Source organism: Mycolicibacterium pyrenivorans, assembly GCF_025821625.1.
Taxonomy (GTDB): Bacteria; Actinomycetota; Actinomycetes; order Mycobacteriales; family Mycobacteriaceae; genus Mycobacterium; species Mycobacterium pyrenivorans.
The window spans coordinates 1,143-58,813 of the sequence record NZ_JACKSH010000092.1; the positions used below are offsets into that span (position 1 = coordinate 1,143).

A 57,671-nucleotide genomic window follows, 5' to 3' on the forward strand; every position below is an offset into this window, starting at 1 on the left:
GCCTGGGTGGTGATGGCTGCGGTCGGTGTGGCGTCGGTGAGCATGAACGCGATCCGCGCGTCGGGTAGTGCGGGGTCGATCGCCAGGTAGGCCGCGCCGGTCTTGAGTACCGCGAGCATCGCCACCACCGCGTCGGTGCAGCGCTCCAACAGCAGTGCCACACACTGACCCGCGCCTACACCGTGGTCAGACAGTAGATGCGCCAACCAGTTCGAACGCTCCTCGAGTTCCCGGTAGCTCAGCGACCGGCCCTCGAAGGTCACCGCCACCGCCTCCGGGCAACGGATCACCTGCGCGGCGAACAACTCCGACACCGACACCCCGGGTGCGGGCGAAGCCAACACCGCCCGATTGCCGACCTCGTCCAGGTGGTCGTGCTCACCGGGATCGAGCACATCGATCGCCGACACACGTCCGTGCGGGTCACCGACAATCGCCTCCAGCACCCTCAGCAGGCGGGCGGCCATCGTCGCGACGGTGCCTGCGTCGAATACATCGGTGCGGTACTCCACCAACCCCCCGATCCCTGCGGGCTCGCCGTCGTCGGTGAACTGTTCGGACAGCGAGAACGACAGGTCCGTGCGGGCGGTGTCGGTTTTCGCAGGCAGTGGTGTCACCAGCAGATCGCCCAGCGCGAAATCTGTTGCGGGATCGTGGTTCTGCCAGGCCAGCATCACCTGGACGAGCGGATGATGGGTCAGGCTCCGGGCGGGGTTGAGTTGTTCGACGAGGACCTCGAACGGCACGTCCTGGTGTTCGTAGGCGGCGAGGCTGCGCCGTCGCACCTGGGCCAGCGTCTCGGCGATGGACGGATCACCGGACAGATCAACCCGCAACACCAGCGTGTTGACGAAGAAGCCGACCAGCGCGTCGAGCGCGGGGTCATTTCGTCCGGCGATCGGGAAGCCCACCGCCACATCGGAGCTGGCGCTGATCTTGGACAACAGGATCGCCAGTGCGGCCTGCACCACCATGAAGCTGGTGGCATTGTGTTCGCCGGCCACCTCCCGTATTCGTTGCTGCAACTGAGCAGGCCAGTCCACCGTCACGCTGGCGCCCCGTTGATCGGCGGCAGGCGGGTAGGGCCGATCCGTCGGCAGCTGCAGCCGCTCGGGCATCCCGGCCAGCGCTTCCCGCCAATACGCCAGCTGCGCGGAGGTCAAACTCTGGCCGTCTCGGAGATCGCCCAGTCGCGCCCGCTGCCACAGCGTGTAATCCACATACTGCACCGGCAGTTCGGACCAGTTCGGCGCGTGACCGGCGCACCGACCGACATACGCCGTGGAGAGATCGGCCACAAGGGGAGTGATCGACCACCCGTCGGCGGCGATGTGATGCACCACGCCCACCAACACGTGCTCGTCGTCGGTGACGCGGAAAAGGATGGCCCGCAGCGGAATGTCGGTGGTCACGTCGAACGTGTGACGCGCAACGGTATCGATGGCGTCGCTCAGTCGGGCCGGCGACCATCCCGTGGCGTCGACGACATTCCACCCGAGGTTGGCGGACTCGGGAGCGAGCACCTCCTGGCGCGGCACACCGTCGGTGTCGGGAAATACGGTCCGCAACGATTCGTGCCGGGCGATCACATCGCCGAGTGCGGCGCCCAAGGCGTCGGCGTCGAGGCTGCCGCGCAGCCGCAACGCAACGGCCATGTTGTACACGGGCGAGGGGCCCTGCAACTGATCGATGAACCACAACCGGTTCTGCGCGAAAGACAGCGGAATGACCGCAGGCCGCTCGGCCGGCACCAGGGGTTCACGCCCACCGGACTCCCCGTCGAGCACCGGCACCAGTTGAGCGATCGTGGGTGTGTCGAACAAGGCCCGCACCGAGAGGTCGGCATCGAAACCGGTGTTGATCGCAGCGACGAGTCGCATGGCCAGGATGCTGTCGCCGCCCATGTCGAAGAACGAGTCGTCGACCCCTATCCGCTCGACATCCAGTACCTGAGAGAACATCTCGGCGAGGATCTTCTCGACCTGTGTGGCCGGCGCGCGGTACTGCTGGCCGTTGAGATATTCGGGGGCCGGAAGTGCCCGAGTGTCGAGTTTGCCGTTGATCGTCAGCGGCAGAGCGTCCAGCACTACAACGGCCGCGGGCACCATGTAGGGCGGTAACCGATCGGCAAGGGAGTTCCGCGCGGCGGCGGGATCAATTTTCCCCGAACCTGATTCGGTCACATAGCCGACGAGCCGCTTGGTTCCGGGCTGGTCCTCGCGAGCGACGACGACGGCGTGGTCGACGCCGTCCAGGCCGGCCAAAGCCGCACGCACTTCGCCGATTTCAATGCGATATCCGCGGATCTTGACCTGCTCGTCGGCGCGGCCCAGATACTGCAGCTGCCCATCGACGCCCCACTTGACGAGATCTCCGGTGCGGTACATCCGGGTGCCGGGTGCACCGAAGGGGCAGGCGATGAACCGTGATGCGGTGAGCCCGGGCCGGCTCACATAGCCGCAGCCGACACCCCGCCCCGCGACATACAGTTCGCCGACCACCCCCGCGGGCACCGGACGCAACCAACCGTCCAGCACGAACAACGCGGTTCCAGGCACCGGCGTACCGATCGGCACGCTCGCCCCCGGACTCATCGGCCGGCTGATCGTGGCGTAGACCGTGGTCTCGGTGGGCCCATAGCCGTTGATCATCACGCGCCCCGACGCCCACCGATCAACAACCTCGGCAGGGCAGGCCTCGCCTGCCACCATCAGCGCGGCCGATTCCAGACCGTCGGGCGAGAGAGCCGTCAGCGCCGTAGGGGTCTGGCTCAATACGGTCACCTGTTCGCGAACCAGCAGAGCGTGAAATTCTACTGGTGAAGCCGCCACGGACGGCGGCACCACCACCAGGCGCCCACCGTGCAGCAGTGCGCCCCAGATCTCCCACACCGAGTAGTCGAACGCGTAGGAGTGGCACTGTGTCCAGACCTGCCCCGCCGACATCTCCAGTCCGACGTCCATCGAGTCGAACAGGCGGGTGACGTTGTGGTGAGTGATTGCAACACCTTTGGGCACACCGGTGGTTCCCGAGGTGTAGATGATGTGGGCGAGGTCGTCGGGCGCGGGTGACGGCAGGGCCGTGCCGGGCTGGGTACCGGTGTCGAGGTTGTCGACATCGAGGATCGGAAGGTCACACCCGTCGAGTCGGTCGGCAAGCCCGGCAGTGGCGATCGCGGCAACGGGGCGGGAGTCGGCCACCATGAACTCGATCCGCGCCTGCGGGTGCGCGGGGTCGATCGGCAGATAGGCCGCGCCTGTCTTGAGCACCGCCAAGATCGCGACGATCGCCCGGGCGGACCGCTCCACCAGCAGCGCCACAGACTGCCCCGCTCTGGCGCCATGGTCGGAGAGCAGGTGCGCCAGACGATTCGAGGACTCGTCGAGTTCCCGATACGTCCAGTGCTTCTCGCCGGCTACCAGAGCCACCGCGTCCGGATAGAGGTCCACCTGCGCGGCGAACACGTCCGGAATCGACACCGGGGTGACGGGCTCGGTCAGAACGGCACGGTTGCCCCACTCATCCAGGTCGGCGTACTCGTCCTCGTCGAGCAGATCGATGGAGAACAGCCGACGGGCGGGGTCAGCCGTCATGACTGTCGTCCCGACGGGGCGGTCATCGCCGCCAGGACCCGCTTGAACCGCTTGGCGATTGCCTCGATGTCTGCCGAGTCGAACAACTCGGTGTCGAATTCGATGCGAAGTCCGAGCTCCTCACCGGGCTGCGCCACCACGGCCAGCGGGAAATGATTGAATTCCCGACCGGCTATCTCGGTGATCGTCAACCCGTTGCCGAACAGCGCGCCGGTGTCGAGCGGATAGTTCTCGTACACGAATATGGTGTCGAACAGCTGCTTGTGGCCGGTGATCCGATGAATCTCGCTGAGCGCCAGGTGCTGGTGATCCAGCGTGTGCGCGTGAGCGCTCTGCAGCTGATCGAGCAGGCCCGCGACGGTGGTGGTCGGGGTGACGCGGGCACGCACCGGCACCGTGTTGATCAACAAGCCGACCATGGATTCCGCACCGGGCACCTCGGTGGGTCGCCCCGACACCGCGGTGCCGAACACGACGTCGTGCCGACCCGTCAACCGCATCAGCAGCTGCGCCCATGCGGCGTGCAGCACGGTGCTGATGGTGGTATGGCAGGAGCGCGCCAATTCGCCCAGGGATTGGGTGATGTCGGATGACACCCGAATCGACGAGGTACCTCGCGACCCTCCCCCCAACCATCCCGAAGGGCCCACCAGGGTGGGCGTGTCGAAGTCGGCCAGTACGTCGCGCCAGACCGCTCGGGCGGTATCGAGATCTCGATCGGCCAACCAGGAGACGAACCTGCGATACGACCCCGCCGCGGGTAGCCTCCGTCCGTAATAGCTGGCGAAGATGTCCCGCGCCAGAATCGGGAGCGACCAACCGTCGAGCACGATGTGGTGATTGGTCAGCGCAATCCGGTGTTGCTCAGATGCAGTGCGGATCAACGTGACCCGAAAAGCCGGACTGTCGGCGAGATCGCAGACCGCGGCGCGCTCGGCCGCGCACATACGCTGGATCTCTTCGTCGGCATCGAAGCCGCCGGCGTCGACCTCGACAAACCGCCGTGGTGTCACAGGATCGGCGGTCATGGTCTGCATCGGCCCGAAGGTGAGGTCGCCTCCGTCGGATTCGGTGGCGCAGACCCCCGCGAGCGCATCGCTGGGATTCGGCTCGTTCCCGCTCAGGTCGACATACTGCCAGGGCACGTCGGCATCAGCGGGGATGATCTGTATCGGTTGGTCGAATGTCGAGCAGAAACGCGCGGCCAGGTTCGGGTGGCGGCTGATCACGGCGCGGACCGCATCGCGCAATCGGTGTGGATCGAGCGGGCCCTCTACCGTCAGGTTCAGTTGCATGGCGTACACGTCGTCGTCACCACGGGTGGTGTTGGCGTGGAAGAGCATTCCCTGCTGCATCGGGGTGAGAGGCAAGATGTCGGCGATACGGCACCTCTGCTCGAGGTCGTCGATCTGATGTTGGGTGAGCCGGGCCGGGGCGATATCCGACGGGCTGAGACCCCCGCCGCCGTTCGCGACGTGGGCGCAGATCCCGGCGAGGGCGGCGAGCCACAGCCCGCTGAGGCGGCGGACCTGCTCATGGTCGAGAGTCGATTGTGCCCAGATCCAGGTCGCGGTGAGCTGTGGGCCGGCGTCGGCATCGACGATGGCTGCGTTCACCTCGACGGTATGGCTCAACGGCATTGGAATCGCGGTGGCGGCATCGGTGACCGAAAGGCTGTCGCGGCTGGGCCGCCACAGGTCACCGGCAGCATCTGAACCTGTGCCCGCGCCGAGGCGTCCGAGGTAGTTGAATCCGATCATCGGATCCGACCCGGTGAGGTCGACGTCGGGGTTGAGGTAGCGCAGCAATCCGTAGGTCACACCGTCGGGATGGGCGCGGAGTTGCTCCTTGGCGCCTTTGAGCACGGTGCCCAGCGCAGCGTCACCGGCGACGACCTGCGCCCAGCGCACTCCGCCGACGGTCAACGCCACCGGGTACTTCGTGGTGAACCAACCGACGGTCCGGGACAGGTCGACGTCGGGCGAGATGTCCTCGTCGCGGCCGTGTCCTTCGACGTCGATGCCGACAGCGGTGGCTTGGCGGCCTAGGAATTCCGAGCATGCCAACGCCACGGCGATCAGCAGGATGTCGTTGATCCCGGCGTGGAATGCCGCGGCCACATCACCGAGCAGCCGGCGGGTGGTGGCCGGATCCAGCGTCGTGGTGAGGTGTCCGGCGTTGGCGTAGGTGTCGATCCCGGGTCGCGGAGCGGGCAGCGCGGCCGGGGTCGACACCACTTGTCTCCACGCGTCGGCGTGATCGACCACCGCCTGGTCCTTCGAGTGCTCGACCAACCGGGTCGCCCACGTGGCGAATGACGTCCCTGTGACCGGCAGCGTGATGGCCTGGCCGTTGTAGTGTTGTGCCCAAGCGATGTTGAGGTCCTCGAGCAGGATGCGCCAGGATACGGCGTCGACCGCCAGGTGATGGACGATCAGTGCAAGCTGTCCGGTCGAGTCCACCCACAGCGCGCTGACCAAGTTTCCGGCTGCCGGGTCCAGTCGAGAGCGCGCGGTCGCCAGCGCCTCGGCGGAGAGTGCGTCCACCGGATGTACGCAGTCGCCCGCGTCGACCGCACCCGCCTCGGGCACATGCAGTGCCGAACCCTGCGTGTGCGCTCGCAACATCGCGTGTCGATCCAGCAGTGCTTGCAGCAGGACGACGACGTCGGCCTGTGTGGCGCCGGCCGGCGCCTGCACGACGATGGTCTGATTGAATCTGTCCGTCGGTCCGTCGACGGCCTTCAGCCACTGCATGATCGGGGTGGGCGCCACGGTCCCGATGCCCTCGTCGGCCGGGCCTGCGTCGCCGACGACTCCGACCACCCTCGCCAGCCGGGCCACGGTCTGCTCGACGAACACGTCACGGGGTCGGCACAGCACCCCGGCTGCCCGTGCCCGCGCGACCACCTGCATCGACGAGATGCTGTCGCCGCCCAGATCGAAGAAGGAGTCGTCGACGCCGACCCTCTCGAGTCCTAAGACCTGGGCGTAGATGCCCGCCAGGATCTCCTCGACCGCATCAGCCGGAGCGCGGTACTGATCGGGGTTCTGATAGTCCGGTGCGGGTAGTGCGCGGATGTCGAGTTTGCCGTTGACCGTCAACGGCAACGCATCGATCACCGCGATCACGGTGGGCACCATGTAGGCCGGGAGCTTCTCGGCCAGCAGGTGGCGTACCCGTGTCGAATCGACTGCTCCGGTGCTCGTTTCGGTGACATACCCGACGAGGCGTTTCGTGCCGGGCTGATCCTCGCGGACGATGACGGCCGCCTGCTCGACCCCGTCGACGCCGGCGAGCGCCGACTGGATCTCGCCCAGTTCGATTCGGTAGCCGCGGATCTTGACCTGCTCGTCGGCGCGACCCAGATACTGCAGTTGCCCGTAGACCCGCCACGACACCAGATCGCCGGTGCGATACATCCGCGCCCCTGGAGCACCGAATGGGCAGGCGACGAACCGTGAGCCGGTCAGGGCGGGACGGCCGACATACCCGACACCTACGCCGCGACCTGCCACGTACAGCTCACCGATCACGCCTTCGGGCACCGGTCGAAGCCACTCGTCGAGCACGAACGTCGCCGCTGTCGGCACCGGCGCGCCCATCGGTGCCGGGCCCGATCCTGCCGTCAGAGGTGCGCTCATCGTGGCGTACACCGTGGCTTCGGTGGGGCCGTAGGCATTGATGACGACGCGGCCCGGCGCCCACTGGTCGACGACGTCGGCGGGGCAGGCCTCTCCACCGAGCAGCACAGCCGTCGATTCCAGCCCGTCGGGTGACAGCGCCGTCACCGCTGAGGGAGTCTGGGTGAGCACCGTGACGCCTTCGGCGATCAGCAATGCATCGAACTCCGCCGGTGAACCCGCCACTTCCTCTGGGACGATCACCAGGCGCCCGCCGCCGAGCAGTGCGGCCCAGATCTCCCACACCGAGAAGTCGAAGCCGTAGGAGTGGCACTGGGTCCACACCTGCTGGGCAGGCAGCGCCGCCGGTGTGGAGTCGGCCAGGTGAGCCAGGTTCTTGTGGGTGATGGCCACCCCCTTCGGCACGCCCGTCGTGCCCGAGGTGTAGATGAGGTAGGCGATGTCGTCGGCCGCAGGCGGCGGTAACGCGGTGGCGGGCTGGCAGTCGACCGCCGAGTCGTCGACATCGACGACCAGCAGGTCGAATCCGCGCAGTCGCGGGTGAAGACCGGCAGTAGTGACCGCGGCAACCGGTTCGGCGTCGAGGAGCATGAACTCGATCCGGGCGTCAGGATGAGCCAGGTCGATCGGCAGGTAGGCGGCCCCGGTCTTCAGCACCGCGAGCATCGCGACGACCGCCTTCGCCGAGCGCTCCAACAGCAGCGCCACACACTGACCTGCGGCTACACCGTGTCGAGACAGCAAGTGCGCCAACCGGTTCGCGGCCTCATCCAATTCCCGGTAGGTCAAGCGGTGCTCCGCGGAGGAGACCGCGACCGCATCGGGGGTGCGAGCCACGTGCGTGGCGAACAACTCCGGAATCGACACCGGCGCCGCGGACGGCGCGGTCAGCACCGCGTGGTTGCCGGCCTCGGCCAACCGGGTGTGTTCATCGGCATCGAGCATGTCGATCGCCGATACCCGCTGAGTCGAGTCGGTGGTGATCGCCACCAGAACCCGCAGCAGCCGGTCGAGAAGCGTCTCGATGGTCGCGGTGTCGAACACGTCGGTGCGGAACTCCACGGATCCGCTGATGCCGGCGGGCGCGCCGTCCTCGGCGAAGCGCTCCGCCAAGGAGAACGACAGGTCCATCCGCGCCGTGTGGGTGTCCACCGGCAGTTGCGTGACCTGTAGATCACCCAAAGCCAGTCCGGTGGCGGGCTCATCGCCGAGGCCGGGAAGGTTCTGCCACGCCAACGCGACCTGGACGAGCGGGTGATGGGTCAGATTCCGGGTGGGATTGAGCCGCTCGACCAGGACCTCGAAAGGCACGTCCTGGTGCTCGTAGGCGGCCAAGCTGCGCTGCCGCACCTGACCCAGCAAGTCGGCCACCGTGGGATCACCGCCGACATCGATGCGTAACACCAGCGTGTTGACGAAGAACCCCACGAGCTCGTCGAGCGCGGGATCACTCCGCCCGGCGATCGGGAAGCCCACCGCCACATCAGAACTCGCACTCAACCGCGACAACAACAGTGCCAACGCGGCCTGCATGACCATGAAGCTGGTGGCGCGGTGCTCGCCGGCCACCGCCCGTATCCGCTGCTGCAGTTCGACCGGCCAGTCCACCGTCACGCTGGCGCCGCGCAGGTCCGCCACCGGCGGATATGGCCTGTCAGTGGGCAACTGCAGGCAGTCGGGCATCCCGGCCAACGCGCCCTGCCAGTACTCCAACTGCGCGGCGATCGGGCTGTCACCGTCGTGAAGGTCGCCGAACTTCGCGCGCTGCCACAGCGTGTAGTCCACATATTGCACCGGCAGCGGCGCCCAGTCCGGGGCCCGACCCGCACACCGGCAGGCATACGCCGTACTCAGATCCACCATCAGCGGAGTGATCGACCAGCCGTCGGCGGCAATGTGGTGCACCACACCCGCCAGCACGTGATCGTCATCGGTGACGCGGAAAAGCGCTGCCCGCAGAGGGATGTCGCGTGTCAGGTCGAACCGGTGCCGTGCTGTCTCCTCGATGGCGTCGTTGAGCTGACCGGCGGACCACTCCCGCGCGTCGACCACGTCCCAGCGGAACTCTGCCCGCTCCGGTGCCACCACCTCCTGACGTGGCACACCGTCGACGTCGGGGAAGATCGTCCGCAGCGATTCGTGGCGGGCCACGACGTCACCGAGGGCGGCGTGCAGCGCCACGTCGTCCAGCGCTCCGCCGATCCGGAGCGATATCGGCATGTTGTATGTTGCGTCGCCGTTCTCGAACCGGTTGAGGAACCACAACCGGCTCTGGGCGAACGACAGTGGAACCACCGCCGGGCGCTGCAGAGCAACCAAGGGCTCACGGCTCCCTGCCTCACCGTCCAGACGACGCGCCAGCTGGGCGACGGTGGGCGCATCGAACAGGGCACGCACCGAGACGTCGGCATTCAGAGACGTGTTGATCGCGGCGACCAAGCGCATCGCCAGGATGCTGTCGCCGCCCAGATCGAAGAACGAATCGTCGACCCCGACCCGCTCGACGTCGAGAACCTCGGCGTAGATGGCAGCCAGAATCTCCTCGACCGTGCCGTCCGGTGCGCGGTAGCGATTCCCGTCGGCGTACTCCGGCGCAGGCAAGGCGCGGATGTCCAGCTTGCCGTTCACTGTCAGGGGTAAGACATCCAGCACCACCACCGCCGCCGGCACCATGTACCGAGGTAGCCGGTCGGCCAGCGCGGTCCGCACCACGGTGGAATCGACTCTTCCCCTCGAAGATTCGGTGACGTAGCCGACCAGGCGTTTGTCGCCGGGACGGTCTTCGCGGGCGATCACCGCTGCACACTCGACGCCGTCCACCGCTGTCAGCGCAGCTTGAACGTCACCGAGCTCGATTCGGTAGCCGCGGATCTTGACCTGCTCGTCGGCGCGCCCGAAGTACTGGAGCTGCCCGTCCGGGCCCCACCGCACGAGGTCGCCGGTGCGGTACATCCGGGTGCCGGGCGGCCCGAAAGGGCAGGCGATGAACCGCGACGCGGTCAGGCCGGAACGCCGCACATAACCGCAGCCGACGCCGTGGCCTGCGACGTACAACTCGCCGACCACGCCGGCCGGCACCTGCCGCAGCCACGCGTCCAGCACGAACAATGCGGCGGTCGAGACCGGCACACCGATTGGCGGCATCCCCGACCCCGCCGTCAGCGGCACACTGCCAGAGGCGAAGATGGTCGTCTCGGTGGGACCGTAGACATTGACCATGACGCGCCCGGGTGCCCACCGGTCGACGACCTCGGCCGGGCAGGCCTCACCGCCGACCAGCACCGCCACCGACTCCAAACCCTCGGGTGAGAGCGCCCCCAACGCCGCCGGCGTCTGGCTCAACACGGTCACCCGTTCGCGGACCAACACGTCGTGGAAGTCCTGTGGCGAGCGGGTCACCGGCTCGGGCACCACCACCAGCCGTCCGCCGTGGAGCAGTGCACCCCAGATCTCCCACACGGAGAAGTCGAAGGCGTATGAGAAGAACTGCGACCACACCTGTTCCGACGACAGTTCCATGCCGAGATCCAAGGCGTTGTACAGCCGGGTGACGTGGTGGTGGGTGACGGCCACCCCCTTGGGGATTCCGGTCGTGCCCGAGGTGTAGATGATATGGGCCAGGTCGTCGGGCGCGGGTTCGGGCAGAGCTGTACTGAGTTGCGCGGCGATGCGGGCGTCGTCGACGTCGATGACCGGCAGGTCGCACCCGACGAACCGGTCCTTGAATCCGGAAGAGACGACCGCGGCGATCGGCACGGCGTCATCCACCATGAACTCGACACGGGCCTGGGGGTGTGCGGGGTCGATCGGCAGGTAGGCAGCGCCGGTCTTGAGCGTTGCCAAGATCGCGACAACGGCCTGGTGCGAACGTTCCATCATCAACGCCACAGACTGGCCAGGTTCGGCGCCGCACCCGGACAGAAGGTGCGCCAACCGATTCGATGCCTCGTCCAGTTCGCGGTAGGTCACCGAGTGGTCACCGAAGGTGAGTGCGATCGCGTCGGGTCTGCGTCGCACCTGGGCGGCGAATGCTGCCGGAATCGACACCGGTGCCGATGGTTCGCCGAGCACCGCCCGATTGCCCCACCGGTCGAGATCGCTCTGCTCGCCGCCGGCCGGCAATGCGATCGACGAGAGTCGCCTCCCGGGGTCGACGGCCATCGCCGCCAGGACATGATCCAATCTCCGGGCCAGTTCGGGGACGTCGATGGTCGAGAACTGGTATCCGGTACCGGCGGTGCTGAGGAAGAGATCGTCACCGATGCCGGAGAAGAACAAACCGAAGCCGCTCACCTGACCCGAACTGGTGTAGGACGCCGACGCCGTGGCGCCACCGAAGTCGAGCGCGAACACCGACGGAATGAAATTGACGTTCACCCGGCCCGACGGCTGACCGGGGTCGCGGGGGTGCACCTTGCGCTCGAGGCCTTGCACGGGAAATCGCTGATGTTGCAGTGCCTCTCGCATCCGAGTGTCGACATGTCGACAGAACTCGGTGACAGTGGAATCCGGTGAGACGGTGAACACCAGCGGGACGATCCCGGAGACCATCCCTGGCAGTGTCTTCGACACCGGTCCGACTCGCCTGCTGACCGGGAAGTCGAGCACGACCTCGGAGCCCTCGGCGCGCCATCCGCCGACCAAGAGCGCGCATGCCGCGGTGATGACCGATGATCGAGGTAGGTTCCACCGGTCGGCCCACTCTTGAACTCGGCGAAGGACCTTGGGGTCCAACCGAACCGGTACGGACGGTGAATCCGGATGACGGCCGCCTGCGGTGTCGGGCACCCGATGATCCGGCGCACTATCCGAGGGAAGATTCTCGGTCCAGTAGTCCTCATCGTCCGAATAATTGCTCGACGCTTCATATTCCAGTTCACTGCCCACCAGATCCTTCAGCGTGCCGAAGAATGGGGGAGGCATGGGCGCCCCGGAAACCACGGCCGAATACACGGACGCGATCCGATGACCGACCAGCGAAATGCCGAATCCGTCTATGACCAGGTGGTGGCAGCAGGCGAACCAGAAGAATTCATCGCGTCGCGTCCGAAACAAGGCGAACCTGAACAGCGGCCCCGTGAGTGGCATCGGCGTGCGCTGGATCGTCGACGCGACTCCGTAGGCCTCCTGCACGGGATCGGGCGACCCGGTCAGGTCGTGATAGGCAAGATCGATCTTCGGGTGGTCGATCGCCTTCTGGTGAACCCGGCCGTCCTGCTCGAAGAACGCGGCCCTGACGGGTTCGGCTTCCTTCATGACGCGGCGGATCGCCCACTCGAGCGGTTCGCGCTGGACCGGCCCCTCGATCTTCACCAAGAGACCGATCTGCCAGTCCGTTCCGAAGCGGCCGGTCTGTTGCGCAAGCCAGATGTCCAATTGGCCGCGTGTCAACGGAAGTGTCCGGTCGTCGAGCTCCATCGGACCCTCCCTTGCGTCAGGCGGCATCTGTGAGCGCCAGCTTTTCGCTGAGCAACTCCGCCAGACCGCGAACAGTGATGGTGGTGATGTCGGTGGACGAGATCCGTATCCCCGTCTCGGTCTCGATCCGGGTGCGGAGTTCCAGGGCGCCCAAGGAGTCCACGCCGTATCCGGACAGTGGCCGGTCGGGATCGACGCTGCGACGCAGGATGAGGCTGACCTGATCGGAGATCAGACGCCGCAGTCGCGCCGGCCATTCGTCCTGGGGGAGCTCGTCGAGTTCGGCACGCAGCCTGCTTCCGGTGGTGGAGCTCTGCGCGCTGGAACGGAACGCCTCGGCGAACGGGGTGCGCTCGGCGAAGGCGGTCAACCATGGGGCCTCGGTCATCGGCGCGTAGCCGGAGTACCCGCGGTTGTGGCGCAGCAACTCCTCGAGCGCGTATGCACCTTCATCGGGGGTGATCGCGACGCCGGAGCTCTCCGCGAACGCTGTTGCGCGGCCGATCCGGGCCCAGGCGCCCCAGGCGATCGCCAAAGCGGGTAGCCCCTGGGAGCGACGCCAGTGGGTGAAGGCGTCCAGCCAGCTGTTGGCTGCCGCGTAGGCGCCCTGACCGGGCGACCCGACCAGCGCGGCCGCCGAGGAGAACGAGCAGAACCAGTCCAGTGGCTGGTCTGCCGCAGCGGTGTGCAGGTTCCATGCACCGTATACCTTTGGCGCCCAGTCGTGTTCGATGACCTCATCGGTGATGTTGGTGAGTGTGGCGTCTTCGACCACCGCTGCGGCGTGCATTATCCCGCGGACCGGAAGACCGGTGGCGGTCGCCACGGACACCAGGCGCTGCGCCGTGTCCGGTCGGGCGATGTCCCCGCATTCCGCGACGACGTCAGCGCCCATCGCGCGGATCAGCTGGATCGTCTCCAGCGCCTCGGGCGTCGGCTGCGACCGCGACGACAGCACGATGCGTCCGCAACCGGCCTCAGCCATCTTCTCGGCAAGGAAGAGCCCAAGGCCGCCCAGGCCCCCGGTGATGAGATAGGAGCCGTCGCGACGGAATATCCGGGCCTGTGCCGGCGGCACCGTCACGCGGCGGCGGCCGGTGTGCGGTATATCGAGAACCAGCTTGCCGGTGTGCTGTGCACCGCTCATCAGCCGGATGGCTCTCGCGGCGTCGGCCAGCGGATACCGCGTGGTCTCCGGTACCGGCAGGACACCGTCAGCGGTGAGTCGATACACCGTTGTCAACAGGCCGCGGAGCCGGTCGGGATCGCTGTAGGCCAGCAACCCGAGATCGACGGCGTAGAACGCGAGGTTGCGGCGGAACGGGAAGAGTCCGAGCCGGGTGTCGCCATAGATGTCCCGCTTGCCGATCTCGACGAAACGTCCCCCCGTGGCGAGTAATTCGAGTCCTGCCCGCTGGGCGGCTCCGGCCACCGAATTGAGCACGATGTCGACGCCGTACCCGTCGGTGTCCCTGCGAATCTGGTCGGCGAACTCCAGGCTGCGCGAGTCATATACGTGTTGAATGCCCATGTCGCGTAATAGTCGGCGACGGTGCTCACTACCGGCGGTGGCGAAGATCTCAGCTCCTGCAGCGTGGGCGATGGCGATCGCCGCCTGTCCCACACCACCGGTACCGGAATGGATCAACACCTTGTCGCGGCAACCGATGCGGGCGAGCTCTTGAAGGCCGTACCACGCGGTGGCATACGCGGTGGTGACCGCCGCGGCCTGCTGGTCGGTCAGAGCCGCAGGCAGGGGCACGGCGCGCTGCGCGTCACACGTGATGAAGGTGGCCCAGCAGCCGTCGGCGCACAGTCCACCGACCCGGTCGCCCACCTCCAGGTCGGCCACGTCCGGACCGACGGCGGTGACCACGCCGGTGAAGTCCGTCCCGAGCTCTGGGAGCCGCCCTTCGAAGGCGGGGTAGCGGCCGAACGCGACCAGCACATCGGCGAAGTTGATGCTGGATGCGCTGACTGCGACTTCGATCTGGCCCGGTCCCGGCGGAATCCGTTCGCTGGAGACGAGTTCCAGCGTTTCCAGATCTCCGGGTGTCCGGATCTGCAGACGCATCCCGTCGCGCCCCTGGTCGGCGATGATGGTATGCCGCTCGTCGGGTCGCAGCGGAGCCGCTGACAATCGGGCGGTGTACCAGGCGCCGTCTCGCCAAGCGGTCTCGTCCTCCTTCGACCCCGTGAGAAGTTGCCGCGCCAGGGACGCGGGGTCGACGGATTCGTCGACGTCGATCTGGGTGACATGCAAATGCGGCTGTTCGTTCCCGATGACTCTGATCAGGCCGCGCAGCCCGGCCTGCTCGAGATTGGGGACGTCGCTTGCCGTCACGGATTCGGCGGTGCGGGTGACCACATAGAGGTTCGGAACCTCGGAACGGATCTCCGGCAGTTCCCGGGTGATGTGCACGAGGTGCTGCACGTACGCGCGGCCATGCAGCGGGGACTGGTCGCTGCAGGCCCCGTTAGCGGGTCCCTCGACGATCACGACGCCCGCGATTCCTCCGGCACGCAGATGATCACCGAGCTCCTCGGCGGTGGCGGTGTGGTCCGCGGACGGCGGCCAGTGCATGGAGATGCACTGCCCGCCAGAGCTTTCCAGCGCATCGGTCAGCGATGTGGTCAGCGCGTCAGTGGCCGAGGTGCTGATCAGCAGCCAGGCTCCGGCGACGGCGTGGTCCACCTCGGGCAGCTCCCGCTGCCGCCATTCGATGGTCAGCAGCCGCCTGGCCAGCACCCGATCGTTGTGACCGCTCTCGGATACCCCTGTGCCCAAACGTAACCCGTGCACAGCGAGCAGGACCGTTCCGTTCTCGTCGAGCATCTGGAGGTCGGCCTCCACCCCGGCGGTGTCGGCCTTCGTCACACTCGTGCAGCAGTAGCGCGCGTTGCGGGCACTTCCGTAGGAGCGCAGCCGCCGGATACCCAACGGCAGCGCCAGGACGTCCTCTCCGAGCGCCTGAACATCGGGGTGGGCGGCAACGGACTGGAAACAGGCGTCCAGCAGCGCAGGATGCACGTCGTAGGCATCTTGTTGTGAGCGGATGTCGCGGGGCAGTGCCACCTCGGCCACCACGGTGCGGGCCGCCGCCTCGGCGGTCAGGACCGCGGTGAGTCCGGCGAACGCTGGACCGTACTGCACACCGCGCTGGTTCAACCGCGCGCGGACCTCGGCGCCGTCTTCGCGGAGCGGATGCGCGGCAAGCAGAGCGGGCATGTCCTGCTCATCAGGCGGCTCCTCCTCGACGGCGTGGAGAACCGCGCACGCGTGCCGTGCGTGCAGGTCGTCCTGTTTGGTCTCGACGGAGAAGTCGAAGACTCCCGGCGCAGAAAGGGCCGCCGAGGCGCCGACCGTCGTCGTCTCGTCCAGCAGCAGCGCCTCCTCGAACCGGATGTCGCGGATCTCGGCGGCGCCGCCCAGGACGGCCCGCGCGGCAGCCAGCGCCATCTCGCAGTAGGCGGCCCCCGGGAGCAGTGCGACATTGCGGACCTGGTGATCACCCAGCCAAGGCTGGGCGAGCGTGCCTATCTCTGCCTGCCAGACGTGACGCTCCGGCTCCTCCTGCAGTCGCACGTGAGAGCCCAGCAGGGGATGCACTGACACGGTGCAGCCACCGTGTGTCGGAGATTCCTGAGCGCCGCGGCTGAACATCAGCCGCTGGTGGGTCCACGTCGGCAGCGGCGGGTCCACCAGCTTTCCCTTCGGGAAGAGGACGGAGTAGTCCACCGCGGCCCCGGCGCTGTACAGGTCCACGAGGAAGCCGCGAAGCCCGTCGGGCAGGGCCTGATCGCGGCGCATGCTGCTCAGCGCGGCCACCGGGGTGTCGAGACCGTGGGCGGTCTGCTCGACCGCGTGCGTGAGCAGGGGGTGTGGGGACAGCTCCGCGAAGATCCGGTATCCGTCTTCCAAGGCGGCCTGTACGGCCGGGGCGAACCGCACCATGTGGCGCAGGTTGTTCACCCAGTAGTCGGCATCGCACACCGGCTGTTCGCGCGGGTCGTACTCGGTGGCCGAGTAGTAGGGGACCTCCGGCGTCGCCGGATGCAGCTCTGCGAGGGCCTCGGTCAGTTCGTCGAGGATGGGATCGACCTGCGGCGAATGTGAGGCGACATCGACGGCGATCTCACGGGCCATCACCTCGCGCTGCTCCCAGGACGCGACCAGATCACGCACCGTGCCTGTTGCACCGCCGATCACCGTCGACTGCGGGGATGCCACGACTGCCACCACGGCATCGTTGACACCGCGCGTGATCAACTCTGAAAGTACCTGCTGGGCAGGCAGTTCCACTGACGCCATGGCACCTGAACCGGCGATGCGGGTCAGCAGCCGTGAGCGTCGGCAGATGACCCGCACGCCGTCTTCGAGAGACAGCGCGCCGGCGACGACGGCCGCCGCGGCTTCGCCGAGGGAATGCCCGATGACCGCACCCGGGTGCACCCCGTACGAACGCATGGCGGCGGCCAGCGCGACCTGCATGGCGAACAGCGTCGGCTGGACGCGGTCGATGTCGGTCACGGTCTGTGACGCGGTCATCGCCTCGGTCACCGAGAATCCGGATTCTTTCGCGATCAAGGGTTCGGCCGCCGCGACGGTGGCGGCGAATGCCGGTTCGGTCGCCAGCAGCGCGGCACCCATCCCAGCCCACTGCGAACCTTGCCCGGAGAAGACCCACACCGGGCCGCGGTCGTCTTGGCCCACCGCGGGCTGACGCGGTGAATCGCTTTCTGCGACGTCCCGGAGCGCATTGGCCAGTTCGGTGTGGGTGCCGGCGATGACGGCGGTGCGGACCGGTCGGTGCACGCGGCGACGCGCCAGGGTGTAGCCCAGATCCGGCAACGCCACGTTCTGATGCGCTGCCACCCAGTCTGCGAGTCGGCCGGCGGTGCGGCGCAGTTCGACGGCCGAGGTGGACGACACCGGGAACACGAGGGCCCCCCTCGTCGATGCCGAAGTGGTCTCGGACGCAAGGGGTTCAACCTGTTGTGGTGCCTGCTCCACGATGGCGTGGGCGTTGGTTCCCGACAGGCCATATGACGACGTCGCCGCCCGGCGGGGATGGTCGGAATCGACCGGCCAGGGTGCCGTTTTCTGAGGCACGAAGAGTTTGGTGTCGATCTTGGCCATCTCGTCGGGCAGCTGGGTGAAATGCAGATTCCGCGGAACCACGCCGTGCTGCAGCGCCAGGATCACCTTCATCAGTCCCAGCGTTCCGGCTGCCGACTGGGCGTGCCCGAAGTTGGTCTTCAATGTCGCCAATGCGCAGGGGTTCTCGGTGCCGTAGACATTGGCCAGGCTGGCGTATTCGATCGGGTCGCCGACCGGCGTGCCCGGCCCGTGCGCCTCCACCATTCCGATGCCGCCCGCGTCGACGCCCGCGGCGGCCAGCGCCGACCTGTACACCGCGGTCTGCGCCGTGACCGACGGCGTGGCGATGTTCACGGTGTGGCCGTCTTGGTTGGCCGCGGTGCCGCGGATCACGGCCATGATTCGATCCCCGTCGCGCTGTGCGTCGGGCAGCCGCTTCAACAGCACCACGGCGCAGCCTTCGGAGGACACGAAGCCGTCGGCGGCGACGTCGAACGCGTGACACCGGCCGGTGGGGGAGAGCATGCCCTCAGCCGATCCCGCCACGAACTTCCGCGGATCCAGGATCACGGCGGCGCCACCCGCGAAGGCGAGATCGCTTTCACCGTCGATCAGGCTGTGGCAGGCAAGGTGCACGGCGGTCAGGCCCGAGGAGCACGCGGTGTCCACGGTCATCGCGGGACCGTGAACTCCCAGCGTGTAGGCGATCCGGCCGGAGGCCAGGCTGAAGCTGCTCCCTGTGAAGCCGTACGGCGCCTCTACAGCGTGTGCATCGGCGGCCAGCAGCTGGTAGTCGCCGTGTGTCAGGCCCACGAAGACGCCGGTCAGTGAGCCGTCCATCGCCTCGGGGGTGAGACCGCCGTGCTCCATTGCCTCCCAGGAGGTTTCCAGCAGCAGGCGGTGCTGCGGATCGATCGCGATGGCCTCCCGCTCGTTGATCCCGAAGAACTCGGAATCGAAGCCGGAGACGTCGTCGAGGAACCCGCCCCACTTCGTCACCGACCGGCCTGGTACGCCGGGTTGGGGGTCGTAGTAATCGTCGGCATCCCAGCGGTCGGGCGGAATCTCGGTGACCAGGTCGTCGCCACGCAGCAACGCCTGCCACAAACGCTCAGGAGAGTCGATGCCCCCGGGTAGCCGACAGGCCATACCGATCACAGCAATGGCGCTTGTACCTGATTCGCCCACGGCCGCTCACCCTCTTCCGTCCACCGGATCTGTGAGGGTGTGCGATGTCGGATCTCCACGTCGACGCGTGAACGTTGCGGGGTCCGAATGGCCGTTCTTACAGACGTCGCCGTGGCCAGCCGTCGCCGCGTCGGCGAGAGCGCTGCCTTGTCCAAGTCCATCCGACCCCCCACGCAGTCGGTTGAGCCCGTCAGCCGTTGGTCTCTGCGAGCCTCTCGCGAAGAGTCCGTGGTCGGATGTCGGTCCAGTTCTGTTCTATGTAGTCCAGGCACGCCGAGCGGTCGGCTTCGCCGAACACCACCCGCCAGCCGGCAGGAACTTCGGCGAAGACCGGCCACAGGCTGTGCTGATCTTCGTCGTTGACCAAGACGAGGAAGTGGGCACTGTCGTCGTCGAACGGATTGACGCTCATCTTTCCTCCACGCGCCTTCACGAAGGTGTGAATTGACGCGAACGTTACTGCAGGCGGAGATGCCGTTCCGGGGTTTTGCGGAAAGTCGTCGATGTTCGCTGTATCGGGACCAGATCGTAAGGTCGTCTCATCATCAGGTCCCCGGAACGATCTTGAACCATGCAGGTAGTGAGCCAACTCGGTTCAGAATGTGCGAGGCTCGGGCGCATGGCGTCCGCAGCCGAACGTGAATTCGCTGAAATTGCCTGCTCTCGTCGATTTCCCCGGCGGCCGCCAGCCTGCAGCGACGCTCGACCGGTCGTTCTGTCTGCAAGTACAGGGCGGCGAGCGGGTGCTCCTCGCGGCGCCGGCGGGCCTCGGCAACGGTGACCTCCGGGTCGCGTGACCGGACGCACCGGCATCCGCCGGACTGCACGTGCGCGGGATCTCGGTTGGGCGAACTGTGTTCGGGAGAGGGGAGCGCTCGGTTCCGCGCGGGAGGCCTCGAACTCGCGGTGTGCGGCGCGTGGCTGTGCAACAGACGGAGGACGAAGGAGCGGCCGTGTGAATCGTTCGCCTTGGTGCCATGAGGGTGTGACGGCTAAGCCCGTGGACCGACGACTTCGGTTCTCGCGGCAGCGCGAGCGGTGTTGCTGACTAGAACGCGTATCGGAAGATTCGGTCATAATTGCGAACCGCTGGAATGGCGTACTGGATTCGGTAAAGAAAGCGCTGTGGGGCGAGGGGGATCTTGTCGACCCCGGCCATGATGGGGCTGTCGTCGACGAGCCGGAGCCGGTCATCCCAGCGGGTAGGCTCCCGACCGTCGTTGGTGCCCCATTTGATCAGGCCCGAGGTGAAGATTCGCGACATCCGTGGACCCCATTTCGACAGCAGGTCGGCATGTACCTCTCCGGCGTCGAAACGGTCGATCACGCGGTGGAGCAGATCAGTGACCTCGGAAGGGGTCAGATACATCAGGAGACCTTCGGCGACGATCAGGACGGGACCGCCGGTGGGTAGCTCATCGATCCAGGCGGGGTCGGTCACCGACGACCCGACCATGCGATAGGTCTCGGACTCGGAGTACAACTGGCGACGCAGTGCGATGACATCGGGTAGGTCGACATCGAACCAGGGCGCCCCGTCTCGCGCCGCCACACGGAATGCGCGGCTGTGCAACCCACAACCCAGATGAAGGACGACGGCGTCCGGATGCGCGTTCAGATACTGGTTGGTCAGGGCATCGAATTGTGCGCTCCGCAGGGCCACCATGAACTGATTGATCTCCGGACGCACAGTTCGATGGACACGCTCGAAGTCGTATTCGATGCGCGCGACGTCGCACGCTGCCAACTCATCGCCGAGAATCGATTCGGCCAATCGACTCTCGCAGGCCCGCAGGTAGAGCAGACAGACATTCGTCCACTCGACCGATTTCCACCGCACACCGGTGAAGTCCACTTTGTCTCGGTGACCATTCGCCGGGTCGACCGGCACCCCGAAATCCGTCACTGCGTCCTCCTCATCGTCGCGGTGCCGACTGGCGTGGTCGACCATCGCTGCATTGCGGGTCTGGATAAGAGTGGGCCATTGCTCAGCCGGCACCGGGCACTGGCGAGAGGTCTGCGCGCTTCCGCGGCGTGGGTGGTCGCGGTTTCCATCGCGAGGGCCACCAGTTACCCCGCCCCACCAGGACAGCGATCGCCGGCACCGTGACAGTGCGCACCAAGAACGTGTCGAGCAGAATTCCCGTTCCGACAACGAAGCCGGCTTGGATGATGGTGCTGATGCTGGCGAACAGCAGTCCGAACATCGACGCGGCGAAGATGAGACCCGCAGCTGTGATCACGCCGCCGGTGGCGCCGACGGTCCGGATGACACCGGAACGGATGCCGCGCGGAGACTCGTCACGAATCCGGGAAATGAGCAGCATGTTGTAGTCCGCACCCATCGCGACGAGTATGATGAACGTCAAACCCGGTACGCTCCAATGTAATTCCTCACCGAGGATGAATTGGAACGTCAGTACCCCGAGGCCGAGCGCCGCCAGGTACGAAAGAACCACCGACGCGATGAGGTAGAGCGGCGCCACGACCGCGCGCAGCAGGGCGATCAATATCAGGAGCACCACGGCGATGGTCACGATGATGATGAACCGGATGTCGTGATCGTAGTAGTCACGTGCGTCCCGAAGGGTGGCTGGATATCCCGTCATCGCTATCGAGCCATCGGCCAGCGCCGTATTCGGTTGAGATTGCCTTGCCGTATCGGTGATCGCAATGATCTGATCCATCGCGGCGGTGCTGAACGGATTGAGTTCCGTCTGTATCAGGTACCGCGCCGAGTGCCCGTCGGCCGAGATGAAGAACTCGGCGGCTTTCTTGAAATCGTCCGAAGTCAGTACTTGTGATGGAATGTAGAACCCCGCCATCGACGGTGACGTCGCGTCGTTCTTCATCGCCAACAAGAACTCCGAAGCGTCGCCGAGATCGCCGCTCATCCGCAGGGTCTGGCTCACCAGTTCCTGCACGCCGTCGGCGACCTGTCGACCGCCGTCGGCGAGGGAATCGAGCCCATCTCGCATCCCACTGAGGGAGGACCCACTGCCACCGCCGCCCAGGCCGCCGAGCCCCATTGCGCCCAAGGGGCCGGTGAGCGATTGCATCGACTGGGTCAGCTTGGTCACCGTCTGTGAGAGGTTCGACAGCGGCCCGGTGGACTGCAGCTGATCTGCCAGCTTCTGGATGGTGCCGTCATTGCGGGCCATCTGGAGCTGACGGAACTGGTCCCGCGCGGCGACGCACACGGGGTTGCCGGTGCAGTAGGGACTTCCGTCGAGCGCGATCACGACGGGATCTATCCACTCGAGTCTGTTGAGGTCGCCGAACGTCTTCTGCAGCGTGTCTCCGAGCGTCTGTATCCCACTGATGAGGCGGGTGGCGTCACCCATCTGGCCGAAGGTCGTACCGCTGCCGCCGAATTGGTTCTGCACGGACTGGAGGGTGTTGATGATGCCGGACAGGCCGTTCATGAGCTTGAGAATCTGATCGCGCAGGGTACTGACGCCGTCGGCCAACTGGTCGGCTCCCCAAGCGAGCCGGTTGAGGTCGTCGGTGCGGCCACGGATCATGGTCACCGCATCGTTGAGCTTGGCGCCCACTTCACCGGCCTGGCGCGTCGTGCTCGCGGCTTCCAACGGTTCACCGCTGGGCCGGGTGATTCCGCGGACCGCTGCGATACCGGGTAGTTGGCTGATCCGCTGCGCCGTCTGCTCCATGTCGGCAAGCGCCTCCGGTGTCCGCAGGTCCCGGGGCGATTGGATGAGGAGGTACTGAGGGATGGTCGAGTTGACCGGGATGTGGCGATCCAGCGCCTGATACCCGAGCGAGCTCTCGACGGAGGCCGGCAGCGCCTTGCGGTCGTCGTAGTTGTATCGGACGGCGAGCATGCAACCGGCCAGAAGGACCAGCACCACAAGGCTCGCTACGAGATTCGCCATTGGCCGTCGCACGATGCGGATTCCGGCTCGGCGCCAGAAGCGAGTGGTGAGGTCGCGGCGTGGAGTGATCCAACCGCGGCGGCCGGTCAGCACGATGATGGCAGGCAACAGAGTCACCGCGGCAAGGAACGCCACGCCGATCGCGATCGCGAGCGCGGGGCCGATGGTTGCGAACAGTTCCAGCCGGGCGAACGTCATCCCGAGAAATGTGACGCCAACCGTCGCCGCGGATGCGGCGATGACCTTGCCGATGGCGTTCAGGGCGTTCTTGATGGCTTGATCGGAGGCCTCGCCCTGCCGCACGAAATCGTGGTAGCGGCTGATGAGAAAGACGGCGTAATCCGTTCCCGCGCCGGCCATCAGCCCGCTCAGGAGGGTGATGGTCTGGGTGGAGACACCAAGGCCCAACTGAGCGGCTCCGGACACCGCGGCCTGCGCGATCCCGAGGGAGACGCCGATCGTGAGCAACGGCAGCAGGATGGTCGCCGGTTTTCGATAGATGATCAGCAGGATCAGAAGCAGCAGCGTGATGATCGCGACTTCGATCTTGATCTGATCCCGCGTTCCGACGTCAAGAGAGTCGGCGAAGGTGGCCGCGGGCCCAGTCAGGTTCGCGGTCAGCGTCGTTCCCGCAACCGTATGCCGGACGATGTCGGCAACCCGCTTGTACGCCTCGTAGGACTCGGGCGAGCCCAACTCGCCGGACAGGCCGACCGGCATGAGCCAGGCCTTGCCGTCCTCGCTGCTGAGGGTCTCGCGTAGCTGGGGTGTGGTGACGAAGTCCTCCAGCATGACCACGTCTTGGATATCGCGGCGCAGGCGCTCGACGAGACTTGCGTAGACCCTCTCGTCGGCCTCTCCGAGCCCCTTGTCGTTCGTCAACAGGACCAGGAGCACGTTCTCCGAACCGGCTTCGCCGAACGCCGCAGCCATCTCCTGGGTTGCGACGATCGAAGGAGCGCTGGCCGGCAGGGGCGAGACCGGCTGCCGCTGCGTCGCCTCTGCCAAGGTGGGGAACAACGGCGGCAAGACGACCGCGAGCGCCACCCACAAGCCGATGACAACCCACGGCCACCGCACGACGACGTCGCCGAGCCGCGGAAAGAAGCCGCGAGGCCCCGCGGTACCCGTGGGGTCCGCCCGGGCCGTCGTCGCCTGTGCCCTCCGCGGCCAACGCATCAGTAGCCCGAGACGTGAAGAGAGTGTGGACGACTGCGCCACATGCAGCCCTCCGGGAGCGCGGGCGCCCGGCGTCCGCGGCGACCGCAAGAATCGCGCGCCAGTGAGATCACAGCAACATCAATGAAACGTGCTCCACCCACCCCCGTCGCCTCTTTTCAAGATCAAGGGCAAGAAGCTCGGTTGAAACTGGTTGCGAGAGCGGGGCTTTCCCGCGCCCCTCGCGGCGCTGTTCATCTTCAGGTCACGTCTAGCTTCGACGTCCTTGTTTGTGCAGCTAGCGTAACCCGTTTTTTGACGGAGGTGTCACGAATCTTGCTTTTGGTGTACGGTTTGTTCGCGGTTTCGAACTCGCCGTGTCTGATTCTCAGAATCTTGGGGTGTGTGGTGAGCAGATTCACCGAAAGCATGTCGCGGAGCACCCAGGCGGGCGTGAGCCCGGTCGAGGTGTTGCTCGATTGCGAGCCTCCGCCGGACCACCTCGCGGTTGCCGCACACCGCCCCTGCAAGATGGCCGGGGCCACCGTGGGTGGCGCGGATCGTCACCGGTTCGGGCGGCGGTGAACCCGCCATGCCACGGTCAGTCGACTTCTGCGTCGATTCCCCCGCGCGCGTCGAGCAGATCCATTGGGCGTTTTCCGAAGAGGGATACTGGCAGGCGCGGGTTGCGGCCGCCGGCGGTTTCGGCAGGTTGGACTCACTGCTGGTGGAGCCCGATGGCGACGTGACCGTAGTGATCGTTCATGACCTGCACCCCGACGGCCTGCCCGGACCGGTCGCCAAGTTCTTTCCCCGGGATTGGCAAGTGGTGCAAGACGAAACATGGCGCCCTGTCGGCGGTGGCTTGGTGCGCGGAGAGGTCAGCATCGCGACGCACGGAGCGCCGGGAGGTGGACACGGTACCGCTGTGCTGGCACCGGCGCGGAACGGTTCGCGCCTGAAGTGCACTGCGACCGTGGAGTTCAGAGTCCCATTGGTCGGCGGAAAGATCGAGGGCTTGATCGGACGCCTGCTGGCTCCTCAGTTCTCCATGCTGCAGCGCTTCACCGCGGATTGGATCGAGAAGCACTCCTGACCCGGTCGGTAGCGATACAGCCGTCGATCTATTCTCGCGCAACAGGTTTCACTCAGTCATTCGCCCGTCGTCGGTGCCGCCGCCGGCCGCGTCGTTCGCATCGCTGGAGTCGTCACTGTCATCGGAGCTCGTGGTGTCCGTGGTGTAGGTGGTGTCCGTGGTGCCTTCGGTCTCCGAATTCTCGCTCACCGCAGCGGATTTCGACTCAGAGGGCGCGGTGACCTCATCATGGGTCAGGTCGGTATCCTCGAAGGCCTCGCCCTCGTCCTTGGTCCGCTTGGCACTTGACGTAGACCGCGCCCCGAACCCCGCCTCGCGCGCCGGCTCCACGTCGCTGACGGACGTCCCGTCAGAGGAGTTGTCGGACAACGCTTCGAAGCCATCGTGAATCGCCCCGGGAACCTTCGACACCGTGGTGACGAGCTCACCCAGCGACGGCATCAGGCGTGCAGGCCGGTAGCGGCTGGGATCCGACGGTATCGGGTTGCCGTCGTAGTACGCCGAATCGACGATCAGCTTGAGCAGCGGTTCGGTGAGATCGGCGATGACACCTCCGAAGGGCACGACGTCGCGGATCAACCGTGCCAGCGGAAGTTCGTCGGTCGTGTAGGTGACGTAGGTGGTGTTCTCGCGGGTGGTCACGTACGCGACGATGCGGTCCCCGGCGGGTGTCGCGCAGCGGGCGTCGTGACACGGCAACGTGTCACCGCCACCGGCCAGCACGGCGCAGGTGTTGGCGTCACCGCACGACACCGTCGAAGTGCCGTCGACATCGACGGGAAGATCGATCTCGTCCTGGTTGCGATATCCGTACAGGTAGGCGACCAGAGAATTGACGTGGGCCACGAGGTTGAACAGGTCCGCCGGCGCGTTCGAGTTGTAGTTGTACTGATAGGCGATGTCGATGACGGCCTTGGCGGTGGTGTCCGTCGGCGAGGGGAACGGATTCACCCCGATCAGCGCGAACCACGGATAGCGCGTGCCGAATCCACCGTCGGGGCGCGAGACGTTGTTGTCGAGGACGAACAACGTCTTCGGAAGCGCCGGGTCGTCGTCGTTGTCGAGGCGCATGAGCAGCAGGCTGGTGTTCGCAGCGCCCCAGCCGGACGACAGCACGGCGTTGTCCTCATCCGAGTTCGCCTGCAGGGCATCGTTGATCGCGGCGGGCCCGCCGCGAAAGTCGACGCCGATCAAGTCCGGCCCCGGCTGGCCGCCGGGGTTGTAGGGCGCCTGGTTGAACTTCCCGCCGAAGAAATTCTCGTTGCCCGTCCCGTCTGGATGGGTGGAGCTGCCGACGACGATCAGTGCGGTCAGGTCGACCAGCGATGCCGATATCGACGCAGGCTGAGTGGCCGCGACACCCCCGACGGCGGCCGCGACACCCAGCGTGGCGATGCTGACGGCCGCCCTGGTGAACTTCTTCTCGCGGACTTTGCTCATTCCGCCATCCCTCCCCGGTACTACGGCTAGCACCGTATACCGATGGGACGGTCAGCGCGAGGGTTGTGGTGGGTGTGCTGCGGCGTCGGTGTCGAAGCACTCGCCGAGGAAGAATTCGAGCGATGTCCAGGCGCGCCGGGCCGCGGATTCGCTGTACACGATGCCGCGTGCCGGATCGTCGGCCCACGGTGCCATGAATGCGTGCATCGTGTTGCCGTACGCGTGCAGCTGCCAGTCGATGCCTCGTCCCGAGAACTCCCGGCCCAGCGCGACGACGTCTTCGGGTGGTGCGTACGGATCGTCCCAACCGTGGAACACCACCACCTTGGCGGTCACGTCGCCGTCGTGGTCGGGCGGGGCGGTGAGCAGCCCGTGGAAACTGGCGACGCCGGCCAGGGGGTGCCCGGCCCGAGCGAGATCGAGCACGCACAGGCCCCCGAAGCAGAACCCGATCGCGGCGACACGGGAGGCGTCGACCTGCGGTGCGGCGGTCAGGGCGTTGAGCACCGCGGTGAGGCGTCCGGCGAGCGCGGCGCGGTCGGCGACAAACCCGGTCATCGCGGCGGTGGTTGCCTCGATGCCGCCGCGGCTGGCGTCCTCGCCGAACAGGTCCACCGCGATCGCCTGGTAACCCCACTCCGTGAGCCGGGTCGCGAACTGCAGCTGCGCGTCGCTGCGGCCTTCCATCCCGTGGAAGATCAGCACGGTGGGCGCACGCTCCACGGTCTCGTCGTGAACAAGGACGGCGTCGAACTTCGCGCCGTCGATGTCGTGCCGCAGGGAAGTGGTCTGCACAGTCACGTCGCAGACATTTCCACGGCTCAGCCGGCGGCGGGAGGTCCGTTCGCTGCGCGCATAACTGGCCTGTCGGGGGACCCGGCAGTGGGATTGAACCGAGTGCACCCCTGAGCCGTGTCCTCGACAACACCGTCGAAAGGGGCGCGATGATGCGACGAGGCAACCCGCGTTCAGGCGTCGCACGAAGGGGGATCGCCGTCGCCGCCGTCGCCGCGATCGCCGCAGTTCCTCTTGCTCCGGCAGCTCAGGCGCAGTCAGCACCGACCGCGACGGCGGAGGTCCGGCTGGCGGCCGCGGCGGTTCCACCCGGGGGGCTCGTCACCAGTTTCCTGGGCAATCAGGTCGTCTACTGCTCGATCATCTGCCCGCTGATCGTCGAGACCGCCGCGACGGCGTTCGTCACGACGTTCCAGACACCCGGCACCCTCCTCACCGCCCTGCAGTCCGGCGACCTGTGGACGGCGCTCGGCGTCACGGCGGCATCGGTGACCGGGCCCACGAACGCCGCGGCGCAGGCGGCCATCGTCGCCGACGGCACGTTGGTGGCGCCAAGGGCGTTGAACGCGTTCGAAGTCGGTGTGGTCGGCCTGCTCAACGTCTTGCCTGCCGCCGCCGACGGGCTGCCGGGCGTCCTGGAGGCCATCCAGACGGCGCGCCAAGACACGTATACGGCACTCAACCTGCCCATCGTGCCCAACCCAACGCCAACGGCGGTGCCGCGAGGGGTGCTGCAGGTCGTGGTGGTGGAGGCCATCAATGTGGTGGCGGCGATCATCTTCCCGGCCTTCAACCACGTTCTGTCCGCCGTTTTCGAAACCCCCGATGCCATGGCGCAGGAACTGGCGGCGACCGGCGATCCGGTGCGGGCCCTCGCCGCGGGCGTCGACACCTTGTCCGGGCGCCTGGCCGCAGCGGTCACGGCCGTCGCCGACTCGGTCGTCGTCGCACGGAGCAACATCCGCGCGGCCATCGAAGAGTCCCGTCCTGTGAACGAGACCGGCCAGATGGACCCCACGCCACGGGACGCATCGATCGACGACGCCGCCGAGTCGACGGACGACGCCACGGCGGACGGCGCCGCGACGACCAGTGGGGACAACGCCGAGTCGCGGGGTGCCCATGGACTGCGCGACCGCGGTGACCGGTCGGACAGCTCACGTGAGGGCGTGGACCCACCGGAGGCGGACACCGACGCCGAGGAAGCCACGGATGCGTCTCGGACGGAGTCATCTCGCGCAGAAGTGGACGACGAAACCGGCGGGCGGCCTGACGGGGCGCAACGCGAGACACGCCAGCTGCGCCCCCGGCAGGGATCGAACCTGCGACCAACCGCTTAGAAGGCGGCTGCTCTATCCGCTGAGCTACGGGGGCAGCGCCGAGGAGTGTATCGAATGCGGCGCATGTGACCGCTCACCTCACACCGCTGCAAAACCCGCTCCGTGTCTCAGGGTCGCCGACTAGCGTGGGGCGCATGAGCAACGCGCCGGAACTGGATGCGGCCGGACTCCCGGAGGAACTCAGTCCGCTCGACCAGATCCTGCACCGCGGCGAAGCCAATCCGCGCACCCGCTCGGGCATCATGACGCTCGAGCTTCTCGACACCACACCCGACTGGGACCTCTTCCGCAGGCGCTTCGACAACGCGTCGCGCAAGGTCTTGCGGCTCCGGCAGAAAGTCGTCACGCCGACCTTGCCGACCGCCGCGCCCCGCTGGGTGGTGGACCCCGACTTCAACCTCGACTTCCACCTCCGTCGGGTGCGCGTCCCGGAGCCGGGCACGCTGCGCCAGGTGATGGATATCGCCGAGGTCGCCGCGCAGTCACCGCTCGACATCTCCCGTCCGCTGTGGACGGCCACCCTCATCGAGGGCGTGGAGAACACCCAAGCGGCGCTGATGGTGCATCTCAGCCACGCCGTCACCGACGGTGTCGGCGGTGTCGAGATGTTCGCCAACTTGTATGACCTCGAGCGTGATCCGCCTCCGCAGGACCCGGCTCCGCTTCCCATCCCTTCCGACCTGTCGCCCAACGACCTGATGCGCCAAGGGATCACCAGACTTCCCGGCACCATCGCCGGCAGTGTGCGTGATGTCGTCTTCGGTGCGGCGCAGGCAATGGGGCACGCGGTGCGCGACCCCGTCCACCGGCTCGGAAGCGTGATCGATTACGCGATGTCGGGCGCCCGGGTGATCGGTCCGGTCGCCGATCCGTCGCCGTTGCTGCGCCGCCGCAGCCTGTCCTCGCGCAGCGAGGCCATCGACATCGAGTTCGGCGATCTGCACCGGGCGGCGAAAGCTGCCGGGGGGTCGATCAACGACGCCTATCTCGCCGGGGTATGCGGTGCGCTGCGGCTCTACCACCAGGCGAAGGGCGTGCCGGTCGACACGCTGCCGATGGCTGTCCCGGTGAACCTGCGCTCCGATGCAGATCCCGCGGGCGGCAACAGGTTCGCCGGTGTCAACCTCGCCGCGCCCATTGGCATGTCCGACCCCGAGGTCCGCATCAAGAACATCAGATCGCAGATGACGCGCAAGCGCGATGAGCGTGCCCTCGACATGGTGAGCGCGATCGCCCCCGTGGTGAGCCTGCTGCCCGACACCGTGCTGGAGACCATGGCCGGGTCCATCGTGAACTCCGACGTCCAGGCCAGCAACGTGCCGGTGTATGCGGGCGACACCTTCATCGCCGGCGCGAAAGTGCTGCGGCAGTACGGCCTTGGGCCGCTGCCCGGCGTGGCGATGATGATCGTGCTGATCTCGCGGTCGGGCTACTGCACGATCACGTTGCGCTACGACAGGGCGTCGATCACCGACCCGGACCTGCTCGCGCAATGCCTGCTGGCCGGGTTCGACGAAGTCCTCGCCCTCGGCGGCGACGGTCGTGCCGTACCGGCGACGTTCGGCACCGCGGAATCCCATCCCTCCTCACGTAACGGAAGTGCCGCACCGTGACATCCCAGACATCCGCGACGTCCAGTAACGGCCAGATGCGTCTACCGGGTTCGGTCGCGGAAGTCCAGGCCAGCCCGCCCGGCCCCCAGGTCGGCGCGTTCTTCGACCTCGACGGCACCCTCGTCGCCGGCTTCACCGGCGTGGTCATGACCCAGGATCGGCTACGGCGCCGCCAGATGTCGGTGGGTGAGTTCATCGGCATGGTGCAGGCCGGTCTCAACCACCAGCTGGGACGGTCGGAGTTCGAGGACCTCATCGGTAAGGGCGCGCGGATGCTGCGCGGCAACTCGGTCGACGACATCGACGAACTGGCCGAGCGGCTGTTCATGCAGAAGATCGTCAGCCGGATCTATCCAGAGATGCGTGAGCTCGTCCGCGCGCACATGGACCGAGGCCACACCGTCGTCCTCAGTTCGTCCGCGCTGACGGTGCAGGTCGAACCGGTGGCGCGATTCCTCGGTATCGAGAACGTGCTGAGCAACAAGTTCGTCACCGATGTCGACGGGCTGATCACCGGTGAGGTGCAGCGGCCGGTCATCTGGGGCCCGGGCAAGGCCAGGGCGGTGCAGGAGTTCGCCGCCGCGAACAAGATCGACCTGGCGCAGAGCTACTTCTACGCCGACGGCGACGAGGACGTCGCACTGATGTACCTCGTCGGCAACCCGCGGCCGACGAACCCGGCCGGCAAGATGGCCGCCGTCGCCGCCAAGCGCGGCTGGCCGGTGTTGAGGTTCAGCAGCCGCAGCGGCAGCAGTCCGCTCTCGCAGTTGCGCACCGCCGCGGGCATCGCCTCGATGATGCCGATCGCCGCCGGCGCCGTCGGGGTCGGGCTGCTGACCCTCAACAAGCGCGCGGGCGTCAACTTCTTCACGTCGATGTTCGGACGGACCCTGCTGAACACCATCGGCATCAACCTGCAGGTCCTCGGCAAGGAGAACCTGACTGCGCAGCGGCCCGCGGTGTTCATCTTCAATCACCGCAACCAGGCGGACCCGCTGATCGCCGGACGGTTGGTCAGCGACAACTTCACGTCGGTGGGAAAAAAGGAACTCGAGAACGATCCCATCGTCGGCACCATGGGCAGGATCATGGACGCCGCCTTCATCGACCGCGACGACCCGGTGAAAGCGGTCGAAGGCCTCAAGAAGGTCGAGGAGCTCGCCCGCAAGGGTCTGTCCATCCTCATCGCACCCGAGGGCACCCGGCTGGACACCACCGAGGTCGGCGACTTCAAGAAGGGCCCGTTCCGGATCGCGATGTCGGCGGGCATACCGATCGTGCCGATCGTGATCCGCAACGCCGAGGTGATCGCCGCGCGGGACTCCAGCACGTTCAACCCCGGCACCGTCGATGTCGTTGTCTACCCGCCGATTCCGGTCGACGACTGGACCTACGACAACCTGGCGGAGCGCATCGCCGAGGTCCGCCAGCTCTATATCGACACGCTCAAGGACTGGCCGCACGACGAGCTGCCGACCCCCGACATCTACAAGCACGCCACCGCGCCGGCGAAGACACCTGCCACCAAGAAGGCCGCCGCCAAGAAGACCGCCGCAAAGAAGACCGCCGCAAAGAAGACCGCTGCCAAGAAGGCGGCGAAGAAGGCGCCGGTCAAGAAGACGGCCGCGACGACGGTGACCAAGCGCAGTGGCCCGAAGGGACGGCCATGAAGCTCAGCATCGACGACATGGCGGCCTTCACCGCCACCGACGACACCCTCGTCCTGGCATCGGTGTCCTCACCGGCCGAGGAGGAACTGCTCAGCGACTGGCTGCAGCGGCAACGCCGCGAGCACCCCGACTCGAACATCGAGGTGCTCAAGCTGCCCGCCGACGACGACCCGCCACCCGGCGTGCTGGCCCGCCTGGTCGAGCTTCTCGAGGCCGACGAGGACCGCTCCGTGGTCCCGGTGCGGGTGTTCTGGGTCCCGGGTGGCCTGCCGACGCGATCCAAGGTGGTGGCGGTGGTGTCCGGGCGGGACACGTACTGCCCACCGCAGATGCTGCAGCGCCGCATCCTCAAGCGGGATCCCGCCCGTGCCCGTGTCGTCGCGGGCGAACCCGCGAAGGTGTCCGAGCTGCGTCAGCAGTGGAGTGATACCACCGTCGCCGAGAACCCAAGGGAATTCGCACGATTCGTCATCCGGCGGGCGATACTGGCGATCGAGCGGGTCGAGCTGCGCCTGCTCGGGCCCGAGTACAAGTCACCTCGGCTGGTCAAGCCCGAGATGCTGGCTTCGGCGAGGTTCCGCGAAGGGCTGGAGAAGATCCCGGGCGCCACCGTCGAGAAGGCGGGGGAGATGCTCGACGAACTCGGCACCGGGTGGAGCCGCTTCTCCGTCGATCTCATCCCGTCGCTGGGCCGCGCGATCTTCAGCAGGGGGTTCGACCCCAACATCGACTACGACCGCCTCGAGGTCGAATCGATGCGCCACGCCCTGGAATCCCATCCGGCGGTGCTGTTGTTCTCCCACCGGTCCTACCTCGACGGCGCGATCGTGCCCGTGGCGATGCAGGAGAACCGACTGCCACCGGTGCACACCTTCGCTGGCATCAACCTGTCCTTCGGTGCGATGGGTCCACTGATGCGCCGGTCGGGTGTCATCTTCATCCGTCGCAAGCTCGACGACCCGCTGTACAAGTACGTGCTGCGCCAGTTCGTCGGCTACATCGTGGAGAAGCGCTTCAACCTCAGCTGGTCGATCGAAGGCACCCGGTCGCGCACCGGAAAGATGTTGCCCCCCAAGCTCGGTCTGCTCGCCTACGTCGCCGACGCCTACCTGGACGGCCGCAGCGACGACATCCTGCTGCAGCCGGTGTCGATCAGCTTCGACCAATTGCACGAGACCGCGGAGTACGCGGCCTACGCCCGCGGCGGGGAGAAGACACCCGAGGGTCTGTCGTGGCTGTACAACTTCATCAAGGCCCAGGGGGAACGCAACTACGGCAAGATCTATGTGCGCTTCCCCGAGGCGGTCTCGATGCGCGAGTACCTGGGTGAGCCGCACGGCCCGATGACAACCGACGGCGACGCCAAACGTCTTGCGCTGCAGAAGATGGCGTTCGAGGTCGCGTGGCGGATCCTTCAGGTCACGCCGGTCAACGCGACGGCTCTGGTGTCGGCGTTGCTGCTCAGCACGCGGGGTGTTGCCCTCACGCTGGATCAGCTGCACCACACGCTGCAGGACTCCCTGGACTACCTGGAGCGCAAGCAGACCCCGATGACCAACAGCGCCCTGCGGCTGCGCACTCCCGACGGCGTCCGCGCCGCGGTCGACGCGCTGTCGAACAGGCATCCGGTCACCCGGGTCGACGGCGGGAGCGAACCCGTCTGGTACATCGCGCCAGAGGACGAGCATCAAGCCGCGTTCTACCGCAATTCGCTGATCGACGCCTTCCTGGAGACGTCGTTGGTGGAACTCGCACTCGCTCACGCGTCACGCGCGGAATCCGATCGCCTCGAGGCGTTCTGGTCGCAGGTGACCAGGCTCCGCGACCTGCTGAAGTTCGATTTCTACTTCGCGGACTCCGCGGGCTTCCGCGAACACGTCGCCCAGGAGATGTCCTGGCATGCCAACTGGGAGGACGACGTCGCCGCCGGCGGCGAGCAGATCGACGCGCTGCTGCGGGCCAAACGACCCGCGATCGCCGGGCCGCTGCTTCGCCCGTTCTTCGAGGCGTACCGCATCGTGGCCGACGTGTTGATCGACGCACCCGCCGACATCTCGGAGAAGGATCTGACGAGCAAAGCGCTGGGATTGGGGCAGCAGTACGTCGCCCAGGGGGTGATCCACAGCACCGAGGCGGTGTCGGCGCTGCTGTTCACCACGGCCCGGCAGGTGGCCGCCGACCAGAACCTTCTGGAACCGGCAGCCGACCTGGCTACCCGGCGGCGAGCTTTCCGCGACGAGTTGCGCGGCATCCTCACCGACATGAACACGGTCGACAGCTACTCCCGTGACCAGTTCTTCGCCCGTGAGCGGAGCCGTCGGAAGTTGCGCAGCGAGCCTGCACAGTAGGCCCACTGCGGCGAGGTCATACCCTGGGCGCATGACTTCCCCCGGCCGCCTCGCCCCCTCCGGTGTGCGCAGCGTGCCGGTGTGGACGGTGCTGTCCGGGGTGGCGCTGCTGGCCGGGGTGGCGGCAGTGGCACTGTCCGCCCTGTCGGTGGCGGATGCACTGACCGCGACGGGGCTGCCCGATCCCGGTCCCGTCACCACCTACGGCCTGCCGTTCGTGAGGGCGGTAGGGGAGATCGCCGCGGTCACGGCCACCGGCTTCTTCCTGTTCGCGGCCTTCATGGTGCCGCCGCAGAGCAGCGGGGTGCTCGACGCCGGCGGCTACCGCGCCCTGCGCACGGCGACGGTGGCCTCGGGGGTCTGGGCGGTCTGCGCGGCGCTGATGGTGCCGCTGACAGTGTCCGACGTCAGTGGTCAGCCGCTGTCGACACGACTGAGCCTGACCGACATCTGGGCGGTGGCCGGCCTCGTCGACATCGCGAGCGCGTGGCGCTGGACCGCGCTGTTCGCGGTCGCTGTGACGGTGGTGAGCGCTCCGGTGCTGCGGTGGTCGTGGACGCCGGTGCTGTTCGCGGGATCGCTGGTGACGCTGTTGCCGCTGGCCCTGACCGGGCACTCCGCGACCGGCGGTTCACACGACATCGCCACGAACAGCCTGCTCGTCCATCTCGTCGTCGGCGCGGTGTGGGCCGGTGGCCTACTGGCGCTGCTGGTCCACGCCCTCCGCGGTGCCGAACACGCGCACCTGGCGGCGCGGCGGTTCTCGGCGGTCGCGCTCTGGTGTTTCGTGGCGATGGCGCTCAGCGGGGTCATCAACGCGCTGGTCCGGGTCAGCCCGGGTGAGCTGCTGAACAGCCGGTACGGCCTGCTGATCGTGGCGAAGGTGGCGGCGCTGGGAGTGCTCGGCTTCCTGGGGTGGCGGCAGCGCCGCCGGGGCGTGGCGGCACTGCGGGACGATCCCGGCGGCCGCGGCCCGCTGATCCGGCTGGCGCTCGTCGAGGCGCTCGTCTTCGGTCTGACGTTCGGGGTGGCGGTCGCCCTGGGCCGGACGCCGCCCCCGCCGCCGCGCGACCTCAACCCGTCGATCCCCACCGTGGAGATCGGCTATGACCTCGCAGGGCCGCCCACGCTGGGCCGGGTGCTGTTCGACTGGCGCTTCGACCTGCTGTTCGGCACCGCGGCCATCGTGTTCGCGATCGTGTACCTGGTCGCCGTGCGCAAATTGAGGCGCCGCGGTGACGCGTGGCCGGTCGGCAGGATCGTGGCCTGGCTGCTCGGCTGCCTGGTGCTGCTGGTGGCGACGTCGTCGGGTATCGGCCGGTACATGCCCGCGATGTTCAGCATGCACATGGTCGCCCACATGCTGCTGTCGATGCTGGCGCCGATCCTGCTGGTGCTCGGCGCGCCGGTCACCCTGGCGTTGCGAGCCCTGCCGGCGGCCGGCCGCGGCGACCCGCCGGGCCCGCGGGAATGGCTGCTCGCCGCCCTGCATTCCCGGGTTTCTCGCGTGCTCACCAACCCCTTCGTCGCGACGGGCCTGTTCGTCGTCGGGTTCTACGGCCTGTACTTCGGCGGCATCTTCGACGCCGCCGTCGACAGCCACGGCGCCCACGTCGCGATGAACTTGCACTTCCTGCTCAGTGGCTACCTGTTCTACTGGGTCGTGATCGGGGTGGATCCGACGCCGCGGCCGATACCGCCGATCGCGAAGTTGGCGATGGTGTTCGCGTCGCTGCCGCTGCACGCGTTCTTCGGCGTGGTCCTGATGGGCACCAAGTCGGTGATCGGCGAGAGCTTCTACCGGTCCCTGCAGCTGGACTGGCACACCGACCTCCTCGGCGATCAGCGACTCGGGGGTGGGATCGCCTGGGCGGCAGGTGAAGTCCCGCTCGTCGTGGTCCTCATCGCGCTGTTCGTCCAGTGGCGCCGCAGCGATCAGCGCACCGCCAAGCGCCTCGACCGCGCGGCCGACCGTGACGACGACGCAGACCTTGCGGCCTACAACCGGATGCTGGCCGAACTGGCTCGCCGGGAATCGCAGCGCGGAGGCTAGCCTGCCGCGCCGCCGCGCACCGCGCCCGCGGCGACCGCGCCGGGCCAGCTGCCGTATCTGCTGATGTCGGCACCGGTGGCCGCGGCGGCCTCACAGCCGAACGCGGTTCGCCAACTGCCATCGTCGAATTCGACCTTGCCCAGCTGCATGGGGGCGGGCAGCGCCGCCAGGAAACGGCCGAGGGCTGCGGCCGACAGCAACCACCGGTGGCCGTACAGGGCGGTGCCGGGCAGGTCGTCGGGCACCCGGGTGATCGCCGGCTTCGGCGGCACGGTGGGCAGCACGGTCATCCGATATCGGGGCGCCGTCGTTGTTTCGCCGGCCCACCGGCCGCCGAGGTCGGTGAGCTGGTGGGTCAACGGCCCGCCCCGCAGATGCGCGCCGAAGACCACCAACTCGACGGGATCGGCGGTGCCGAGCGGCCACACCCGCTGCATTTCCTGCATGTTGGTCAGCGACGCCGCGATGTCCACGGCGACCGCATCGTCGAAGGCGCGGGCCACGACGGAGACGACCGACCCGTCGACGCGCACGGTGACCGAGCACAGGTCCCGGGGGAGGCCGGGGCCCGGCGCGGTGATGACGGCGTCCACCCCGTCGGGGACGGTGAGATGCTCCCGGGCGCCGAAATCCCCGTCGACGACGCGTGCGCCTGTACGCGACAATGCAGCGGTCACGGCACCGAGGGTGCGGGCGTCCAGGGCCACCCCGATCACCAGTTCGGGGGGTGCGGCGAACCGGACGTCGGCCGGCCATCGGCCGGGCGAATGGGCTGCCAGGACGGTCATGGCGGCGTCGGCCACGGCCAGGTCGGATGCGACGACGCTGAGGCGGGTTCGCAGCGCGGCGGCGGTAGGGGTGATGCAGACGGCCGTCGGGGGCGCGTCCGCCGTCACCGCGATGTCGGCATCGCCGTCGGCGACCACCTGGGCTGGCCGTGCGGAGACCCCGGTGAAGACGACCGCCCCGGCGTCCCTCATCGCTGTGACGGCCGCATCGTCGACGGCGTCGGCCACGGCGACCCGCAGGCCGGTCAGGGCAGCTGAAGCCGTCATGTCGATCAACCCCGTCATGGCGATCAACCTATGCGGCGCTCATCCCCAATGCGCAACTCATCCACAGCCCCCGCCGCCCCTGGCGGTACGGCGGCGGGGAATGTCGGCGGCGTCGCGGTGAATGGCGGTGTCACGACGGGTCACGTGGACTGCCTGGCCCGCTGCCGAGGAAACCAGAGAGAAGGAACCCCATGTTCGAGACACCCATCGCCGTAGTGGGCACCATCGTCACCAATCCCGAGCGCCGCTGGGTCGGCGATCAGGAACTGTTCAAGTTCCGCGTGGCCAGCAATTCGCGCAGGCGCACCGCGGACGGCACCTGGGAGCCGGGCAACACGCTGTACGCCACGGTGAACTGCTGGGGCCGCCTCGTCACCGGCGTGGGCGCCGGGCTCGGGAAGGGAGACGCCGTGATCGTTGTTGGCAATGTGTACACCAGCGAATACGAGGACCGCGACGGCAACCGCCGGTCTTCGCTGGAGATAAGGGCCACTGCGGTGGGACCGGACCTCGCACGGTGCATCGTCCGGATCGACAAGCGCAGACATCCTGAGGCCACACCTGATGCCGCCTCCGCCGATGGCGAGGTCGGCACCGAGCGCGACGTCGACGTCGACGTCGACGTCGAGATCGGTGACGGCCGGCCGGCACGCGACGAGGAGGGGCTGCCGCTGAGCGCGTAGCGGCGGGCGCCGCCGGCGAGGCCACGCCTAGTATGGGGCCCGACTATCGCGGAGATTCCCGATGATCCCGAGACCGCCCCGGGATCGAGAAAGGCGACATCACGGCTATGGCCGAATTCATCTACACGATGCGGAAGGTCCGCAAGGCGCACGGCGACAAGGTCATCCTTGACGACGTCACCCTGAACTTCCTTCCGGGCGCGAAGATCGGCGTCGTCGGTCCCAACGGGGCCGGCAAGTCGAGCGTCTTGCGGATCATGGCGGGGCTGGACCAGCCCAACAACGGCGATGCCTTCCTGAAGCCCGGCGCCAGTGTCGGCATCCTGCAACAGGAGCCCCAACTCGACGAGACCAAGACGGTTCGCGAGAACGTCGAGGACGGCGTCGCGATCAAAGGCAAGCTCAATCGGTACAACGAGGTCGCCGAGCTGATGGCGACCGATTACACCGACGAGCTGATGGACGAGATGGGCAAGCTCCAGGAAGAGCTGGACGCCGCCGACGCGTGGGACATCGACTCGCAGCTCGAACAGGCGATGGATGCGCTGCGCTGCCCGCCGCCCGACGACCCGGTGACGCACCTGTCCGGTGGTGAGCGGCGCCGCGTGGCGCTGTGCAAGCTGTTGCTGTCCAAGCCCGATCTGCTGTTGCTCGACGAGCCCACCAACCACCTCGACGCCGAGAGCGTGCTCTGGCTCGAGCAGCACCTGGCCGAGTACAAGGGCGCCATCCTGGCGGTCACCCACGACCGCTACTTCCTGGACAACGTCGCCGAGTGGATCCTCGAGCTCGACCGCGGCCGCGCATACCCCTACGAGGGCAACTACTCGACGTACCTGGAGAAGAAGGCGGAGCGCGTCGCCGTCCAGGGACGCAAGGACGTCAAGCTGCAGAAGCGGCTGCAGGAGGAACTCGCGTGGGTCCGGTCGGGCGCCAAGGCGAGGCAGGCGAAGAGCAAGGCGCGCCTCGGCCGGTACGAGGAGATGGCCGCCGAGGCCGAGAAGACCCGCAAGCTCGACTTCGAGGAGATTCAGATCCCGACCGGCCCGCGGCTGGGCAACGTGGTTGTCGAGGTCTCCCACCTCGACAAGGGCTTCGACGGCAGGCAGCTCATCAAGGACCTGTCCTTCACGCTTCCGCGCAACGGCATCGTCGGGGTCATCGGACCCAACGGCGTCGGCAAGACCACGCTGTTCAAGACCATCGTGGGTCTCGAGGAACCCGACAGCGGCACCGTCAAGGTCGGCGAGACGGTCAAGTTGAGCTACGTCGACCAGAACCGCGGCGGGATCGACCCCAAGAAGACGGTCTGGGAGGTCGTCTCCGACGGCCTGGACTTCATCGAGGTCGGTCAGAACGAGATGCCGTCGCGGGCCTATGTGTCGGCGTTCGGCTTCAAGGGCCCCGATCAGCAGAAGCCGGCAGGCGTGCTGTCCGGCGGCGAGCGCAACCGGCTGAACCTTGCGCTGACCCTCAAAGAGGGCGGCAACCTGATCCTGCTCGACGAGCCGACCAACGACCTGGACGTCGAAACGCTGAGCTCGCTGGAGAACGCGCTGGAGAAGTTCCCCGGCTGCGCGGTGGTCATCAGCCACGACCGCTGGTTCCTCGACCGCACCTGCACCCACATCCTGGCGTGGGAAGGCGACAACGACAACGAGGCCAAGTGGTTCTGGTTCGAGGGCAACTTCGGTGGCTACGAGGAGAACAAGGTGGAGCGGCTCGGTGCCGAAGCCGCCCGGCCCCACAGGGTGACCCATCGGAAGCTCACGCGGGGATAGTCTCGTCGTGCGGACCACGTAACCGGCGCCTGGCGGGCGGCGGCGACAGCCAACGGGGGCCGGTACGCAGGTGTGAGCTAGGAGCGGCGAATGTCGTTGAATCCGGGTGCCATTAGCGGCGCTGTCGGGCAGTCACCATCTTCCGAGGTCGTCGACCGGCTAGTGCCCGCGTATCTGGCGACCTACCGGGGACCCCAGGGCGGCGCCCCCGGCACGGAGGCTGCCGTCACGGGCCCGGTGCGGCCGCCGGGACCCGACAAGCTCGCCGGTTCGGCACTGGTCGCAGCGCAGTACCGGCTGGGCAGCCAGCGGTCCCCGGGCGCCACCCGCGTCGCGGTCTACGCCCCCGACGACCCCGCCGGCTGCGGTCCGGCCCTGCAGATCGTCACCGACAACGCGACGATGCTGATGGATTCGGTGACGGTGCTGTTGCACCGCATCGGGGTCGCCTACAAGGCGATCATGAACCCGGTGTTCCGGGTGCGGCGCGGCGCGGCGGGCGAGTTGCTGGAGATCGTGCCCGCACAGCAGGCGACGTTCGGTGACGGCATCGACGAAACCTGGGTGCACGTCCAGTTGTCGGGATCGGTGGACAAACGCGCGCTCGCCGAGGCCGAGAAGCTGTTGCCGCGGGTGCTGGCCGACGCCCGCCAGGTGGCGCTCGATTCCACCGCGATGGCCGCGACGCTGCGCGGGCTGGCCGCCGAACTCGACAGCGACAACGGCCGGCGCTTCCCCAGCCCGGACCGCAAGGACGTCGCGGCGCTGATGCGCTGGCTTGCCGACGGGCATTTCGTGCTGCTGGGCTACCAGCGCTGTCCTGTCCGCGACGGTGAAGCGACCGTCGACGCGTCCAGCCGCCTCGGCGTGCTCCGGCTGCGCCAGGATGTGCTGCCGCAGCTGACCACCAAGGACGAGCTGCTGGCGTTGGCGCAGGCCACAATTCCCAGCTTTCTGCGTTACGGCGCCTATCCGCAGATCGTGGTGGTTCGCGAACAGATGGCCGGCCAGAACGGCTCGGCCGCGGTGGAGCACCGGTTCGTCGGCCTGTTCACCGTCGCGGCGATGAACGCCAACGTGCTCGAGATCCCGCTGATCGCCCGCCGCGTCAACGACGCCCTCGCGATGGCCCACCGCGACCCGAGCCATCCCGGGCAGTTGCTGCTCGACATCATCCAGACCATCCCGCGTGCCGAGCTGTTCGCGTTGAGCGCCAGGGATCTTCTCGACATGGCGATGGCGGTCGTCGACCTGGGCTCGCGCCGCCGCACGCTGTTGTTCATGCGGGCCGACCCCCTCGCGCACTTCGTGTCGTGTCTGGTGTACCTGCCCCGCGACCGCTACACCACCGCCGTGCGGCTGGAGATGCAGGACATCCTCGTTCGTGAGCTCGGCGGGGAGAGCATCGACTACGCCGCAAGGGTCAGTGAATCACCTTGGGCTGTTGTCCATTTCACGGTTCTTCTGCCGGAGGGCTCGCGTCCGCAGGACGTCGATGTGTCCGAGGCCAACGAGTCGCGCCTGCAGGACCTGCTCACCGAGGCCGCCCGCACCTGGGCGGACCGGCTGCTCGGAGCGGTCAGGGCCGGGTCGATCGACCAGACCATCGCCGAGCACTACGCCACCGCGTTCCCCGAGGTCTACAAGCAGGCGATCACCCCGCAGCACGCCCTCGGCGACATCGCGATCATCGAAGAGCTGCAAGACGACTCGGTCAAGCTGGTGCTTGCCGACAGCGGTGACACCGCCGAGCATGGTGTCTGGCACCTCGTCTGGTACCTCGGCGGACGCTCGGCGTCGCTGAGCCAGCTGCTGCCGATGCTGCAGTCCATGGGTGTCGTGGTCCTCGAGGAGCGGCCGTTCACGGTGACCAGGCCCGACGGGCTACCGGTGTGGATCTACCAGTTCAAGGTCTCGCCCCACCGCGGTATCCCCGAGGCGCCGCCGGGACAACAGCGCGAGGCCACTGCGGAGCGCTTCGCCGACGCCGTGACCGCGATCTGGCACGGCAAGGCCGAAATCGACCGGTTCAACGAACTGGTGCTGCGCGCGGGACTGACCTGGCAGCAGGTCGCGGTGGTGCGCGCTTACGCGAAGTACCTGCGCCAGGCCGGTTTTCCCTACAGTCAGTCCCACATCGAGACAGTGCTCAACGACAACGGCGCCACCACCCGCTCCCTGGTCGCACTGTTCGAAGCACTGTTCCGCCCCGCCGACCAGGCCGAGGGTGCGGCGAACCGGGACGCGCAGGCGGCCGCCGCCGCCGTCTCCGCCGACATCGATGCCCTGGTCAGCCTCGACACCGACCGGGTACTGCGGGCGTTCGCCTCGATGATCCAGGCCACGCTGCGCACCAACTATTTCGTCACGAGTCAGGATTCCGCCCGGGCGCGAAACGTGTTCTCGTTCAAGCTCAATCCCGAACTGATCGACGAACTCCCGCTGCCCCGGCCAAAGTTCGAGATCTTCGTGTACTCCCCACGCGTCGAAGGCGTGCACCTGCGCTTCGGGTACGTGGCGCGCGGTGGCCTTCGCTGGTCGGATCGCCGCGAGGACTTCCGCACCGAGATCCTTGGCCTGGTCAAGGCGCAGGCGGTCAAGAACGCGGTGATCGTGCCCGTCGGCGCCAAGGGCGGTTTCGTCGTGAAGCAACCGCCTGCGCCCAGCGGTGACCCTGCCGCCGACCGCGACGCGACGCGGGAAGAGGGCGTGGCCTGCTACCGGCTGTTCATCGCCGGGCTTCTCGACGTCACCGACAACGTGGACAAGATCACCGGCGCCATCGTCAGGCCGGCGGAAGTGGTCCGTCGGGACGGTGACGACGCCTACCTCGTGGTCGCTGCGGACAAGGGCACCGCGACGTTCTCCGACATCGCCAACGATGTCGCCAAGTCCTACGGGTTCTGGCTTGGCGACGCGTTCGCCTCCGGCGGGTCGGTGGGCTACGACCACAAGGCGATGGGCATCACCGCCAAGGGTGCCTGGGAGTCGGTGAAGCGGCACTTCCGGGAGATGGGCGTCGACACCCAATCCGAGGACTTCACCGTCGTCGGCGTCGGTGATATGAGCGGCGACGTCTTCGGCAACGGAATGCTGCTCTCGCAACACATCCGGCTGCTCGCCGCATTCGATCACCGGCACATCTTCATCGACCCGAATCCCGACGCCGCGAGGTCGTGGCAGGAGCGCAAGCGGCTGTTCGACCTGCCGCGCTCCAGCTGGGAGGACTACGACCGCTCGCTGATCAGCGAGGGCGGCGGGGTGTACAGCCGCGAGCAGAAGTCCATTCCGATCAGCTCCGAAGCACGCGCCGCGCTGGGCATCGACGACGAAGTCACCGACCTGACACCGCCGGCGCTGATGAAAGCGATCCTCAAGGCGCCTGCCGATCTGCTGTTCAACGGCGGCATCGGGACGTACATCAAGGCCGAGGCCGAGGCGGACGCCAACGTGGGCGACCGAGCCAACGACGCGGTCAGGGTGAACGGCAACCAGGTGCGCGCCAAGGTGATCGGTGAGGGCGGCAACCTGGGTGTGACGTCGCTGGGGCGGATCGAATTCGACCTCGTCGGCGGGCGGGTCAACACCGACGCGATGGACAACTCCGCAGGGGTGGACTGCTCCGATCACGAGGTGAACATCAAGATCCTGATTGACTCCCTGGTCACGGCCGGCAAGGTCGACGCCGACGACCGGACCGACCTGCTGCTGTCGATGACCGACGAGGTCGGACGACTCGTGCTCGCCGACAACGAGAGTCAGAACGACCTGATGGGCACCAGCCGCGCCAACGCGGCCAGCGTGCTGTCAGTGCATTCCCGGATGATCAAGGCCTTCGTCGAGAACCGCGGGCTCAACCGCGAGCTGGAGGCGTTGCCGTCGGAGAAGGAGATTCGGCGTCGCAGGGAGGCCGGTATCGGTCTGACCTCGCCGGAGCTGGCCACCCTGATGGCGCACGTGAAGCTGGCGCTCAAGGACGATCTGCTGGCAGGCGACCTGCCCGACCAGGAGGTGTTCGCCGCGAGGCTGCCCACGTATTTCCCGTCAACGCTGCGCGAGCAGTTCAGCGCCGACATCCGGTCACACCAGCTGCGCCGGGAGATCGTCGCCACGATGTTGGTCAACGACCTCGTCGACACCGCGGGCATCTCGTATGCCTACCGCATCTCCGAGGACGTCGGTGTGTCCCCGATCGACGCGGTGCGCAGCTTCGCCGCCGCGGACGAGATCTTCGGGCTGGGGCGGGTATGGCGCGAGATCCGTGCCGCGGGCGCGGCCGGGGTGCCGGTGGCGGTGACCGACCGGATGACCCTTGACCTGCGGCGGCTCATCGACCGCGCGGGACGGTGGCTACTGAACTACCGTCCGCAGCCGCTGGCCGTCGGCGCCGAGATCAACCGGTTCGCCCAGAAGGTCGCCGCCCTGACCCCACGCATGCCCGAATGGTTGCGCGGGGACGACGAGGCGATCGTCGCGAACGAGGCGGGGGAGTTCACCGCGCACGGTGTGCCGCAGGAACTGGCGTACATGGTCGCTACCGGCCTGTACCAGTTCAGCCTGCTCGACATCATCGACATCGCCGACATCGTCGACCGCGATCCTGCGGAGGTCGCTGACGCGTACTTCGCGTTGATGGATCATCTCGGCACCGATGGGCTGCTCACCGCGGTGTCCCGGCTCTCCCGTGATGACCGGTGGCATTCGTTGGCGCGCTTGGCGATTCGTGACGACATCTACGGGTCGTTGCGGGCGCTGTGCTTCGACGTGCTCGCTGTGGGCGAGACCGACGAGAACGGCCAGGAGAAGATCGCCGAGTGGGAACTGACCAACAGCTCCCGCGTCAACCGCGCCCGCCGCACGCTGACCGAACTCTACGAGAGCGGCGAGCACGATCTGGCGACGCTGTCGGTGGCGGCCCGCCAGATCCGAAGCATGACCAGGACGAGTGGAACGGGATCAACCGGGTGACCGTGAGCGCAGCGTGACGAGTCAGCACGGGTTCACCGCGCCCGTACACGTGCGGTGGTCGGACATCGACATGTACCAGCACATCAACCACGCGACGATGGTGACGATCCTCGAAGAGGCCCGGATCCCTTTCCTTCGTGAGCCTTTCGGCGACGAGATCACCACGATCGGCCTGCTCATCGCCGAGGTCGACATCGCCTACAAGAAGCAGCTGATGTTGATCGATTCGCCGTTGCAGGTCACGATGTGGTCGAAGCGGGTCAGGGCCGTGGACTTCACGATCGGCTACGAGGTGCGGTCGGTCGGTGCGCCGCCAGACTCCAGGCCCGCGGTCATCGCCGACACGCAACTGGCGGCGGTTCACATCAAGGAGCAACGCCTGCAGCGGCTTTCGAGCAGCCAGCGACAGTACCTGCAACGCTGGACACGATGACGGGCACCGAGCGCGGGGTGTGGCTGGGCCCGCAAGACAGAGCCGCGCACCGCGAAGACCTGTCCAGGTTCACCGAGCGAGCGCAACGGCTGGACGAGGCGACCGTGGTGCGGCTGCGGGAACGCCAGGGCGGGATGATCGTCGCCTGGGTGGCCACGGGCTTCGACGTGTTGGCGAGCAGGGTGGTCGGCGGCCGCGTCCGGCCCGCGGACCTTTGTGCCGGTGCCGACGCGCTGCTGGCCGGGTTGGCGGCGATGGACAGCGAGGGGTACGTCGACCCGGGCTTCGGGATGGACTCGGCCTGGCGGGGCGTCCTGCCGCCCGACACCGGTTTCGTCCACCTCGACGATGTGCCCGCGCGCGTGGTGCTGGACCTGGCCCAGCGGGGAGTGAGTCTGGCCAAGGAGCATTCCAGCGCGCACGGCCCGCCTGCGTCACTCCTCGATCAGGAGGTCCTCGCCGTCACCGCGGCCGGGGACAGTGTCGGCATCCCGATGCGGTGCGTGTTCGCGTTGACGGCGATGGGTTTCCTGCCGCAGACACAGGCCGGAGACGAGTTCGCGCCGGAATCGGTCAGCGCCGACGAGGTGGTGCGGGTGCGGGTGTTGCCGTCCTGGCTGCGCATCGACGCGCGTTTCGGCACCGTCTACCGCCGCCGCGGCGACCCGGCCGTGGTGCTGCGCTGAGTCATCCAAATTCTCGCCGGAATTGCATTCCAGCAGCGAAACTTCGAGTGCGCGTCTGCCGGAATGCAATTCCGGCGAGGGGGTGCACCCTCAGAACGGCGAGTTGACCATCGAATCGGCCGCCATCTCCAGATAGGCGATCAGCTCCTGACGGTGCACGTCGTCGAGGGTCTCGGAGTCGATCTCGGCCACGGCGGTGTGCATGCAACGAAGCCACGCGTCGCGTTCGAGGTAGCCGATCCGGAACGGCGCGTGACGCATCCGCAGCCGTGGGTGGCCCCGTTGGTCGGAGTAGGTGCGCGGCCCGCCCCAGTACTGCTCGAGGAACATCCGCAGCCGCGCCTCGGCGGCCTCGAAGTCGTCCTCGGGATAGAGCGGACGTAGGATCTCGTCCTCGCGCACCAACTCGTAGAAGCGCCCCACCATGGTCTGGAACGTCGCGTGGCCGCCCACGACGTCATAGAACGACTGCGGCTTGTCCAGGGAGTCCTTCTCCGGGTCTTTTTCGGCGTCCATTTGCTCCCATTGTGGGCCATCGCCGCCGTAGACCGCACAGGCGGACCCTGGGCGCGAGGTCACGGCTTCGCATATTGGCTACGCTGCGCGTTTCGTCTTTCCGATGGTCTCGTCTGGTCACCACGAGGGCAGACGGTCACCCGATGTTCACCGACTGACCAGCGAACACCATCAGAATTGCCGTGCGATCTGGGGTGATCCATGGTGAACTGTCGTTCGGAGGACGTATGGCGCAGCGTAAGAACGGTCGCTCCCACCGGCACCCCCGGTCCGCGGCTGGCTCATCCGGGTCGACAACGAGCGCCGCCTCGCGCGCGCTGCACAGTGTCATCCAGGGCGTCGACACGCACTGCGGCGGCGCGGCGGATTCGTCGTTCTGGGGCCGCAGGCGGGTGCTCCTCCTCAATTCGACCTACGAACCTCTCACCGCGCTGCCGATGCGCCGCGCCGTGATCATGCTGATGTGCGGCAAGGCCGACGTCGTGCACGACGACCCCATGGGGCCGGTGATCCACTCGGCGAGCCGGACCGTCGTCGTTCCGTCGGTCATCCGGCTGCGGACATTCGTCCGGGTTCCCTACCGCGCCCGCGTCCCGATGACGAGGGCCGCGCTGATGCATCGTGACCGGTTCCGGTGCGCATACTGCGGGTCCAAGGCCGACACCGTCGACCACGTCATCCCGCGCAGCCGGGGAGGCGCACACTCGTGGGAGAACTGCGTCGCCGCCTGCTCGGCGTGCAACCACCGCAAGGCCGACCGGTTGCTGACCGAGCTGGGGTGGACGCTGCACGCCACGCCGCTGCCCCCCAAGGGACAGCACTGGCGGTTGCTCTCCAGCATCAAGGAGCTGGACCCCGCGTGGGTCAGATACCTGGGTGAGGGCGCGGCCTGACAGGCGCGTGCGTTACGGTTTCCCCGTGAACTCGACCGCACTGATTCACGCCAGCTTCGTGCTGGTGCCGCTGGCGCTGACGCTGTTTCTGGCCCTGTTCATCTTCACCAAGAAAGGGCCGCACCCAGCGACGTATGACATGTCGGAGACGTGGACGCACGAACCGATCCTGTGGGCCGCCGCAGAGCCGGCCGATCACGGTCACGGCGGCCACGGCGCGCACCTGACGGTGGGAGGTGGCGCAAGTGGCAAGTGGTGAGGTCAGTACCGTCGCGTCGACCGCTCTGACAGAGCTGCCCCACGGCTATGCAGTCACCTCCAGCGGCCGCGTCTCGGGTGTCACCGAGCCCGGCGAGCTGTCGGTGCACTATCCGTTCCCGATCAAGGACCTCGTGATCCTGGACAACGCGCTGAAGTACGGCTCGCGCGCTGCCCGCGCCCGGTTCGCGGTCTACATCGGAGACCTCGGTGCGGACCCCGCGGCCACCGCGCGCGAGATCCTGGCGAGGGTGCCCACGCCCGACAACGCGGTGCTGCTGGCCGTGTCGCCGAACCAGAAGGCCATCGAGGTGGTCTACGGCTCGGAGGTCAAGGGCCGCGGCATCGAGGCGTCCGCTCCGCTCGGGGTGTCCGCCGCAGCCGCGTCGTTCAAAGAGGGCAACCTGATCGACGGGTTGGTCAGCGGCATCCGGGTGCTGAGCGCCGGCGTCTCGCCCCGCTGACCCGACTCTTCATCTCGCCCGGTCCCGCCGCGGAATAGCGTCCTAGTCGTGATCGGCCCCTCGATCGCGACCGTGGATTCACTCCGGTGGCGGCGCGGTGGCCGAATTCGTGCACGGACCACCGTCTCTACGGCCTTAAGCTCGAACCTGGGTCGCAGAGAGGAGGATCGGGCTTTGGGCGTCGCGGACGCTTTCATGGCGGTATGGGCCAGGGCGCGTGCCACCCTCGGCGAGGGCGTTCCGCAGGACGGGTCCGCGTTTGATGAAAGCCCGACCCTGCTGCGGCTCCAGTCGCAGGTGCAGGCCGCCGCGCCGCAGGGTCGTTGGCAGGGGCCGTCCTCGGACGCATACGCATTCGTCAATGACCGCCACGCGGGTGCTCTCGGGGCAGCCGCGCTTCTTGACCGACGGCTGCGCTCTGAGATCGACCGGTCCGTTGCGGTCGTGACCGCGGGGCGGCGAGACCTCGATGACGTTCGTCAGTGGGTCGAGAACGCCGCGGCCGCGGTGCCGCGAACCCCGGAGGGCGAACGGGCGCTCTACCCGGTGATCAGCAGAGGCAGCGGTGAGGTTGCCGAGATCCTGCAGCGTTCCCAGGCGGATATGAACGCCATTGCCGGGCGCATTCAAGGAATCGGCGCCGAGTACCAGGCGCTTGGAAACGAATTCAAGCTCGGGAACGGCGACGGTGCGGCGCCCGGCGCTGAACCCGGCGAAGAACCCCAACTCGCTGTAGGCGACGAGAACGAGCCATGGACCTATCCGGTCGACCCGCCCCCACCGGTAAATTCCGCACCTGGTGGCGGTAGGTGGGAACTGGGTCAGGCCTACCCGCCAGGCCCGGGTGGTGGCCCGCCGATGGGGCCGATCCCGGTGCCGAAGCCCTGGCATCGCAGTATCGATCCGCCGGTGAGGGGAGGTGGTTCGGGCTTGGAGGATGTCGTTTCACCACCGTCCAACGGTGTCGGCGTGAGACCGCCGCTAGTCATGCAGGAGTCCTATGAGTTCCGGGTGACAGGCGAGGGATTCAGCAACGGTGACGGCCATCTCCGGTGGGTGCAGCGCGACGGCAGCTGGCATCAGGCCCAGTGGATCGACTACGACCTCGAGGCCAACCACCTGCAGCAGCTCACCGGCAACGTCTCTGTGCCGTTGGGAGACCACAGCTGGGAACCCATCGACATCAAGGACATTTACCACCTGCAGGTGGACAACCCACGTCTCACCCTCTACATCCCGGATCCGTCGGGCAGCGTGCTCGAACTCGACCCGAACCGGCCTGCGGTATCGGGGCCGCGATGATGAATTCCGCGGAGCCGCAGAGGTCACCCCGGGTGCGCTGGATGTGGATCGTGAGTGCCGCGGTTGTCACGGTGGCGGCCGTAGCGGCCGCCATATGGCTCATCGCCGAGCCAGCCTCCCCGCAGAGAAAAGCAGACTGCGCGGTCGTCGAAGATGCGGCCCGTGAATGGCAGGCATCGGTAGAAACCTTGATCCCGGCTCAGGGGGTTACGGGGCCGAGCGACAAGTTCGTTGACGAGCAGTACCTGAAGATGGCGGCGATGGTGCACACCGCGGCTGATTCGGTTTCGACCCCCGAGATCAAGCAGCACCTGAACGAGTGGGCCACTGCGGCAGATCGGCTCGCGTTGTCTCAACAAGATGGCCCCGGCCGCCCCGAGCCTCCCCGGACGCCCGAGGAGATGCTGAAGGTGTTCAGTCCGATCAACGACGCCGCCGTCGCTCTCGGCGAACTCTGCCCGAATATGCCCTCGGCGCAGCGGTGAGGATATCCCGGCCCGCGCGCTCGCCGAGACATGGGTGCTCGCGCGGAAGAAATGTCAGCCCGCGTCGAACTCCCTTGCCCGCAGCGAGCGTTCGACGCCGGCGCGGCCCTCGAGCACCAGCCTGCGCAGCGCTGGCGGCACCTCGGGATCGGCGAGGAAGCGGTCAGCGGCGTCGAGCGCGTCCTGGCTGATGTCCCACGACGGATACAGGCCGATGACGACGGTCTGCGCGACCTCGCTCGAACGCCGCTCCCACACCCCGGAGATGGCCTCGAAGTAGCGGTCCCGGAACGGCGCCAGCAGCTCACCCTGGCCGGGCCGGACGAAGCCGCCGATGATCGACCGCGCGGTGATGTTGGCCAACGTGTCGTCCTCGACCACCTGCTGCCACGCCGACTCCTTCACCGGCACCTGCGGCCGGGCCGCCGCGGCGGCCGCGGCCTGCCGGCGTCCCGCCGCGGTGGGGTCGTTCGCGGCCTCGGCGTCGATGAACGGCGTCTCCGTGCCGTCGGCGTCCAGGTTCCCGCCGGCGGCCAGCGCGGTCACGATGCGCCAGCGCAGGTCGGTGTCGATGACCAGCCCCGGCATGTTCACCGCCGCGGGTTCGTTGTCCAGCAGGGTCGACAGCACGGCGACATGGTTCGGGGAGAGCACCGAGGTGCACAGCGCGTTGACGAACGCCAACTGGTGGTCCGAGCCCGGTGCCGATTCGCGGGCCAGGTCCAGCAGCGCATCGCCGAAGGCAGGCCAGCCGTTCTCGGCCGCCCAACCGGGTTCGGCGTAGGAGCCCAGCGCGGTCTGCGCCTGCAGCACCAGGCGCTGTGCCACACCCACCTCCGACTCGGCGTGCAGGCCGCTCATCACCAGCGCGACGAAGTCGCGGGCGCGCAGCTCGGCGTCGCGGGTCATCTCCCACGCCGCGGACCACGCCAGGGTGCGGGGGAGCGGCTCGGCGATGTCGGCGATGCGGGTCAGCACCGTCTGCAGCGAATCGGGATCCAGCCGAAGCGAGCAGTAGGTCAGGTCGTCGTCGTTGACGAGGATCAGCTTGCCCCGTGAAACACCTTGCAGGGCAGCCACTTCGGTCGTCGTATCGTCGACGTCGAGCTCCTCGCGATGTACCCGAACGAGCTTTCCGGTCTCGTCCTCGTCGTAGATGCCCACCGCCAGCCGGTGCACCCGCGTCTCGCCCGCGCCCGGCTTGGCGCCGCCCTGATCAATCGCGAACCGGGTGAACGTGCCGTCGGCGGCCACGTCGAAATCCGGTCGCAGCGTGTTCAGTCCCGTGGTCTTGAGCCACTGCCGACCCCAACCCGACAGGTCGCGACCGGATGACTTCTCCAGCGCGCCGAGCAGGTCGCCGAAGGTCGCATTGGCGAACGCGTGGTCGCGGAAGTAGTCCCGCAGCCCGGCCAGGAACGCATCCAGGCCGACGTAGGCCACCAACTGCTTGAGCACACTGGCGCCCTTGGCATAGGTGATGCCGTCGAAGTTCACCTCCACGGCGTGCAGGTCCGGGATGTCGGCGGCCACCGGATGGGTGGACGGCAGCTGGTCCTGTCGGTAGGCCCACGACTTCTCGACGTTGGCGAACGTCGTCCACGCCTGTTTGTACTCGGTGGCCTCGGCCTGGCACAGCACCGAGGCGAACGTCGCGAAGGACTCGTTGAGCCACAGGTCGTCCCACCACTGCATGGTGACCAGGTCGCCGAACCACATGTGCGCCATCTCGTGCAGCACCGTCTCGGCGCGCCGCTCATACGAGTAGCGGGTCACCTTCGACCGGAAGACGTAGTCTTCCAAAAACGTCACCGCCCCGGCGTTCTCCATTGCGCCCGCATTGAACTCCGGCACGAACAGTTGGTCGTACTTGCCGAACGCGTACGGGGTGCCGAAATTGTCGTGGTAGAAGGCGAAACCCTGCTTGGTCTCGGTGAACAGCCGCTCGTCGTCCATGTACTCGGCCAGCGACTTGCGGCAGAAGATCCCCAGCGGGATGTCGCCGTGGTCGTCGGTGTAGACGTCGTCCCACCGCGCGTACGGCCCGGCGATCAGCGCCACCAGGTAGGTGCTCATGCGGGGGGTGGCCGCGAACGTGTGCCGCTTGGCGTCACCTATCGGCTGGGCGTCGACGGTGGCGCCGTTGGAGATGACCTCCCAGTGGGCGGGCGCGGTGACGATGATGTCGAAGGCCGCCTTGAGGTCTGGCTGGTCGAAGCACGCGAACATCCGCTTGGCGTCGGCGGTTTCGAACTGCGAGTACAGGTAGACCTCGTCGTCGACGGGGTCGACGAAGCGGTGCAGGCCCTCGCCGGTGTTGGAGTAGGAGCAGTCCGCGTCGACGACCAACACGTTGCGCGCCGCCAGTCCGGTCAGCGGGATGCCGGTGGCTTCGTCGTAGCCCGACACGTCGAGATCGATGCCGTTGAGGGTGGCGCCGCGGACGGTGGCCGCGGCGAGGTCGATGTAGGTGTCGGCGCCGGCGAGCGCGTCGAACTCGACGGTGGTCAGCAAGCGGAAGGTGCGCTCGCCGGGCTTGCCGTTGCCGTCGGTCAGGTCCAGTGCGATGTGATAGCTGTCCACCGTGATGAGGGCGGCGCGCTCGGCTGCCTGGTCGCGGGTCAGATTAGGAAGGGCCACGCTCGTCAACACTAAAGCACCCGGGAAGACATGGGGGGTGTCGTCGGTTGTGCCGTACGGACGTCTGTCGTGACCAACGTTGAGGAGAGGACCGCCATGTCCGAATTGACCGAGAAGTCCCGTGCCGATTTCTGGTTCGATCCGCTGTGCCCGTGGTGCTGGATCACGTCGCGGTGGATCCTCGAGGTGGAGACGGTCCGCGACATCGAGGTCAGCTTCCATGTGATGAGCCTCGCGGTGCTCAACGAGAGCAGGGATCTGCCCGAGGAGTACCAGGAGGCGATGAAGGCGGCGTGGGGCCCGGTGCGGGTGGCGATCGCCGCCGAGCAGGCTTCAGGGTTTGGGGGATCCGAGATCCTCGGGCCGCTGTACACGGCGATGGGCACCCGGATCCACAACAAGAACTATCAAGAATTCGACAAGGATTTCTCCGCCGTGATCAAGGAATCCCTCGACGAGGTCGGGTTGCCCGCCGAACTGGCCGAGGCGGCGACCTCCGAGGACTACGACGCAGCGTTGCGCGAAAGTCACCATGCCGGGATGGACGCGGTCGGCGAGGACGTCGGCACCCCGACGATCCACGTCGACGGGGTGGCGTTCTTCGGGCCGGTGCTCTCACGCATCCCGCGCGGCGAGGAAGCGGGCAAGTTGTGGGACGCCTCGGTGATCTTCGCGTCGTATCCACACTTCTGGGAGCTGAAGCGCACCCGCACCGAGTCGCCGACGTTCGACTGACGTATCCGCGCGATTGTTTCCGTGCGGTTTACTCCGGTTGCGAGTGGGCGCCGCCGGGGTGACGGTATTGCGATGACTGTCGCCGAGCCCACCACTGGCGGTCACCGCGGGTGTCGGCTGGTTCGCGACCAACAGCGTCAGCGGCGCCTTCGCGCTTTCCACGCTGTTCGGTTTCGGTCCGCTCGTGGCGCTGGTCGTCATCGTGCTGGCCCAGACGGCGTTGGCGTTCTTCGGGCACAACCTGGTGCAGGCCTTCGAGCGGTACTCCTTCCCGGTGCTGGCGGTCATCTTCATCGCGGCGTCGGTGGTGATCTTCGCCAACGCCGATGTCGGAAACGCCGCGCCTGCTGCCGGAGGCGTCGGCGGTATGGGCGGGTTCCTGCTCACCGTCGGCACGTCGTTCGGCTACGCGGCGGGCTGGACCCCCTACGCCGCGGACTTCGCCCGGTACCTACCCGCGAGCGTGTCGCCTGCGCGTACCGGGTTCTTCGCTGCCGCAGGGCTGTTCACCGCGTGTGTCGTCCTCGAGGTGGTCGGCGCAGCCTCGGTGACGACCGGGCAGGGATCGCTGGCCGACCCGACAGGTTCGTTCACCGCCGAGCTGGCCTCGCCGCTGGCGAAGGCGACGTTGCTGGCCATCGCGGTCGGTGCGATCGCCGCCAACGCGATCAACATCTACTCCGGCGCAATGGCATTCGTGACCATCGGCATCAAGTTGCCCCACCACGTCGCACGCGCCCTGGTGACGGTGTTCTTCGGGGTGGCCGGATTCCTGGTGGCGTGGTGGGCTTTGCCCGACGCCGCGCACAGTTACGAGTCGTTCCTGCTCATCATCGCCTACTGGGTGGGGCCGTGGCTGGGTGTGGTGTTCGCCGACCAGTACCTGCGCCGCGGACAGCAGGTCGGCCAGATTGGCCACCTGCTCTATGACCGGTCCTACGTCAACTGGGGTGGGCTGGCCGCGTTCCTCATCGGCCTGGTGGTGTCGGTGGGGCTGTTCGCCAACCAGGAGAAGCTCGTCGGGGGGGTCGCCGCCGCGGTGCCCGAGTTGGGGGACATCACGTTCTTTGCCGGTTTCCTGCTCGCCGGGGCCGCATACTTGGCTCTGTGTCGTTCCAAGATCGCAGCCGAGGAGGTATGAGAACACCACTGGAGATGCTCGATGTCGCCGTGGATGAAGCGCGAAAAGGGTTGTCCGAGGGCGGCATCCCGATCGGCGCTGCGCTGTTCTCCGCCGACGGCACGCTGCTGGGCAGTGGACACAACCGGCGGGTGCAGCTCGACGATCCGTCCATTCACGCCGAGACCGACGCATTCCGCAACGCCGGACGGCAGCGTGATTACCGGTCGACGGTCATGGTGACCACACTGTCGCCGTGCTGGTACTGCAGTGGCCTGGTCCGCCAGTTCAACATCGGCGCCGTCGTGATCGGGGAGAGCCAGACCTTCACCGGTGGGCACGACTGGCTGGCCGAGAACGGGGTATCGGTCACCATGCTCGACGACCAGCGCTGCGTGACGATGATGCGCGAGTTCATCGCGGCCAATCCGGGTCTATGGGCGGAGGACATCGGTGAATAGGGCTGACGGATGAGTGTCATCGAATGAATATGGTTGCCACCGTCGATCTTTCACGCTGGCGCCGGGGCGGCCGGGCAGCCGACGAGGTTGCCGTCAACGTCGACGCCGGGCTACAGCGCGCGGGGTTCATCCTGGTGCGTGGTCACGGTGTGGACCCGGCCCTGGCGCGCGGCGTCCGCGCCGCGGCCCGTGAGTTCTTCCTGCTGTCCGACGATGTCAAGGCCAGATACTCGGTGCCCGTCGGTGGGCACGGCTGGCTCGCACCCGGCGCCGAGGCCAACGCCTACGCCGAGGGCACCGAGACGCCACCGGACCTCAAGGAGAGTTTCAGCCTGGGCGCCGAGACCGCAACGGGTGACCCCGATGTCGACCGGATCTGGTTCGCCCCCAACGTGTGGCCGCTCGAGGTGCCCGCGCTGCAGCGGTTGGTCACCGAATACACCGCCCAGATGCGGTGGGTCGCCGACGAGCTGCTGGCGCTGTTCGCGCACGCGCTGGGCCTGTCCACGAATCCGTTCGCGGCGATGGCCAGCACGCCGACCTGGACGATGAACATCAACCACTACCCGCCCGTCAGCGTGGTGGGCGAACCGGAGGCCGGACAGTTCCGGATCGGGCCGCACACCGACTTCGGAACGGTGACCCTCCTGGACCGTGAACCCGGCGCGGGCGGTCTGCAGGTCTACTCCGAGGAGGCGGGCTGGGAGGACGCGCCGTATGACCCCGACGCGCTCACGGTCAACATCGGCGATCTGCTGGAGTACTGGAGCGGACGGCGCTGGCCGTCGGGCCGGCACCGGGTCCTGCCGCCGCAACCGCATGCTCCCGAAGAGGATCTGGTGTCGCTCATCTACTTCTACGAGGCCAACCACGACGCGGTCGTCACACCGCTCGCGCCGCCGGTCGGCAAGGTCTCCGGCCTGGTGCCCGTGACCACGGCCGCGTTCATCAAGGAGCGTCTCGACGCGATCACCGTGGCCTGAGCGGCGAATGTAGGGTATCCGCCATGCGCGTCTACCTCGGGGCCGATCACGCCGGATACGAGCTCAAGCAGGCCATCCTGGAGCATCTGAAGGGGGCCGGGCACGAGCCCGTCGACTGCGGTGCCTTCAGCTACGACGCCGAGGACGACTATCCCGCGTTCTGCATCGCCGCCGCGGAGAAGACGGTGGCCGACCCGGGCAGCCTGGGCATCGTGCTCGGTGGCTCCGGCAACGGCGAGCAGATCGCGGCCAACAAGGTCCCGGGAGCCCGCTGTGCGCTGGCCTGGAGCACCGAGACCGCAACGCTGGCCCGCGAGCACAACAACGCGCAAGTGATCGGCGTCGGTGGCCGCATGCACACCACCGAGGAGGCGCTGGCAATCGTCGACGCGTTCCTGGCCGCCGAGTGGTCGCAGGCCCCGCGCCACCAGCGCCGCATCGACATCCTCGCCGAGTACGAGCGCACCCACGTCGCACCGTCGGTGCCCGGCGCCTAGCACATGCCCGAAGGGCACACCCTGCACCGACTGGCCCGCCAGCACCAGCGTCGTTTCGGTCGCGCGCCGGTGGTGGTCTCCAGCCCGCAGGGGCGGTTCGAAGTGGGTGCCGCCGCGGTCAGCGGCCGGGTCCTGAAGAAGGCCACCGCCTGGGGCAAGCACCTGTTCCACCACTACGAGGGCGGTCGCGTGGTCCACGTGCACCTCGGGCTGTACGGAACGTTCACCGAGTCACCCGTCCCGCTGCCGTTGCCGGTCGGGCAGGTGCGGATGCGGATGCTGGGCGCCGACTACGGCACCGACCTGCGTGGCCCGACGGTCTGCGAGGTGATCGACGAACCCGAGATCGCCGACGTCGTCGCCAGGCTCGGCCCCGATCCGCTGCGCCCCGATGCCGACCCGGCGCTGGCATGGCGACGAATCTCGAAGTCCCGGAGGCCCATCGGTGCGTTGCTGATGGATCAGGGTGTCATCGCCGGAGTGGGCAACGTGTACCGCACCGAACTGCTCTACCGCCACCGGATCGACCCGTTTCGGCCGGGAACGGACATCAGCGCCGAGGAGTTCGACGCCCTGTGGACCGACCTCGTCGCGCTCATGAAGGTCGGCGTGCGGCGCGGCAAGATCGTCGCCGTGCGGCCTGAACACGATCACGGCCCGCCGGCGTACCGGCCGGGCCGGCCACGCACCTACGTGTACCGGCGGGCGAGCGAACCCTGCCGGGTCTGCGGGACGGGGATCCGCACCACCGTGCTGGAGGGCCGCAACCTGTTCTGGTGTCCCGCCTGCCAGACCTGAGCCGCGTTCAGGCTGCGCTGCGGGCGAGCAGTTCGCGTGCGGTGCGGCGCCAGCGCTGTGTCAGCGCGATGTGCCTAGAAGCCGCCGAAGTCGCCCCCGAAGTCGCCGCCGCCCCAGTCACCGCCGGAATCCCAACCGCCGGCGTCGCCACCGCCGTCGAATCCGCCGTCGCCACCGCCGTCGGCCTGGCCTTGGTCGAACCCGTCTTGGAAGCCGTCGCCGTAGCCTCCCTCAAATGCCTGTGAGTCGTAACCGACCCCGGCCATGCCGGTGAACAGCGTGCTGAACAGCAGTGCGGACCCCACGCCCCAGGCCCCCGCCACCAGTGCGGGCTTCCACCACGGTTCGGAGTACCAGCCGGCCGGTACGGGCCGCCCGGCGACGCGGCCGCCGGGGTAGTAGTTCGGGGTGCGCTCCGACGGCGCCGGGGACGCCTCGATCTCGCGTCCTTCGAACTGCACGCGACGGTCCTCGGTGACGGTGCCCGCCGTCCGCTGCCCCGACAGCGACTCGAGGTCCGGCCCCGGGTCCATGCCCATCGCGGTGCGCGCGGCCCGCACGTA

Annotated in this window: 33 protein-coding genes, 1 tRNA gene and 2 pseudogenes (1 of these 36 only partly in view); 22 read left to right on the top strand and 14 right to left on the bottom strand. The window is 67.5% G+C overall.

The features are described 5' to 3' along the window. From H7I57_RS33725 to H7I57_RS11630, 4 genes are all read right to left on the bottom strand, one after another. Positions 1–3,593, bottom strand: a 3,593-nt coding sequence (locus H7I57_RS33725) for a non-ribosomal peptide synthetase (RefSeq protein WP_264023651.1), incomplete at its 3' end; no start/stop codon positions are given. Beyond that, positions 3,590–12,655, bottom strand: a complete 9,066-nt coding sequence (locus H7I57_RS11620) for a non-ribosomal peptide synthetase (RefSeq protein ID WP_264023652.1) — start codon at positions 12,653–12,655, stop codon at positions 3,590–3,592. The genes H7I57_RS33725 and H7I57_RS11620, both read right to left, overlap by 4 nt. A 16-nt stretch (positions 12,656–12,671) precedes the next feature. Next, positions 12,672–18,944, bottom strand: a complete 6,273-nt coding sequence (pks2, locus tag H7I57_RS11625) for a sulfolipid-1 biosynthesis phthioceranic/hydroxyphthioceranic acid synthase (protein WP_264023653.1) — start codon at positions 18,942–18,944, stop codon at positions 12,672–12,674. 190 nt (positions 18,945–19,134) lie between these two features. Continuing rightward, a complete protein-coding gene (locus tag H7I57_RS11630) occupies positions 19,135–19,356 on the bottom strand; it encodes an MbtH family protein (RefSeq protein ID WP_264023654.1) in 222 nt (73 codons plus the stop codon). Positions 19,357–19,582: 226 nt separating this feature from the next. Between H7I57_RS11630 and H7I57_RS11635 the strand changes: the two genes are divergently transcribed. Continuing rightward, positions 19,583–19,741 (top strand): hypothetical protein, encoded by a 159-nt coding sequence (locus H7I57_RS11635; protein ID WP_264023655.1) that lies wholly within the window; start codon positions 19,583–19,585, stop codon positions 19,739–19,741. Positions 19,742–19,992: 251 nt separating this feature from the next. Here H7I57_RS11635 and H7I57_RS11640 read toward each other — a convergent pair whose 3' ends face one another. Then, positions 19,993–20,895 (bottom strand): class I SAM-dependent methyltransferase, encoded by a 903-nt coding sequence (locus H7I57_RS11640; protein ID WP_264023656.1) that lies wholly within the window; start codon positions 20,893–20,895, stop codon positions 19,993–19,995. A 37-nt stretch (positions 20,896–20,932) separates the two neighbouring features. Beyond that, the gene (locus H7I57_RS11645) at positions 20,933–24,016 is read right to left on the bottom strand and encodes an MMPL/RND family transporter (protein WP_264023657.1); all 3,084 of its coding nucleotides are present in this window, start codon (positions 24,014–24,016) and stop codon (positions 20,933–20,935) included. A 571-nt stretch (positions 24,017–24,587) separates the two neighbouring features. Between H7I57_RS11645 and H7I57_RS11650 the strand changes: the two genes are divergently transcribed. Continuing rightward, entirely contained in the window at positions 24,588–25,091 is a 504-nt protein-coding gene (locus tag H7I57_RS11650; protein WP_264023658.1) for a DUF2505 domain-containing protein, read from the top strand. A 48-nt stretch (positions 25,092–25,139) separates the two neighbouring features. Here the strand turns inward: H7I57_RS11650 and H7I57_RS11655 are convergent, their stop codons facing one another. The 4 genes from H7I57_RS11655 to H7I57_RS11670 all read right to left on the bottom strand — a co-directional run bounded on the left by H7I57_RS11655 (position 25,140) and on the right by H7I57_RS11670 (position 28,700). Next, on the bottom strand, positions 25,140–26,531 hold the full coding sequence (locus tag H7I57_RS11655; RefSeq protein ID WP_264023659.1) for a PE-PPE domain-containing protein: 1,392 nt from the start codon (positions 26,529–26,531) through the stop codon (positions 25,140–25,142). A 51-nt stretch (positions 26,532–26,582) separates the two neighbouring features. Then, the gene (locus H7I57_RS11660) at positions 26,583–27,332 is read right to left on the bottom strand and encodes a dienelactone hydrolase family protein (protein WP_264023660.1); all 750 of its coding nucleotides are present in this window, start codon (positions 27,330–27,332) and stop codon (positions 26,583–26,585) included. 343 nt (positions 27,333–27,675) lie between these two features. Continuing rightward, complete coding sequence (locus tag H7I57_RS11665) at positions 27,676–28,536, bottom strand: hypothetical protein (protein WP_264023661.1); 861 nt, start codon at positions 28,534–28,536, stop codon at positions 27,676–27,678. Positions 28,537–28,627: 91 nt separating this feature from the next. Next, positions 28,628–28,700, bottom strand: a tRNA-Arg gene (locus tag H7I57_RS11670). 100 nt (positions 28,701–28,800) lie between these two features. Here H7I57_RS11670 and H7I57_RS11675 point away from each other — a divergent pair. Genes H7I57_RS11675 through H7I57_RS11690 form a run of 4 tightly spaced genes read left to right on the top strand, consistent with a single transcriptional unit; the run spans position 28,801 to position 36,350 of the window. Then, complete coding sequence (locus H7I57_RS11675) at positions 28,801–30,279, top strand: wax ester/triacylglycerol synthase family O-acyltransferase (RefSeq protein ID WP_264023662.1); 1,479 nt, start codon at positions 28,801–28,803, stop codon at positions 30,277–30,279. A 35-nt stretch (positions 30,280–30,314) separates the two neighbouring features. Then, positions 30,315–31,949 (top strand): HAD-IB family hydrolase/lysophospholipid acyltransferase family protein, encoded by a 1,635-nt coding sequence (locus H7I57_RS11680; RefSeq protein WP_264023705.1) that lies wholly within the window; start codon positions 30,315–30,317, stop codon positions 31,947–31,949. Further along, positions 31,946–34,297 (top strand): glycerol-3-phosphate 1-O-acyltransferase, encoded by a 2,352-nt coding sequence (locus H7I57_RS11685; protein ID WP_264023663.1) that lies wholly within the window; start codon positions 31,946–31,948, stop codon positions 34,295–34,297. The genes H7I57_RS11680 and H7I57_RS11685 overlap by 4 nt, the downstream gene beginning before the upstream one ends. Before the next feature lie 31 nt (positions 34,298–34,328). Then, a complete protein-coding gene (locus H7I57_RS11690) occupies positions 34,329–36,350 on the top strand; it encodes a bifunctional copper resistance protein CopD/cytochrome c oxidase assembly protein (protein WP_264023664.1) in 2,022 nt (673 codons plus the stop codon). Here the strand turns inward: H7I57_RS11690 and H7I57_RS33965 are convergent. Next, positions 36,347–36,901, bottom strand: a pseudogene (locus tag H7I57_RS33965) (allophanate hydrolase-related protein); the annotation flags it as partial. The gene H7I57_RS11690 and the pseudogene H7I57_RS33965 overlap by 4 nt on opposite strands. 695 nt (positions 36,902–37,596) lie before the next feature. On the opposite strand from H7I57_RS33965, the gene H7I57_RS11700 reads away from it, so the two are divergent. From H7I57_RS11700 to H7I57_RS11720, 5 genes are all read left to right on the top strand, one after another. After that, positions 37,597–38,088, top strand: coding sequence for a single-stranded DNA-binding protein (locus tag H7I57_RS11700; RefSeq protein WP_264023665.1), 492 nt, complete (start codon positions 37,597–37,599; stop codon positions 38,086–38,088). A gap of 107 nt (positions 38,089–38,195) precedes the next feature. Next, a complete protein-coding gene (gene ettA, locus H7I57_RS11705; protein WP_264023666.1) occupies positions 38,196–39,869 on the top strand; it encodes an energy-dependent translational throttle protein EttA in 1,674 nt (557 codons plus the stop codon). Between the two features lie 90 nt (positions 39,870–39,959). Further along, positions 39,960–44,837 carry an NAD-glutamate dehydrogenase gene (locus H7I57_RS11710; protein WP_264023667.1) on the top strand — a complete coding sequence of 1,626 codons (4,878 nt, stop codon included), beginning with the start codon at positions 39,960–39,962 and terminating at the stop codon, positions 44,835–44,837. Between the two features lie 13 nt (positions 44,838–44,850). After that, entirely contained in the window at positions 44,851–45,270 is a 420-nt protein-coding gene (locus H7I57_RS11715; RefSeq protein ID WP_264023668.1) for an acyl-CoA thioesterase, read from the top strand. Continuing rightward, on the top strand, positions 45,267–45,956 hold the full coding sequence (locus H7I57_RS11720; RefSeq protein WP_264023669.1) for a DUF8185 domain-containing protein: 690 nt from the start codon (positions 45,267–45,269) through the stop codon (positions 45,954–45,956). The genes H7I57_RS11715 and H7I57_RS11720 overlap by 4 nt, the downstream gene beginning before the upstream one ends. Positions 45,957–46,046: 90 nt before the next feature. Here the strand turns inward: H7I57_RS11720 and H7I57_RS11725 are convergent, their stop codons facing one another. Continuing rightward, on the bottom strand, positions 46,047–46,472 hold the full coding sequence (locus tag H7I57_RS11725; RefSeq protein ID WP_264023670.1) for a globin: 426 nt from the start codon (positions 46,470–46,472) through the stop codon (positions 46,047–46,049). A gap of 227 nt (positions 46,473–46,699) precedes the next feature. Between H7I57_RS11725 and H7I57_RS11730 the strand changes: the two genes are divergently transcribed. The 5 genes from H7I57_RS11730 to H7I57_RS11750 all read left to right on the top strand — a co-directional run bounded on the left by H7I57_RS11730 (position 46,700) and on the right by H7I57_RS11750 (position 49,874). Next, positions 46,700–47,365: an HNH endonuclease gene (locus H7I57_RS11730; protein WP_264023671.1), complete on the top strand. Its 666-nt coding sequence runs from the start codon at positions 46,700–46,702 to the stop codon at positions 47,363–47,365. A gap of 25 nt (positions 47,366–47,390) precedes the next feature. Then, positions 47,391–47,624 (top strand): aa3-type cytochrome oxidase subunit CtaJ, encoded by a 234-nt coding sequence (gene ctaJ / locus H7I57_RS11735; RefSeq protein WP_264023672.1) that lies wholly within the window; start codon positions 47,391–47,393, stop codon positions 47,622–47,624. After that, positions 47,611–48,087 (top strand): DUF5130 domain-containing protein, encoded by a 477-nt coding sequence (locus tag H7I57_RS11740; protein ID WP_264023673.1) that lies wholly within the window; start codon positions 47,611–47,613, stop codon positions 48,085–48,087. The genes ctaJ and H7I57_RS11740 overlap by 14 nt, the downstream gene beginning before the upstream one ends. A gap of 174 nt (positions 48,088–48,261) precedes the next feature. After that, a complete protein-coding gene (locus H7I57_RS11745; RefSeq protein WP_264023674.1) occupies positions 48,262–49,389 on the top strand; it encodes an EspA/EspE family type VII secretion system effector in 1,128 nt (375 codons plus the stop codon). Positions 49,390–49,421: 32 nt separating this feature from the next. Further along, positions 49,422–49,874, top strand: coding sequence for a hypothetical protein (locus tag H7I57_RS11750; protein ID WP_264023675.1), 453 nt, complete (start codon positions 49,422–49,424; stop codon positions 49,872–49,874). Between the two features lie 54 nt (positions 49,875–49,928). Here the strand turns inward: H7I57_RS11750 and pepN are convergent, their stop codons facing one another. Then, entirely contained in the window at positions 49,929–52,514 is a 2,586-nt protein-coding gene (pepN, locus tag H7I57_RS11755) for an aminopeptidase N (RefSeq protein WP_264023676.1), read from the bottom strand. Between the two features lie 105 nt (positions 52,515–52,619). Here pepN and H7I57_RS11760 point away from each other — a divergent pair, with 105 nt between their 5' ends. The 6 genes and pseudogenes from H7I57_RS11760 to H7I57_RS11785 all read left to right on the top strand — a co-directional run bounded on the left by H7I57_RS11760 (position 52,620) and on the right by H7I57_RS11785 (position 57,108). Further along, a complete protein-coding gene (locus tag H7I57_RS11760; RefSeq protein ID WP_275081186.1) occupies positions 52,620–53,249 on the top strand; it encodes a mycothiol-dependent nitroreductase Rv2466c family protein in 630 nt (209 codons plus the stop codon). Between the two features lie 82 nt (positions 53,250–53,331). Beyond that, positions 53,332–54,390: pseudogene (locus H7I57_RS11765) on the top strand (purine-cytosine permease family protein); the annotation flags it as partial. Further along, positions 54,387–54,830 (top strand): nucleoside deaminase, encoded by a 444-nt coding sequence (locus H7I57_RS11770; protein WP_264023678.1) that lies wholly within the window; start codon positions 54,387–54,389, stop codon positions 54,828–54,830. The pseudogene H7I57_RS11765 and the gene H7I57_RS11770, both read left to right, overlap by 4 nt. Positions 54,831–54,853: 23 nt before the next feature. Further along, the gene (locus H7I57_RS11775; RefSeq protein ID WP_264023679.1) at positions 54,854–55,813 is read left to right on the top strand and encodes an isopenicillin N synthase family dioxygenase; all 960 of its coding nucleotides are present in this window, start codon (positions 54,854–54,856) and stop codon (positions 55,811–55,813) included. A gap of 23 nt (positions 55,814–55,836) precedes the next feature. Continuing rightward, entirely contained in the window at positions 55,837–56,310 is a 474-nt protein-coding gene (locus tag H7I57_RS11780) for a ribose-5-phosphate isomerase (RefSeq protein WP_264023680.1), read from the top strand. Positions 56,311–56,313: 3 nt separating this feature from the next. Further along, entirely contained in the window at positions 56,314–57,108 is a 795-nt protein-coding gene (locus H7I57_RS11785; RefSeq protein ID WP_264023681.1) for an Fpg/Nei family DNA glycosylase, read from the top strand. 74 nt (positions 57,109–57,182) lie between these two features. Here H7I57_RS11785 and H7I57_RS11790 read toward each other — a convergent pair whose 3' ends face one another. Beyond that, positions 57,183–57,671, bottom strand: partial view of a DUF1542 domain-containing protein gene (locus tag H7I57_RS11790; protein WP_264023682.1) — the 3' portion only. Its footprint extends 306 nt past the window's final position; 489 of the gene's 795 nt are visible here — the last part of the coding sequence; its start codon lies beyond the right edge, outside the window; the stop codon is at positions 57,183–57,185.

Excerpts from the sequence above, each read along its gene's own strand:
- H7I57_RS11725 (WP_264023670.1), bottom strand. The coding sequence starts at position 46,472 with ATGGACGCCGAAAAAGACCCGGAGAAGGACTCCCTGGACAAGCCGCAG.
- H7I57_RS11620 (WP_264023652.1), bottom strand. The coding sequence starts at position 12,655 with ATGGAGCTCGACGACCGGACACTTCCGTTGACACGCGGCCAATTGGAC.
- H7I57_RS11630 (WP_264023654.1), bottom strand. The coding sequence starts at position 19,356 with ATGAGCGTCAATCCGTTCGACGACGACAGTGCCCACTTCCTCGTCTTG.
- H7I57_RS11730 (WP_264023671.1), top strand. The coding sequence starts at position 46,700 with ATGGCGCAGCGTAAGAACGGTCGCTCCCACCGGCACCCCCGGTCCGCG.
- H7I57_RS11780 (WP_264023680.1), top strand. The coding sequence starts at position 55,837 with ATGCGCGTCTACCTCGGGGCCGATCACGCCGGATACGAGCTCAAGCAG.
- H7I57_RS11675 (WP_264023662.1), top strand. The coding sequence starts at position 28,801 with ATGAGCAACGCGCCGGAACTGGATGCGGCCGGACTCCCGGAGGAACTC.
- H7I57_RS11720 (WP_264023669.1), top strand. The coding sequence starts at position 45,267 with ATGACGGGCACCGAGCGCGGGGTGTGGCTGGGCCCGCAAGACAGAGCC.
- H7I57_RS11680 (WP_264023705.1), top strand. The coding sequence starts at position 30,315 with ATGCGTCTACCGGGTTCGGTCGCGGAAGTCCAGGCCAGCCCGCCCGGC.
- H7I57_RS11655 (WP_264023659.1), bottom strand. The coding sequence starts at position 26,531 with ATGAGCAAAGTCCGCGAGAAGAAGTTCACCAGGGCGGCCGTCAGCATC.
- ettA (WP_264023666.1), top strand. The coding sequence starts at position 38,196 with ATGGCCGAATTCATCTACACGATGCGGAAGGTCCGCAAGGCGCACGGC.
- H7I57_RS11770 (WP_264023678.1), top strand. The coding sequence starts at position 54,387 with ATGAGAACACCACTGGAGATGCTCGATGTCGCCGTGGATGAAGCGCGA.
- H7I57_RS11700 (WP_264023665.1), top strand. The coding sequence starts at position 37,597 with ATGTTCGAGACACCCATCGCCGTAGTGGGCACCATCGTCACCAATCCC.
- H7I57_RS11645 (WP_264023657.1), bottom strand. The coding sequence starts at position 24,016 with ATGCGTTGGCCGCGGAGGGCACAGGCGACGACGGCCCGGGCGGACCCC.
- H7I57_RS11690 (WP_264023664.1), top strand. The coding sequence starts at position 34,329 with ATGACTTCCCCCGGCCGCCTCGCCCCCTCCGGTGTGCGCAGCGTGCCG.
- H7I57_RS11640 (WP_264023656.1), bottom strand. The coding sequence starts at position 20,895 with ATGGTCGACCACGCCAGTCGGCACCGCGACGATGAGGAGGACGCAGTG.
- H7I57_RS11650 (WP_264023658.1), top strand. The coding sequence starts at position 24,588 with ATGCCACGGTCAGTCGACTTCTGCGTCGATTCCCCCGCGCGCGTCGAG.
- H7I57_RS11775 (WP_264023679.1), top strand. The coding sequence starts at position 54,854 with ATGAATATGGTTGCCACCGTCGATCTTTCACGCTGGCGCCGGGGCGGC.
- H7I57_RS11685 (WP_264023663.1), top strand. The coding sequence starts at position 31,946 with ATGAAGCTCAGCATCGACGACATGGCGGCCTTCACCGCCACCGACGAC.
- H7I57_RS11710 (WP_264023667.1), top strand. The coding sequence starts at position 39,960 with ATGTCGTTGAATCCGGGTGCCATTAGCGGCGCTGTCGGGCAGTCACCA.
- H7I57_RS11785 (WP_264023681.1), top strand. The coding sequence starts at position 56,314 with ATGCCCGAAGGGCACACCCTGCACCGACTGGCCCGCCAGCACCAGCGT.